The organism is Comamonas serinivorans (genome assembly GCF_002158865.1).
Lineage (GTDB): Bacteria > Pseudomonadota > Gammaproteobacteria > Burkholderiales > Burkholderiaceae_C > Comamonas_E > Comamonas_E serinivorans.
Map to the genome: position 1 here is coordinate 2,097,492 of NZ_CP021455.1, position 57,671 is coordinate 2,155,162.

The following is a 57,671-nucleotide window of genomic DNA, read 5'->3' on the forward strand; positions in this document are numbered from 1 at the left end:
GGTCGGCCAGCTTCAGTGCGTCGATGATGACGGGCACCGCTTTCCAGATGTGCTGGCCGCCGAACATCGGCAGCTCGGGCGCGTACACGCCGTTGCCTTGCACCGGATTGAGGATGCTCTGGTAGCTCATGCCGTTGTTCATGCACGAGTTGAAGTCGTCCACGCCATATGCCGGGGCCGAGTGCACGATGCCGGTGCCGTCCTCGGCCGTGGCGTAGTCGGCCAGGTAGACGGGCGAGAGGCGGTCGTAGCCCGCATCCACATGGGCCAGCGGGTGCTTGAAGGGCATGTGGTTGAGCTTTTCGCCCTGGGCCGTGGCGACGACCGTGCCGTCGAGTTTCCAGCGCGCCAGGCACTTCTCGACCAGCGCCGACGCGACGATGAGCAGGCCGCGCTCGGTGTCGACCAGGCTGTAGTCCAGCTCGGGGTTGACGTTCAGCGCCTGGTTGGCCGGGATGGTCCAGGCCGTGGTCGTCCAGATGACGATGAAGGCGTCCTTGTCCAGCTGCGGCAGGCCGAAGGCGGCAGCCAGCTTCGCCGGCTCGGCGGCCGGAAACATCACGTCCAGCGTCTGGCTTTGCTTGTCCTGGTACTCGATCTCGAACTCGGCCAGCGACGAGGCGCAGTCGAAGCACCAGTACACGGGCTTGAGGCCACGGTAGACGAAGCCGCGCTCGATGACCTTTTTGAACGCGCGCAGCTCGCCGGCCTCGTTCGCGAAGTTCATGGTCTTGTACGGGTTGTCCCACTGGCCGATGACGCCCAGGCGCTTGAAGTCGACCATTTGCTGGGCGATTTGCTCGGTCGCGTAGGCACGGCTCTTGGCCTGCATGTCGTCGCGGCCCAGGTTGCGGCCGAACTGCTTTTCGATCTGGTTCTCGATGGGCAAACCGTGGCAGTCCCAGCCGGGCACGTACATCGCGTCCATGCCCTTGAGCTGGCGCGCCTTGACGATCGTGTCCTTGAGGATTTTGTTGGCAGCGTGGCCGATGTGCAGCTGGCCATTGGCATAGGGCGGGCCGTCATGCAGGATGAACTTGGGCGCCCCCACGCGGGCGGCCCGCAGGCGGTGGTACAGGCCGTTTTCGTCCCACTGGCGGGCCCAGTCGGGCTCGCGCTTGGGCAGGTTGCCGCGCATGGGGAAGGGGGTGTCGGGCAGGTTCAGCGTGTGGGCGTAGGCCGACTTGGCCTCGGGCTTGCCGGCGTCGGCCTTGGCTTTGCCCTGGGGCGCGGGCGCGTTGCCGTGGGTGTGATCGTTGGACATGGCGAATGGGGAGTGGAGTGGTTGCAAGCCAAGGGCTTGCGCCACCGCGCGCGGCGAACAGGCCTGCGGGGTGGGCCACAAAGGGACAACGGGGCGGAGGTGGGCTGCGCGGCCAACCGGGGCGGGGCTCAAGGCCGTGTCAATCCGGCGGAGGTGTGCAGCACCTGATGGGGTATGGGTAGGTTGCCGTTCATGCGTCAACGGCAACAGGCTCATACCCTCTGAATTCGATCGCGTGTGGTCTGGCGACGGGTTTGTGCCGAGGTGTCTGCCACCCAGCCGCCTGCGGCCACACAACGGGCCGCGAGGGGGCTGAGGGGGCCCGCTGGCGACGGTGGCGCCTGGCGCAGCAGAGGGAGGACAGCGGTTTCACGCGCGTGATTTTAGCCCAGGGGGCGAGGCGGCCCTGGCGGGCCGAGCCGTGACGCCTCGGGCGTTGTGGAGGCTGGCGAGGGCGCGCTGCGGTGGTTCGCCTTCGCGCCCTGCTTGAGCAGGCCTTGTGGGTGCGATGGCCTTGGCGTGCCCGTCCCCGCGCCTCAGATCCGGCCGTCATCCAGCCAGGCGCGCGCGTCGGCGCAGTCCTGGGCGATGCCGGCCGTCAGGGCATCCAGGCTCTCGTAACGCAGCTCGTCGTGCAGCTTGTGCAGCAGGTCCACGCGAACGACCCGGCCGTAGGCGCCTTCGGCGCCGAGCGCAGCCGGCCACTGCAGGCAATGCGTTTCGAGCAGCACGCGGCCGCCGTTGACGTCGTTCGGATCGAGCGAGGGCCGCACGCCCAGGTTGGCCACGCCGGGCAGCGGCGTGTCGGTCAGCCCATGCACCTGCACGACGAAGATGCCGCTGGCCGCCGGTTTCCAGTGCGAAAAGCGCAGGTTCAGGGTGCGAAAGCCATCGGCCTGGCCGGATTGGCTCTCGGACAGGTGGCGGCCCAGCTTGCGCCCGTGCACCACGTGGCCCGAGATGGCGTAGGGCCGGCCCAGCAGCGAGGCCGTGAGCGCCATGTCGCCGGCCGCCAGCGCCTCGCGCACGGCGGAGCTGGACACGCGGGCGCCGTGGACCTCGTAGCTCATCATGCGCGCAACGTCGAAGCCGTGGTTGCGGCCCGCGGCGTCGAGCATGGCGTAGTCGCCCGCGCGCTTGGCGCCGAAGCGGAAATCGTCGCCGACCAGCACGTAGCGCACGCCCAGGCCGCGCATGAGGATGTTGGCGATGAAGTCCTGCGGCGGCTGGCTCGCCAGCTGATCGTTGAAGGGCAGCACCAGCACCTGGTCGACGCCGCAGCGGCGCAGCTCGCTCAGTTTGTCGCGCAGGGTGGCGATGCGCGCCGGTGCCAGCTCGGGCTTGTTCAGCCGGGCGGCAAAGAAGTCGCGCGGGTGGGGCTCGAAGGTCATGACGCAGCTGGGCACGCCACGGTGCGCGGCTTCGTTCTTCAGCAGCGCCAGCATGGCCTGGTGGCCGCGGTGGACGCCGTCGAAATTGCCGATGGTGAGGGCGCAGCCCTGGGGGTTGAGGCCTGCGGGCGGCAGGCCGTGAAAGATCTTCATCGCGTGACCTTGAGGGAACCGGGAGGGGACAGCGGTGTGAGCCTGGTGTGCAGCGTTATGGATTTGATAGCTGCAGCTGACGCGGACATGGGCAAAACGCGCGTGTCTGCGTCACGAATTGACGCTATATTGTGACGCTGACCCGGGGTGAACCCCGTCGCCTGTGCAGATCCGGCCTGCCTGGGGATGGGGCGGGTGTCTGGCTGACAGGCGCCAGGCACGCAGCAGGTCAACGGCCAGGTTTCCGAAATGGGTGTTCCCGCGTGGCGAGCCGCCACGCACCGCAAGGAGGACAAACGTGAAGGTGCTCAAGCTCTCGGCACAGGGGTTGCCGCAATCCTGGATCTCGCTCGAGGAGGCGGTGTTGCATTACGCCGCCGACGAGGTGCGCTGGGAGCTGGGCGCCGAGGTCGCGGTGTTTCACGGCGGGCACAACGCCGTCACGGGCATCCAGTCGCGCGTGGCCATCAACAGCATCATCGGCACCAAGGGCATGCCGCGCATCAACCCGTTTGCGCTGCGCCCCGCCTTGACCAATGCCAAGCTGTTTGCCCGCGACCGCGGGGTGTGCGCCTACTGCGGCACGCATGGCCACGAGCACGAGCTCACGCGCGAGCACATCCGCCCGCTGGCGCAGCAGGGGCAGGACGTCTGGATGAACGTGGTCACCGCCTGCCGGGGTTGCAACAGCCGCAAGGGCAACCGCACGCCCGAGCAGGCGCGCATGCCGCTGCTGTACGCGCCTTACGTGCCCAACCTGTGGGAAGACTTCATCCTGCGCAACCGCCGCATCCTGGCGGATCAGATGGCGTTTTTGACCGCGCACCTGCCCGAGCACTCGCGCCTGCATGGCTGAGCCAGGCGCGCCGCGGGCCACGCGCTGCGGGCTCGTGCCACGGGCCTCGTGCCGAGGGTTGAAGCGCATCAGGACCGAGTGGCTGGCATCGGGTTGCGGCGATGGGCGGGGCCGCCCATGAAATCAATCCAATGACGCAGTATGGTGCTGCATCCGATGATTGATCATCGGCAATGTGGTGGTACTGTGGTAATGCTTGATGGCTTGGGCATCGGGCGCCCAAGCCTGCCTCAGTTGTCCAGCGCGATCTGGTTGTCCTGGATCACCTTGCGCCACTTGGCGCTGTCTTGCTGCAAAAAGCGCTGCAGCTGCTCGGCCGTCTGCGGCTGCTTGGGCGCCAGGAACTGGCTGATGACGGTGGCGTTGAACTCGCGCTTGCGCATCACGGCGTCGATGGCCTGCTGCAGCGTCGACTTCACGGCGGGCGGCGTGGCGGCCGGCACCGCCACGCCGAACCAGGTGGCGGCCTGGAAGCCGGGCCAGCCCGATTCGGCCACGGTGGGCGTGTCGGGCAGGTAGGCCGAGCGCTGCGTGCCGGTGGTGGCCAGGGCCACCAGCTTGCCGGCGCGGATGTGGGGCAGCGAGGTGCCCACCACGTCCAGCATCAACTGGGTGTCGTTGGCCATCAGCCCTTGCAGCGCCGGCGCACTGCCGTTGAAGGGCACGTGGGTGGCGTCGATCTTCAGCCGGGTCTTGATCATCTCGGTCGCCAGCTGCAGCGGGTTGCCCAGGCCGACCGAGGCGTAGTTCAGCTTGCCGGGGTTGGCTTTGTTGTAGGCCTGCAGCTGAGCCAGGGTCTTGATCTGAGTGGCAGGGTTGGTGACCAGCACCAGCGGTGCCTCGACCAGGATGTTGGTCACGGTCAGGTCCTGGGTGCTGTAGCTCAGGTTTTTGTAGAGCAGGGGGTTCAGCACCATGCTGGCGTTGCTGGCCATGAACAGGGTGTAGCCATCGGCCGGCGACCGGGCGGCGGCGGTGGCGGCGATGCGGGTGTTGGCGCCGGGCTTGTTCTCGACCACCACGGGTTGCTTCAGCTCGGTGGCCAGGTGCTTGGCGAGGGCCCGGGCCAGCACGTCGGTCGAGCCGCCGGGGGCGTAGGGCACGAGCAACTTGACGGGTTTGTTCGGAAAGTCGGCCTGGGCCCAGGCCAGGGTGCTGCTCGCCAGCAGTGCAACGCACATCCATTTCTTCATGACAAGACTCCTGTTGTGTAGAGGGTATGCCGCTGTCAATGGCAATTTGACATCGACATTGTGGGTATACCGGTTGGCGACTGGGTCATTGAGGGCCCAGCCCCGCCACCCCGGCAACGCACCACAGGTACAGCCCGGCGGCGCAACTGGTTTTGCCTGCACAGCGGCGGCGTGGCCATCCCCAAACGAGCCGGGTCAGGCTGATAGCGCAGGCCAGGGCGGCTTTGAAGGCCAGGGTGAAGTGGGCGTTGGTCATGGTGAACCCGAACCACAGGCCCTTCCTGGCCGGGCCCAGCGTGCCGCCCAGGGGCAGCAAGCGCGAGGTCAGGCCGCAGCAAGACCAGCCATTGCCGGGTGGGGGTCCAGGTCATGCGGGGGGCGATCGGCTTGGATGGCATGAGGTGGGCGAGGGTGAATGTCGAGGGTTCACTCACGCGACGACCCGGGGCCTTGTCGGGCGGCACGGGTCGGCGTCACTTGCTTTTCGGGTTGGCGGCCAGTGCCAGCCGCTTGGCCTCGGCCCACTGCGCGTCGTCCCAGTGCAGGTATTCCTTGAAATAGGCGCCGTTGGCCAGGGCGTCGCCGCCGTCCAGCGTGATGGTCTGGCCATTGAGCCAGGTGTTGCCGGGGGCCAGGATGTAGGCCGCGAGGTGGCCCAGGTCATCGAGGGTGCCCAGCCGCTGCGTGGGGTTTTGCAGGGTGCGCTGATCGGCCAGCTTTTCGTTGCCCTGGACCTGCGGCCGCAGCCGGCTGCTGGCGCCCTGCGTGGGGATGATGCCGGGCGCAATCGCGTTGAACCGGATGCCTTTGGGGCCCCATTCCACGGCGAGCGATTTGGTCATGGCGTCCAGCCCGGCCTTGGACATGGCCGAGGGCACGACGAAGGGCGAGCCGGTGTCCACCCAGGTCACGACGATGGACAGCACCGCGCCCGGCAGCCGCTGGGCGATCCAGCGTTTGCCCACGGCCTGGGTGACGTAGAAGGTGCCGCGGAACACGATGTCCGACACGGCATGGAAGCCGTTCACGCTGAGGTCTTCGGTGCGGCTGACGAAGTTGCCGGCCGCGTTGTTGATGAGGGCGGTGAGCGGGCCGTGCTCGGCCCAGAGCCGCGCGATGGCCTCGTCCACGGCCTGGGGCGAGCGGATGTCCAGCGGGTGGGCGACGACTGTGGCGCCGGTGTCGGCGGCGAGGGTGTGCGCCGCCTGTTGCAGCACCTCCAGCCGGCGGCCGCAGATGTGGATTTCGGTGCCCAGCGCAGCCAGCGTGTGCGCCATGCCCAGGCCCAGGCCGGTGCCGCCGCCTGTGATGAGGATGCGTTGGCCGGCAAACAGGTCGCGCTCGAACATGCGGGTCTCCAAAAGCAGGATGAGGGGCCAGCATCTGAGCACGGGCCCGCATGGCCGCTTGTCCCGATGAGGACGCCGGCGGCGTTCAACGTCGGCGTGGCGGGTGGGTCAAGGCATGACGAGTATGAGGTGGAATCCGTTTCATGAAAAACGAAAATCGGCTGATACCCCATGAGATGGCATGATGTTCGCGCCACTCGGCCCGACTCGCTTCAGTCCACGTCCAGCATGGGGCCGGCGCGTTGGACGGTCATCAGCAGGGACTTGAGGCGGCGGATCTCGTCCTCCAGGTCGAGGATCAGCGCGACCGCATCGAGGTTGGCTTCCAGCTCCCGCTGCAGACGCTGCACGGCGCGCGCGCGGCGCAGGTCGGCGCTGCCCAGCCGCCATTGCTGCATGGGCGCCTCGATGTTGTGCACGCGGATGATGCCCACCTGCGCCAGTTCGCTGATCCATTGCAACTGCGCGCCGCACAGGCGCGCCAGCTGCTCGGCCGTCAGGTGCTCATCCACGCCGATGAGGGGCTGCGGTGTCTGGCTCATGTCAGGCTCCCAGGTGTTGACGAGGGTTGAAGTGGCGCGTGGCCTCGGCCAGGGCCTGGTAGGCGGCGCGGGTGGCGTCGTCCAGGGCCGGGGGCAAGGCCAGCTCCAAGACCAGGTACAGGTGGCCGGTCTCGCCGGGCGCCGCAAAGCCGCGCTCCTTCAGGCGCAGCTTCATGCCGGGGCGGGCATTGGGCGGCACCGTGACCTCGACGCGGGTGCCGGCCGGGGTCGGCACCTCGATCTTGGCGCCCAGCGCGGCTTCGCTGGGCGTGACGGGCGTCTGCATGTAGATGTCCAGCCCGTCGGCCCGGTAGACCGGGTCCGGGGCCATGGCCACCTCCAGCAACAGGTCGCCGGCCGGCGCGCCGCCGGTGCCGGGCAAGCCCTGGCCGCCCAGGCGAATCAGCTGGCCGGGGCGCACCCCTTTGGGGATCTTGACCTCGAGCCGACGGTCGACCCAGCGTGGTTGGCCCTCGTCGCCCCATTCGAGGGCGCGCAGGTCCAGTTGCGTGGTGGCGCCTTGGAAGGCATCGCGGAAGGTGATCTCGATGCGGGCGTGCTGGTCATCGCCCCGCTGTGGCGCGTCTGACTGAGGGGCGCCCTCGCGCCGGCGCTGCCCCATGTTGCTGAACAGGGTGGAAAAGAAATCGCTGAAGTCGGCTTCCTCCGGATGGGGGCCGCCTTGGGTGTGGAAGCCGCGCTCCCAGTCCGGCGGTGCCTCTCCGGCCCTTCCTGGCCGGGCCCGGAAGTCCTCGCTGGCGCGGCGCCCGCCTCGCGCGACCTCTTCGGCCAGCGCGTCGTAGGCGGCGCGTTTCTCGGCGTTGCCCAGCACCTCGTAGGCTTCGTTGACCTCGCGCATGCGGTCTTGGGCATCCGCTTCCTGGCTGACGTCGGGGTGGTACTTGCGCGCCAGCTTGCGGTAGGCCTTGCGCACGTCGTCGGGGCTGGCGGCCTTGTCCACGCCCAGGGACTGGTAGTAGTCCTTGAATTCCATGGTGTCCTTTTGCCTGTGTGTCCGAATGGCCCGCATGTGGGGGCCGGCCAAGGTGTTCTCAAGCCGCTTGCACGCGGTTCGCCGGGCCGAATGGGGCGGACGCGCAGACCTGCAAGGGTGTGGTGGCCGGCCCGCAGCGTCCATGCGGACCTGTCCCAATGCCGGCCGTGCAGGCGCGCACTAGCATGAGCGATTCAGGTGGCGCAGGGGGCGGGGCTGTGGCAGCGCAGGACAACAGCGTGTGGCGCAAGGCCTCGCAGCGGGTCGGGGAGCTCAGGCGGGCTGGGACCGACTCTCGCCAAGCGGCAGGCCGGTGGCGCGAACGGGCGGCCGTTGCCCTGGACCGCACCTGGACTGGCAGCTGGCTGGCCCTGGGCTGGGTGCTGGGCACGGCGCTGCAGCTTCAGCAAGCGCAGTTGAGCGCGCGGTGGTGCTATGGCCTGGCCTGTGGCATGGGTCTGCTGGGCCTGGCGTGTCTGGGCTGGCTGCGTCACGCGGCATGGGTGGGCCGCGGACTCACCGGGTGGCCCCCGCCTGCGATGCGCAAACTGGCTTGGCTGGTGCTGGCCGGGGTGTTGGCCTGGTCCAGCACCGGGTGGCGGGCCTCCATGCAGCTGGCGCAGCGGCTACCGGCCAACCTGGACGGCAGCACCTGGCGCCTGACCGCGCGCGTGGCCGACCTGCCGGTGCGCACCGCCAGCGGCATGCGGTTGGTGCTGTGGGTGGAGCAGGCCACCCGCGAAGGCGACGCCCATCCCGCCAGCTTGCCTGCGCTGCCCATGCGGCTGCAGCTGCACGTGGCCGACCAGCCCTGGCCGGACGCGCCAGAGGCCGTGATGGCGCGCGTGCGGCAACTGCAAGGCCTACGCGCCCACGAAACCTGGGCCCTGTCGGCGCGGCTGCGGGTGCCGCGCGGCCTCATGAACCCGCATGGTTTCGACCAGGAGCTGTGGCTGTGGAGCCGGGGCATCGCCGCCACGGCCAGCCCCCTGTGGCAGGGCGAGGTCCCGCAGCAGGTGGCGGCGCCGACGGGCTGGACCCTGGCGGGCACGCGCGAGCGCGTGCGGCAGCAGATCGCCCAGGTGCTGCACGCGGCCGATCCGCGCAGCATGCAGCTGGTGACCGCGCTGACCATGGGAGACCAATCCAGCATCGCCGAGGGCGACTGGCAGGTGTTTCGCGACACCGGCGTGGCGCACCTGGTCAGCATCTCGGGCCTGCACATCACAGGGTTGGCGGCCTTGGCCATGGGCCTGGCGGCGGGCTGGTGGCGGCTCCAAGGCCGGCTGCTGCTGCACCTGCGGCCCGCCTGGCTGACGGCGCAGCGGCTGAGCCGGCAATCGTGGTCACGCTGGAGTGGGCTGGCGGTTGCGCTGGCTTACTCGGCGTTTTCGGGCTGGGGCATTCCGGCCCAGCGCACGGTGCTGATGCTGGCCGCCTGGTGCGTGTTGCGCGAGCTGGGCGTGCGCTGGCCCTGGTTGACCCAGGCGCTGTTGGTGATGGCCCTGGTCGTGGCGGTCGACCCCTGGGCGCTGCTGCAGGCGGGGTTCTGGCTCAGCTTTGTGGCGGTGGCCGTGCTGCTGCACATGACCACCCAGGCCGACGTGTCGACCAGCCAGTCGGCGAGTCCATCGGCCGGCGACTCGACCAGTGCGACCAGCGATTCGCCGCCCCGACCGGGCTGGCGCCGCCCGTGGGCCTGGCTGACGCGGGCCGGCTGGCAGTTGCTGCGTCTGCAACTGCTGCTGTTGGTGGCGCTGGCACCGCTCACGGCGAGCTGGTTTGGCCAGGTGTCGCTGGTGGGTGTGCTGGCCAACCTGGTGGCGGTGCCCTGGGTCACCTGGCTGATCACGCCGCTGTGCCTGTTGGGCCTGCTGTGGCCCATGGCCTGGCAATTGGCGGCGCTGGTGGCCGAGCCGTTGCTGGCCATCCTGCGTCAGATGGCGGCCTGGCCACAGGCCAGCTGGCAGGTCGAGGCAGCGCCCTGGCCCTGGATGGCGCTGGCGGCCGCTGGGGCCACGCTGTTCGTGGTGGTGCAGCGTGCACGGCAGGTCGTGTGGTGGCGCGTGCTGGCGGTGGCCTGGATGCTGCCCGCACTGTTTTGGCGCACGCCTCGGCCCGATTCCGGACAGTTCGAGGTGTTGGCGCTGGATGTGGGGCAGGGCAGCGCCATTGTGGTGCGCACGGCCCGGCACACCCTGCTGTACGACGCCGGCCCGCGCTACGGCCCCGTCACCGATGCCGGCGAGCGCGTGGTGCTGCCGCTGCTGAGGGCCCTGGGTGACCGCGTGGACCGGCTGGTGCTGAGCCATGCCGATGCAGACCACGCGGGTGGCGCCGAACGCGTGCTGCAGGCCCAGCCCCGGGCCGAGCTCTGGGGCAGCATGGCGCCCGACGACCCCTGGCCCGCGATGCGCCCCGGCTGGCAGCGCTGTGCGGCGGGTCAGCACTGGACCTGGGACGGTGTGCGTTTCGAGGTGCTGTTCCCCTCGGTGCACTGGGTGCCCAACGCCCACGCGCGCAACGAAGGCAGCTGCGTGCTGCGCGTGCTGGCCGCGCCGAACGCAGACCAGGCCGCCCCCACCGTGCTGCTGACGGGCGACATCGGCCAGCGCCAGGAGGCGGCCCTGGTGCGGGACCACGGCGGCGACCAGCCGCCGTTTGCGCGCCTGCAGGCGCAGCTGCTCATGGCGCCCCACCATGGCAGCGGGGGCAGCAGCAGCGAGGCGTTCCTGCAGGCGGTGCGGCCCGACTGGGTGCTGGTGCAGGCCGGCCATGGCAACCGCTTTGGCCATCCCGCACCCGCCATGCTGGGCCGCGCGCGGGCAGCGGGTGCCCAGGTGCGCGTGACCACCGGCTGTGGGGCCATGCAGTGGCGCAGCGCGGCGCCGCAGGTCGTGCGCTGCCAGCGCGAGCTCGACCGCCGCTATTGGCACGTCACCTCGCCCGTGGATGGCGGTGCGGGTGGGGCGCAGTAATGCCCGCTGTTTAAGAAAATTGAAACGGGTACGTGGCCATACTCGGCGCAGCCGAGCCGGCGCCGCGAGGCCCTGGCCGGTCTCGCAGACACCCGTGAACGCCCTGGCCTGGAACTTGCTGCGGATGCACTATCCTGTCACGGTCTGCCCAGGACTGGGGGCAACACAAGGAGGACCCATGAGTCGATTTGACGAGATGTACGAAGAACGGTTGGGCGCCAGCACGGAAACGGTGGTGCGCGGGCATTACGGCACCTACGACAAGTGGCTCGCCCGGCAGACCGATGACGCCCTGCGCGCTTGGCGCGACGAGGCCGAGGTGCTGTTTCGCAATGTCGGCATCACCTTCGCCGTCTACGGCGAAAAGGACAAGGACGGCTCGGGCACCGAGCGGCTCATCCCCTTCGACCTCATCCCGCGCATCATCCCCAGCACCGAATGGGCCGAACTCGAGCGCGGCCTGGTGCAGCGCGTCACGGCGCTGAACCGCTTCCTGCACGACGTCTACCACGACCAGGAGATCATCCGTGCCGGCCTGGTGCCGCTGGACCAGATCCAGCAGAACGCGCAGTTCCGCCCGGCGATGATGGGCATCGACGTGCCCAACGGCATCTACTCCCACATCAGCGGCATCGACGTGGTGCGCGCGGCCAACCCGGACGGCAGCGGCAGCTACTACGTGCTCGAAGACAACCTGCGCGTGCCCAGTGGCGTCAGCTACATGCTCGAAGACCGCAAGATGATGATGCGGCTGTTCCCCGAGCTGTTCGCCTCGCACCGCGTGGCGCCGGTGGCGCATTACCCCGACATGCTGCTGAACACCCTGCGCGACAGCGCGCCCAGCACCTCGGGCGAGCCCACGGTCGTGGTGCTGACGCCGGGCATGTACAACTCGGCCTACTTCGAGCACGCCTTTTTGGCGCAGCAGATGGGCGTGGAGCTGGTCGAAGGCCAGGACCTGTTCGTCAAGGACCAGCAGGTCTACATGCGCACCACGCGGGGCCCGGCGCGCGTGGACGTGATCTACCGCCGCATCGACGACGACTTCCTCGACCCCACGGTGTTCCGTCCTGGCTCCACGCTGGGCTGCGCCGGCCTCATCGACGCCTACCGCGCGGGCAACGTCACCATCTGCAACGCCATCGGCACCGGTGTGGCGGACGACAAGTCCATCTACCCCTACGTGCCGCGCATGATCGAGTTCTACCTCGGCGAGAAGCCCATCCTGAACAACGTGCCGACCTGGATGTGCCGCGAAAAGGACGACCTGCAGCACGTGCTGGCCAACCTGAAAGACCTGGTCGTCAAGGAGGTGCACGGCGCCGGCGGCTACGGCATGCTGATCGGGCCGGCCGCGAGCCAGTCCGAGATCGAGGCCTTCCGCGCGGCGCTGCTGGCCAACCCGGACAACTACATCGCGCAGCCCACGCTGTCGCTGTCGACCTGTCCCACCTTCGTCGAGAGCGGCGTGGCGCCCCGCCACATCGACCTGCGGCCCTTCGTGCTCAGCGGCAAGTCGGTGCAGATCGTGCCCGGCGGCCTCACGCGCGTGGCGCTGGCCGAGGGCTCGCTGGTGGTCAATTCCTCGCAGGGCGGCGGCACCAAGGACACCTGGATCCTGGAGGCCTGACCGAGAAGACGCCGGAATCGTCTGTTTTTGTTTGGGAGTATGGCCTGATTGCCGTTTTGACACGAACGGCACCACAAGCATACTGATGTTGAATGCACAGAGGCCTGGAAGGCCCGAGGATTGCCATGCTGTCTCGCACCGCCGATCACCTGTTCTGGATGGCCCGCTACATCGAGCGCGCCGAAAACACCGCCCGCATGCTCACCGTCAGCCTGGAAACCGCATTGCTGCCCCAGTCGGCCGACGCGGCCGAGGACAGCTGGCGCAGCATGCTGTCCATCTCGGAGCTGCTGCCCGCCTACCGGGCGCGCCACGACGAGGTCACGCCCGAGGGCGTCATGGCCTTCATGGTCAGCGACTTCGACAACCCCTCGTCGATCGCGGCCTGCCTGCAGGCTGCGCGCGAGAACGCCCGCGCCGTGCGGGGCGTGCTGACCACCGAGGTCTGGGAAACGCACAACAAGACCTGGCTGGACCTGCAGCGCATGCTCAAGGCCAACATGCTGGAGCGCAACCCGGCCACCTTCTTCGAGTGGGTGCGCTTTCGCTCGCACCTGTCGCGCGGGGTGAACCTGGGCACCATGCTGCGCGACGAGGCGTTCTACTTCCAGCGCATGGGCACCTTCCTCGAGCGGGCCGACAACACCGCGCGCCTGGTGGACGTGAAGTTCCACGGTCCGCAGGGGGAGTACTTCGGCGCGTCGCTGGACCAGCCTGAGCAGGAAAAGGACTTCTACCACTGGAGCGCGGTGCTCAGCTCGGTCAGCGGGCTCGAGGTCTACCGCCGCATCTACCGCGACGTCGTCAAGCCCGAGCGCGTGGCCGAGATGCTGATCCTGCACCCGGACCTGCCGCGTTCGCTGGCCAACTGCATGAACGAGGTGGTCACCAACCTGAGCCAGGTGGCCAGCGATCCGCGCAGCGAATCGGTGCGGTTGGCGGGGCGCCTGCGGGCGGATTTGCAGTACGGCCGCATAGCCGACATCCTGGCGACGGGCCTGCACGCCTGGCTCACGCAATTCCTCGATCGGGTCAACGCCCTGGGCGGGCGCATCAGCAAAGAGTTTCTGCTGCCGCAGCAGGACTGAGGGGTATGCCTCGCCTTCCGTTATCACATAAACGGAAAGCGGGGCATACTGCCCGTTGTCAAAAATCCATCAGCGAGAAGCCCACCGTCAACACGGTGCGCTTGCGGTTGTAGTCGATCAGGCTGTCGCCATAGCCCGTGAACACGGCCGTGTGGAAGCGCAGGCTGCCGGGCCCGCCGGCCAGGTTGCGGCCGATGGTGCGGAACCATTCCAGCTTGGCCGAGCCGCGCGTCGTGCGCCCGAACGACGAGCGCAGCGTGGTGGACAGCGTGTTGGCCTCGTTCACGTGCCAGGCCGCGGTCAGCTCGCCGCGGCCGACGTAGTTGCTGATGTCGGGGTTGTCGTCTTTGTCCGCGCCTTCGTTGAAGCGCTTCCAGACCTTGGCCTGCAGCGTGAATTGGCGGTTCAGCTCCAGCCCCGTGATGAGGTAGGCGCGGTTCCAGCTGCGCGACAGCGGCAGGCTCTGGCCGTTGGACTGGTGCACCAGGCCGATGCCGGCAAAGCGCCAGTTCCAGCCGCCCGGCAGCGCCCGGTTCAGCGGGTAGATGTACATCACTTCCGGCTCGTGGTCGGTGGTGCGGAAGGGTCGCGACAGCTCGCCGTTGAACACCTGCCAGTTCGATTGCTGCGTGTAGCCGAACCACAGCGAGTCCATGGCGCCGGGGGAATCGGCGAACATGCCCTTGGCCAGCTTGGTGCGCAGCGACAGCTGCAGCCTGGCCTCGTGCTTTTGGAAATTGCGCTCCGTCGAGGCTTGGTGCCCGGGCGCCGGCGAGTAGGGCTGGCGGTTGACCGAGTTGGCCACCGACACGGCGATGGTGTTGGGCCGGTAGCCACGCAGCGTGAAGGTGCCGCAGTCCGTGGCTTGCTCCAGCTCCCACACGCGCGAGAGCAGCGATTGGTCGGGGTCGTTGCACCGGCGCACGGCGGCGACATCCGGGTTGGTGGTGATCGCCACGGGCGGTGCGTCCGGGGCCGCGGGGGCTGCCGCCGTTGTCGTGGCGGCCGGGTTCGATGCAGCAGTCGGGGCGGAAGCGGGCGAGGTGCGGGCCGTGTGCTGCGCCGCCCAGCCGTCGAAGCAGCTCAGGCGTTCGGCGTCGTTGCGCAGGGCGGTGCAGGCCTGCCAGCTGGCGCTGGCGGGCGCGATGACCGGGATGCTGGGGGTATGGGTCGGAGTCTGAGCCTGGACCGAGCCGGCCAGGGAAGCCACGGCGAACAGCGTGGCGGGCGCAAAAGATGGGGGCATGGCGATGGGGCGCGAGCGGGGCAGGGCCGCGCAGGCTGGTGAAGGGGGCGTCAGGCGCGACCGAGGTTGCGCGCCACGGCCTGACCGAGCTCCAGCACGGCCAGGGCGTAGAAAGCGCTCCAGTTGTAGCGGGTCACGACGTAGAAGTTGGGGGTGGTGAGCACGAAGTCAGCCTCGCCGGTGCCGTTGGGCAGCTCCACCACGGCGAGCGGCGTGCCCAGCGCGCTGGCCGCGGCCGGCACCGCCACGCCCACGCTCTGCAGCTGGGTGGCCGTGAAGCTGGGCAGGATGTCGGCCTCGAGGGCCGGTTGCAGCGCGGCGCTGCGGGTGACGGCCAGCGGCCAGTGCGTGGGCAGGCCCGCCTGCCAGCCGAAGGCGCGCAGGTAGTTCGCCACCGAGCCAATGGCATCGGCGGGGCTGTTCCAGAGGTCGATGCGGCCGTCGCCATCGTAGTCCCGCGCGAACTTGGCCCAGCTGGTGGGCATGAACTGCGGCAGGCCCATGGCGCCGGCGTAACTGCCCACGGGGGCGAGCGGATCGCTGCGCGTGCGGGAGGCGCTGACGAGGAACTGCGTGAGCTCGCCCTCGAAGTAGGCCTGCCGGGCCTGAGCCTTGGGGTGCTCGCGCGGGAAATCGAAGGTCAACGTGGCCAGCGCGTCCAGCACGCGGAAGTTGCCCACGTTGCGGCCGTAGATGGTCTCCACGCCAATCACGCCGACGATGACGGCCGGGGGCACGCCAAATTCGCGCGCGGCCTTGTCCAGCGTGGCGGCGTTGTCTTCCCAGAAGGTGCTGCCGGCGCGGATGCGGATGGGCTCGACGAACCGGCTGCGGTACACGCGCCAGTTGCGCACGCCGGGGCGGCTGGGCGGCATCATCAGGCGCGGCACCTGCGTCAGGAACTGGGCCTGGGCGAGCACGCGCTCGCTCCAGCTGGCGTCCACGCCGTGCAGGCTTTGCAGCTCGGCCGCAAAGCGGCGGACGTCGGCGCGGCCGGCATAGCCCGAGGTTTGGGCGGTGGCCAGAGTGGGGGCCAGCACGGCCGTGGCCGTGGCGCTGGCCTGGCCCATGAAGGTTCGTCGGGTCAGGGTCATGGAGGTGGGTTCACGGCGGATGAGCGACGGCGCCAGGTGGTGGGCGCGGGCAGGCGGGCCAGTTCAGCCCGCAACTGGCCGAGTGTGCCATCACCGGCGCGCGCGTCCGGCGCAGCGGCCGGCCGCGCGTAACGCAGCTGCTCCAGCCGCAACAGCCAAGCTTGCCAGCGGTGCCGGGCGTCCTCGGGCACGTCGTGGGTGGCCGCGACGGCGGCGGCCCATTGCCGCGGCGAGCCCGGAGCCGGGGCGCTCACGCCCACGTCCCGCCAGCGCTGGGCCGCCTGGGCCAACACGCGCACCCAGGGGTCCACGTGCCGGCGCCGCACCGCCGTGGCCGCCGCCACCAGCAGGGCGCCGACGCCGATGACGCCGGCCAGCAGGCGCAGCAGGTCTTGCCAGGTGGGTGCGGTGAAGCCCAGTTTCTTGAGCAGGTTGAGTTGCTCGCCCTGGGTGTAGTTGAGCACGCGCTGGGTCCAGGCGTTGTTCACGGCATCCCACACCTGGCGCACCTGCTGCAGCAAACCAGGGCTGAGGGTGGTGAGCATGGCGCCCAGGCCTTGTGTGCTGGCCAGCCGGGCAAAGGCCCCCACGCGCGCGGGCATGACCGCGCCCGTGGGGTCCACACGGACCCAGCCTTGTCCCGCCTGCCAGACTTCGGTCCAGGCATGGGCATCGGCCTGGCGCACGACCCAGTAGCCGTCCATGCCATTGCGCTCGCCCCCTTGGTAGCCGGTGACGACGCGGCTGGGCACGCCCGCCGCACGCATCAGCACCACGAAGGCCGAGGCGATGTGCTCGCAAAAGCCGGCCTTGTGGTCGAACCAGAAGTGGTCCGCCGTGTTGCTCGGGTAGACGCCGGGATCCAGCGTGTAGCTGAAGCCGCCGGTGCGCAGGCGCTGCAGGGCCAGGTTGGCCAGGTCGAGGGCGCTGGCGTTGGGGTGCTCGGCGCGCATGCGCTGGCCCAGCTCGCGCGTGCGCGGATCGAAGCCTTCGGGCAAGGCGATGTATCGTGCCAATCGCGATGGCCCGAGATCGGTGCCGTAGGTGTACTGGGTGTGGCTTTGGGCGCGGTAGCGCAGGATGTCGCTCACCGGCCGGTTGGTGATCCACTGCAGCTGATCGCTTTGGCGGGTGCGGTAGGGCGGTGGCAGCTCGGGCGCGGCGCTGGCAGCGTCCAGCACGAACAGCCAGGTGCGGCGGTTGGGCTCCAGGGTGACCTCGTAGTCCACGGCTGGGCCGCTGGTCGTCAGCTTGGCGCCCGCGTTGCCGACCAGCGCGGCAAAGCCCTCGTCGCGCGCCTCGGCTTGCCAGTTGCGACCGTCGAACCGGGCCAGCACCGGGCCGCGGAAGTAGAGGTCGTTGGCGCGCGGCATCGGGTCGTCAAAACGGATGCGGAAGGCGATGCCGTCGTCGAGGGCCAGCGAGGCCATGGTGCCCACCTGCATCTGGTCCGACAGGCCGGTTTTGCCGCGCGTTTCGTCGCTGGGCATGCCCCACAGCGGTGCGACGCGCGGGAAGAACACGAACAGCGCCACCATCAGCGGCGTGCCAAAGGCCATGAGGCGGGCGGCCACGCCCGCGATGGTGCGCAAGGCGGGGCGGCCCGCCGGCATGTTGGCGTTGATGAGCGCCATCAACAGGCCGAAGAACGCCAGGAACACCAGGCCCGCGGTGCCCAGCGCCTGCGAGTTGAAAAAGCTGGTCAGGATGGCGAAGAAGCTCAGGAAGAACACCACGTAGGCGTCCCGCCGCGCGCGCAGCTCCAGGGTCTTGAGCACCAGCAGCAGCGTCAGCAAGGTGACGCCGGCCTCGCGACCCACGATGGTCTTGTAGGTGAGCAAGGTGGCCGCCACCGACAAGGCCAGCAGGATCACCAGCCAGCGGCGCTTGGGCAGGCGCCGGTTCTGCCAGGCCAGGGCGCCGCGCCAGACCAGCACGGCGCCGGCCGCCGCGCTGCACCAGACAGGCAGGTGCGGCAGCTGCGGTGCCAGCACCAGGGCCATGACGAACAGCAGAAACAGCGTGTCGCGCGCATCGCGCGGCAGGCTGCGCAGGCGGTGTGCCCACGAGTCGGGGTCGGGCGAGGCGGTGGTCACCATAGGGCCAGGGCCTTGAGGCAGGCAACGCGGTGGGCCGCGCCCTGGCCGGGTTGCAATTCGCGGCCCGGCAGGCGCAGGCCATAGGGCAGGCCCAGCTTGTCCGCCTGCAGCGTCCAGGCCGTCAGGCGCGACAGGCGGGCTTCGGGGTCGAGGTTGCCGCAACGGGCCCAGTCCAGCCACAGCTGGCGCTGACGGCTGGCCTGGCCATCGCGGCTGACCAGCTCATTGGACTTGGCGAACTTCTTCCACAGCAGGGCCTTCAGCGGATCGCCGGACCGGTAGGGCCGCACGCCGTCGAACTCGCTCCAGTCCTGCGCCGTGCTGGTGCCGCCCTGGCCTGCGCGGGCCTCGCCCAGCGGCAGGGCGGGGGCCTGCGGTTCTGGCCTGGGGTAGACCAGCTGGCTGGTGCGCGGGCGCCACACCGTCCAGACGCGGAAGGCCCCCATGGGAAAGCGCGACTCCAGCACGATCAGCGGCAAGGCGTGCTCGCCGCGGGCCGGCCACGGCACCGCCAGGCTCACGCTGTGTATGGCCTGGGCGTCCACGTCCACCACATGGGCTTGCGGGCTGCCGTAGGTGTGCAGGGCCACCGAAAAGCGCGGGCGTTTGGCGGTGTTCGTCAGCTCGATGTGCACCGTTGAGGCGGAACCTGCATACACCTCGTCGACTTGCCGCAGCGTGACGCCGAGGCCGCGCAGGTTGCCGTGGCTGACGAACAAGGCCATGGCGGTGCAACCCGCCAGCAAAAAGGTCAGCAGGTAACCGAGGTTGAGCTGGTAGTTGATCGAGCCGATCAGCAGCGCCACGAGCGTGACGCACAGCATGAGGCCGGCCCGGGTGGGCAGCACGTAGACGTTGCGCTGCGTCAGGTCGAGGTGGTCGGTGGCGGTTTGTCGCTGCTGCCACCAGCGCCGCAGACGCAGGCGCAGCGCGCTGCGCCGGGCACGCAACCCCTGCACGCCAGGCAGCCGGGCAAGGCGGTCGGTCATGGCCGATCAGGGCAGGGGGACGGCTTCGAGCATGGCCTGCACCTGGGCCACGGCGCTCAGGCCCGATTGGCCCAGCGGCGTCATGCGGTGCGCCGCGCACTGCGGCATCACGGCCTGGATGTCGTCGGGGGCCACGTAGTCGCGTCCGCTGATCAGCGCCTTGGCCTTGGCCGCCTGCAGCAGGGCCAGGGCCGCGCGTGGCGACAGGCCGGCAGCAAACCACTTGCCCGAGCGCGTGGCGGCCACGACGTCCTGCAGGTAATCCAGCAGCGGGTCGGCCGCATACACCTGGGCCACGGCCTGCTGCAGCTGGTGCAACTCACCCGGGGCCAGCTGGGCCCCCAAGCCGGCCAGCAGACTGCGCCGGCTTTCGCCAGCCAGCAGAGCCCGCTCTGCGGCGCGATCGGGGTAGCCCATGGAGATGCGCATCAGGAAGCGGTCGAGCTGCGACTCGGGCAAGGCATAGGTGCCGAGCTGATCGAACGGGTTCTGGGTGGCGATGACGAAGAACGGCTGCGGCAGCGCCCGCGTTTCGCCTTCGGCGGTGACCTGGCGTTCTTCCATGGCCTCGAGCAGCGCACTCTGGGTCTTGGGGCTGGCGCGGTTGATCTCGTCGGCGAGCAGCACCTGGGTGAACACCGGGCCGGGATGGAAGATGAAGGCCTCCTGGCCGCGGTCGTAGGTCGACACGCCGGTCAAGTCGCTGGGCATGAGGTCGGCGGTGAACTGCACGCGCGAAAACGCCAATCCGAAGGTGTGGGCCAGGCCATGCGCGAGGGTGGTTTTGCCGACGCCCGGCACGTCTTCGATCAGCAGGTGCCCCCCTGCCAGCAGGCAGGTCACGCTGTCCTTCACCTGGGCCGTTTTGCCCACAATCACCGTGTTAAGCTGGTCCACGATGTCGGTGATTTTTCGCTGTACGTCCATGGCAGCGGACCATAACTGAAAAATCTGTAAAAAATGGAGACAAGCTTGGGAAGGACAGGTTATTTCACGCATGCCGATTGCAAAAAGCACGACATGGGGCCCGGTCACCCGGAATGCCCGCAGCGCCTGGACGCCATCGAAGACCGCCTGCTGGTGACCGGGGTCAGCGACGTGCTCGACCGCCGCGAGGCGAGCCCGGCCAGCATGGCCAACCTGTTGCTCGCCCATGGCCGGCGCCACGTCGCAGCGCTGCGCGGCCTCAACGACCTGCTGGGCGAGGAGATCGCGGCCGGCGGCCCTGAACACTATTCGCTGGACACCGATACCGTCATGGGCGTGGGCACCTACCGGGCGGCGCTGCTGTCGGCCGGCGCCAGCGTGGATGCCGTGGACGCCGTCATGTCGGGCGAGCTGGAGAACGCCTTTTGCGCCGTGCGCCCGCCGGGCCACCACGCCTGCCGCGACAAGGTCATGGGGTTTTGCTTCTTCAGCAACGTCGCGATCGCGGCCAAGTACGCCTGCGAGCGCTACGGCCTTCGGCGCGTGGCCATCGTCGATTTCGACGTGCACCACGGCAACGGCACCGAGAACATCGTGGCGGGCGACGAGCGCATCCTGATGGTGAGCTTTTTCCAGCACCCGTTCTACCCCGAAGGCGGCGCGCAATCGGACGCGCCCAACCTGCTCAACCTGCCCGTGCCGGCGTACACGCGCGGCATGGACATCCGCGAGATGGTGGACCTGATCTGGACGCCGCGCCTGGAGGCGCATGCCCCCGAACTGATCCTGGTCAGCGCAGGCTTTGACGCGCACCGCGAAGACGACATGGGCCAGATGGGCCTGGTCGAGCAGGACTACGTCTGGATCACCCAGCGCGTCAAAGACATTGCCGCCAAGCATTGCCAGGGGCGCATCGTGAGCTGCCTGGAAGGGGGCTACAACCTCGATGCCCTGGCGCGCAGCGTGGAAGCCCACGTGCGTGTGCTGGCCGATGTTTGATTGGGGGGATGGGTGGTATGTCGTTTGTTGATGAGCGGAAATCGCCTGATACCCCTTGATGAATGGAATGCTCCATCATGAATGACCTGCTTGCGCACACGCGCGACGACCGCGGCGTGCATCGCCTCACGCTGAATGACGCGGCCCGCTTCAACGTGCTGGGCGACGCCATGCTGGCCGCCTTGAGCGAGGCCGTGACCCGCATCGCGGCGGACGAAGGGGCTCGCGCCCTGGTCATCGCGGCGCGCGGCAAGGCCTTCTGTGCCGGTCACGACCTGCGCGAGATGGCCGCGCAGGACAAGGCCCAGCACCTGGACCTGTTCGAGCGCTGCTCGCGCTTCATGGTCAGCCTGGCGCGCCTGCCCGTGCCCGTCATCGCGGCTGTGCAGGGCGTGGCGGCCGCGGCCGGGTGCCAGCTGGTGGCGCAGTGCGACCTCGCGATCGCGGCCAACGGCACGCGCTTTGGCGTCAATGGCATCGACATCGGCCTGTTTTGCGGCACGCCGTCGGTGGCCTTGCTGCGCAACGTGCCGCACAAGGCCGGCATGCACATGCTGATGACGGGCGATTTCGTCGACGCCGAGGCCGCCTTGCGCCTGGGCCTGGTCAGTGAGGTGTGTGCGCCCGAAGGCCTGGACGCGGCTGTGGAGGCCTTGCTCCTCAAGCTGTTGGCCAGGCCCCGCGAGGCGCTGGCCATGGGCAAGGCCCTGGTCGCGCAGCAGCGTACCCTGGGGCTGGAGGCCGCCTATGCGCTGGCGTCGCGCACCATGGCCGAAAACCTGGCGCTGCCCGTCACCCAGGAAGGCGTGCGCGCCTTTGTGGACAAGCGTGCACCGAACTGGCGCGTTTCCCCTGCGGATCCTGTGTGACCCGAGCACGACAGCCGGGTTGGCCTTTGTATAATTTTTTGGTTTGCCCAAACCCTTTGGGATTTCTCACACGCAGCGGTGTTGACGGCGTTGCCGTCCTTGTGCTGTTGGTTCTTTCATCTTTGAGTGCATTAGGAGATTCGGCATGAAAATTCTCGTCCCCGTCAAACGCGTGGTGGACTACAACGTCAAGGTTCGTGTCAAGGCGGACGGCACGGGTGTGGACATTGCCAACGTCAAGATGAGCATGAACCCCTTTGACGAGATTGCCGTCGAAGAAGCGGTGCGGCTGAAAGAAAAAGGCGTGGCCACCGAAGTCATCGCCGTCTCGTGCGGCGTGGCGCAGTGCCAGGAAACCCTGCGCACCGCCATGGCCATCGGTGCCGACCGCGGCATCCTGGTCGAGTCCGCCGACGAACTGCAGCCCCTGGCTGTCGCCAAGCTGCTCAAGGCCCTGGTCGACAAAGAGCAACCCGGCCTCGTCATCTGCGGCAAGCAAGCCATCGACGACGACGCCAACCAGACCGGCCAGATGCTCGCCGCCCTGGGCGACTGGGGCCAGGCCACCTTCGCCTCCAAGGTCGAAGTCGACGGCGCCAACGTCAAAGTCACGCGTGAAGTCGACGGCGGCCTCGAAACCATCGAGCTCAGCCAGCCGGCCGTCATCACCACCGACCTGCGCCTGAACGAGCCGCGCTACGTCACCTTGCCCAACATCATGAAGGCCAAGAAAAAGCCGCTGGAAACCGTCAAGCCCGCCGACCTCGGCGTCGACGTCGCCCCGCGCCTCAAAACCCTCAAAGTGTCCGAGCCGCCCAAGCGCGGTGCCGGCGTCAAAGTGCCCGACGTCGCCACCCTGGTCGACAAGCTCAAGAACGAAGCCAAAGTCATCTGATCCGGTGCATTCCAGGGTATGACCCCACGCCCGATTCAAACTGAACGGGAAACCGGCCATACCCCTGATGCACACCTGGACACCGACTCACCCTTGAGCCTCCCCCGCGACCGCCGCCCGCGCACCTGATGCCCGCGTGACCGCCGCGACCCGCCCGAACACCTTGACCGAAAGATCACCATGACCGCACTCGTCATCGCCGAACACGACAACGCCAGCCTCAAATCGGCCACCCTCAACACCGTCACCGCCGCTCTCGCCTGCGGTGGCGACGTCCACGTCCTCGTCGCCGGAGAAGGCGCCGCCGCCGCTGCCGCTGCCGCCGCCCAGATCGCCGGCGTGGCCAAAGTCATCCACGCCGACGGCGCCGCCCTGAAGAACGGCCTGGCCGAAAACGTCGCCGCGCAAGTGCTCGCCATCGCCGGCAACTACAGCCACATCCTCTTCCCCGCCACCGCCTCGGGCAAGAACATCGCCCCGCGCGTGGCCGCCAAACTCGACGTCGCCCAAATCAGCGACATCACCAAAGTGGACAGCGCCGACACCTTCGAGCGCCCCATCTACGCCGGCAACGCCATCGCCACCGTCCAATCCACCGACGCCGTCAAAGTCATCACCGTGCGCGGCACCGGCTTTGACGCCGCCGCCGCCACCGGTGGCGCCGCCGCCGTGGAAACCGTTGCCGCCGTCGCCGACACCGGCAAAGCCAAATTCCTCGGCGCCGAAATCGCCAAGAGCGACCGCCCCGAGCTCACCGCCGCCAAGATCATCGTCTCCGGTGGCCGTGCGCTGGGCAGCAAAGAAAAGTTCGACGAAGTCATCACCCCGCTGGCCGACAAGCTTGGCGCCGCCATCGGTGCCAGCCGCGCCGCGGTCGACGCCGGCTACGCCGCCAACGACCTGCAAGTGGGCCAGACCGGCAAGATCGTGGCCCCGCAGCTGTACATCGCCTGCGGCATCTCGGGCGCCATCCAGCACTTGGCCGGCATGAAGGACTCCAAGGTGATCGTGGCGATCAACAAGGACCCCGAAGCGCCGATCTTCTCGGTGGCCGACTACGGCCTGGAGGCTGACCTGTTCGCGGCCGTGCCCGAGCTGGTCCAGGCCCTGTAAGCCGGTTGTGGGCGTGGCGGTTGGCCACGACACAATTCGTAGGCAGTATGCGGAGGTTGGCGTTCTGTGATGAACGGCAAATCAGGCATACTGCCTTTTTCATTTGCGCACCCCATCCAAACGAGCAGGAGAAATCATGAGCTACAAGGCACCGGTGAAGGACATGCTGTTCAACATGAAGCATGTGGCAGGCCTGGAGCAGGTTGCCCGCATTCCGGGCTTCGAGGACGCCGGGCTGGACACCGCGCAGGCCGTGCTGGAGGAGTGCGCGCGCTTCAACGAGTCGGTGCTGGCGCCCTTGAATGTGGCGGGTGACCTCAACCCCTCGTCGTTCCACGATGGCGCGGTGCGCACCACGCCGGGCTTCAAAGAGGCGTATGCGCAGTACGCCGAAGGGGGGTGGCAAGGCCTGCAGCACCCGGCCGATTTTGGCGGCCAGGGCTTGCCCAAGACGATTGGTGCGGCCTGTGGCGAGATCCTGAATTCGGCCAACCTGAGCTTTGCGCTGTGCCCCTTGTTGACCGATGGCGCCATCGAGGCCTTGCTGACCGCCGGCAGCGACGAGCAAAAGCGCCTCTACCTCGACAAGATGGTGGCCGGGCAGTGGACCGGCACCATGAACCTGACCGAGCCGCAGGCGGGATCGGATTTGTCGCTGGTGCGCACGCGCGCCGAGCCGCAACCCGATGGCAGCTACAAGTTGTTCGGCACCAAGATCTTCATCACCTACGGTGAGCACGACATGGCCGAGAACATCGTTCACCTGGTGCTGGCCCGTGTGGCGGGGGCGCCCGAGGGTGTGAAGGGCATCAGCCTGTTCGTGTGCCCCAAGTACCTGCTGAACGCCGATGGCACGCCGGGCGCGCGCAACGACGTGCACTGCGTGTCCATCGAGCACAAGATGGGCATCAAGGCCTCGCCCACGGCGGTGCTGCAGTTCGGGGACGGCATGGCGGCGAGCATTGCAGACAGCGCCGGGCCCGGCGCTGTGGGCTACCTGGTGGGCGAGGAGAACCGCGGCCTGGAGTACATGTTCATCATGATGAACTCGGCGCGCTACGCCGTGGGCGTGCAGGGCATCGCGATTTCCGAGCGGGCCTACCAGCATGCGGTGGCCTATGCCAAGGAGCGCGTCCAAAGCCGCCCGGTGGACGGCTCGGTGGCGGGCAGTGCCACCATCATCCACCACGCCGATGTGCGGCGCATGCTGATGACCATGCGCAGCCTGACCCAGGGGTGCCGCGCCATGGCGCAAGCGGCCGCGGCGGCGTACGACGCCGCCCACCACCACCCCGACGCCGAGGTGCGCGCGCAGAACCAGGCCTTCTACGAATTCATGGTGCCGCTGGTCAAGGGCTACAGCACCGAAGCCAGCCTGGAGGTGACCAACCTCGGCGTGCAGGTGCACGGCGGCATGGGCTTCATCGAGGAAACCGGTGCGGCGCAGCACTACCGCGACGCCAAGATCCTGACCATCTACGAGGGCACGACGGCCATCCAGGCGAACGACCTGGTGGGACGCAAGACGGCCCGCGATGGTGGTGCGCTGGCCCGGGCGATTGCGGCCCAGGTGTCGCAGACGGTGGAGACCCTGCGGTCGCAGGGTGAGGCGGCGCAAGCCGTGGCCACGCAGCTGGACCTGGCGCGCAAGGCGTTTGTCGACGTCGTGGCGTTCATGGCCGCCAGCAGCAAGACGCAGCCCAACGCGGCGTACGGAGGCAGCGTCCCCTACCTGATGCTGGCGGGCAACCTGGTGGCGGGCTGGCAGCTGGCGCGATCGCTGCTGGCAGCCGAGGCCGAGCTGGCCGCAGGCAACGACGCCGAGTTCATGCAGGCCAAGGTCATCACCGCGCGCTTTTATGCCGAGCACATCCTGCCTCGCACGCAGGCGCTGGCCAGTGCCATTTTGGGCGGCGGTGACAGCGTGATGGGCGTGGCCGAAGACGCGTTCTGAGTTCGCTGCTGTGGCCCGCTGCCGGGCAGGTCTGCCGGCATGCGTGGCCAGGGTCGGCTGGCAGCGACAGGCCGCTGGCCGCCAGGCTCTGCTGCAAGCCGCTGGCGGCCAGGCTCGTTCGAGAGCAGGCTTGCCGTGATGCCGACGGGCCGCGGCGAGTGCGCGCCCGGTGTTTGACCGATGCCGGTGTGCCAACGCTGCCGTGCAGGGTTTGGGCAGACGGCCATTGTCAGGCTATAATCGCCAATTCCCTTGCCGCACTCCGCTGTTGACGCACGGAGGCGGCTTTGCTTCTCTTGCCCCAAGGTTTTCGCGTCGCTGCTCCCCGGCTTGTCCGAGGGGTTGGCAGGTGCGCAGGGCCCCGGGGTGAATCCACAAGGAGATTCAATTGCGTCACTATGAAATCATTTTGCTGATCCACCCGGATCAGAGCGAACAAGTGCCGGCCATGCTCGAGCGTTACAAGGGCATGGTCACGGCCGGCGGTGGTCAGATCCACCGCGTGGAAGACTGGGGCCGCCGCCAACTGGCCTACCAGATCAACAAGCTGAACAAAGCCCACTACCTGTGCCTGAACATCGAAATCGGCCAGGACGTGCTGGGTGAGCTGGAACACGCATTCCGCTTCAATGACGCCGTGCTGCGCCACCTGACCGTGGCCAAGGACGAGGCCGACACCGAGCCCTCCACCATGATGAAGACCGTGGAGCGCGAAGAGGCCCGCAAGGCCCAACAGGCCGACACCGCCAGCCATTGATCATTCGCGGATGCGATGACCCTGCTGCGCAACCGCCTGTTGCTCGATGCGGTTCTGGCCGAATGTGGCGCCATGCGCTACACGCCAGCCGGCATCCCGGCTCAGGATGTGCGCTTGGATCACGAATCGCAGCAAACCGAACTCGGCCAGCCCCGCATCGTGCGGGCCAGTGTCAGGGCGGTGGCGTTTGGTGATCTGGCCGTGCGATTGGCGCGTCAAACCGTGGGCAGCAAAGCCAGCTTCACGGGGTTTTTGGCGGCGCCGCGTCAAGGCAAGCAGCCGGTGTTTCACATCCAGGACTTTCAGCTCATTTAATTTTCAGGAGGCCACATGGCCACGTTCAAGAAATTCAACAAGGACAAGCGTCCCAAGCGCAACAACCAGTCGCTGTTGTTCAAGCGCAAGCGCTTCTGCCGCTTCACCGTCGCTGGCGTCAAGGCCATCGACTACAAGGACATCGACACCCTGCGCGATTTCATCGCCGAAAACGGCAAGATCGTGCCCGCTCGCCTGACCGGCACGCGCGCCATCTACCAGCGTCAGCTCAGCACCGCCATCAAGCGCGCACGCTTCCTGGCCCTGCTGCCGTACAGCGACCAGCACAAGATCTGAGAAGGAGTCCTCTGAAATGCAAGTCATTCTTCTCGAGAAGGTCGTGAACCTTGGCAACCTCGGCGATATCGTCAAGGTCAAAGACGGCTACGCCCGCAACTTCCTGATCCCCCAAGGTCACGCCCGTCGTGCCACCGAAGCCAACAAGGCCGAGTTCGAAGCACGTCGCGCCGAGCTGGAAAAGGCGGCTGCCGAGCGTCTGGCCCAGGCCCAGGCCGCTGGCGAAAAGCTGAACGGCCAAGTGGTCAAGATCACGCAAAAGGCTGGCGTGGACGGCCGTCTGTTCGGTTCGGTCACCAATGCCGACATCGCCGAAGAGCTGCACAAGATGGGCTTCGCCGATCTGGTCAAGGCTCAGGTTCGCCTGCCCAACGGCCCGATCAAGACCATCGGTGACAACACCGTGACCGTGGTCCTGCACACCGACGTCTCCGTGGACGTGACGGTGTCGGTCTATGGCGAATCTGCCTGATCGATTGCATCAGGTGGTGAGCAGTATGCCGGGGTTGCTGTTGCAGCTTGAACGGTGATCGATGCATACTGGGTCCAAGCCGCAGAAGTGAAAGCTTCTGCGGCTTTTGTTTTTCAGCCTGGGCCGCTGCGGTGTTGCAGGGCGCGGGACGAGCGAGGAGCGGTGCATGGCAGACGATGACTACATCCCGGAGGCGGCCTTGGCGGGCATGGGGACGGCCCCGGTGATGCCGGGTTTGTCTGCCGATCCCGATGTGAGCCGACTGCGCACGCCGCCGGCGTCCATCGAGGCCGAGTCCAGCGTGCTGGGGGGCTTGTTGCTGGACAACTCGGCCTGGGATCGGGTGGGGGACGTGATTCGGCCCGACGACTTCTACCGCCAGGAGCACGCACAGGTGTTCGAGGTGGTCGGCAAGCTCATCAACCAGAACAAGCCGGCCGACGTCATCACGGTGTTTGAGGAGTTGCAGACCACAGGCCGGGCCGAAGCAGTGGGCGGGCTGTCGTACCTCAATGCGCTGGCGCAGTTCGTGCCCAGCGCGAGCAACATCCGCCGCTACGCCGAGATCGTGCGCGAGCGCGCCATCTTGCGCAAGCTGCTCACGGCCAGCGATGAAATCGCCACCAGCGTGTTCGAGCGCTCGGGCCGCGCCGTCGAGAAGGTGCTGGACGAGGCCGAGTCCAAGATCTTCAAGATCGGCGAGGAATCGTCGCGCACCAAGCAGGGTTTCCAATCCATGGATTCGCTGGTGGTGGACCTGCTCGACCGCGTGCAGGAGATGGCGGACAACCCCAACGACATCACCGGCGTGCCCACCGGCCTGCATGACCTGGACCGCATGACCTCGGGCCTGCAGCCGGGGGACCTGATCGTGCTGGCCGCGCGGCCATCCATGGGCAAGACCGCACTCGCCATCAACATCGCCGAGCACGTGGCGCTCAACGAGGGCCTGCCGGTGGCCGTGTTCTCCATGGAAATGGGGGCGGCCCAGCTGGCTGTGCGGGTGGTGGGCTCCATCGGTCGCATCGACCAGGGGCATTTGCGCACCGGCAAGCTGTCGGACGAGGAATGGCCGCGGCTGGCCGAGGCGATCGAGCGTTTGCGCACGGTGTCGCTGCACATCGACGAAACACCCGGGCTGACGCCGACGGAGTTGCGCGCCAACGCGCGCCGCCTGGCCCGCCAGTGCGGCAAGCTCGGCCTCATCGTGGTCGACTACCTGCAGCTGATGAGCGGCTCCAGCACGTCGGGCGGGGACAACCGCGCCACCGAGCTGGGCGAGATTTCGCGCGGCCTGAAGATGCTGGCCAAGGAGTTGCAGTGCCCGGTGATTGCACTCTCGCAGCTCAACCGCTCGGTCGAGCAACGCACGGACAAGCGGCCCATGATGTCCGATTTGCGCGAGTCAGGCGCCATCGAGCAGGATGCCGACATCATCATGTTCATCTACCGCGACGAGTACTACAACAAGGAGTCGCGCGAACCCGGCGTGGCCGAGGTGATCATCGGCAAGCAGCGTAATGGGCCGACCGGGACGGTGAAGCTGGCCTTCCTGAAGCAGATGACGCGCTTCCAAAGCCTGGTACTCGCACCGGACAGCGGCGACTATTGACGCCTGCGGTGGCGGTGGGCGCCGACGGCAAGTTGATCGCGGCGGATTGAGTCGTTCAAGCGGAGCAATGAACCTGCGCGAGCCGGTCGGCGCGGACTTGCTGCTACGCGTGCCTCGCCAACATGGATCGGCAGAGCCGCGGTCGCAAGGTCTAGGTGCGCGCCAGAGGGGTGAGCCCTGTCCAAGGTGCAGTGCGCTGGGCCGTCCAGTCGAGCAAATGGCAGCGGCATCTCAGGGGTGATCGGGTGGCGATTTTCACCTCGGCCACCGGTCAATCACGCATCCTCGGCCCGCGCCTGACGGGTTGCACCGATGGCCGCCGTGGGCTCGCCCTCAGCATCGTTTTGCACCAGCGCCAGCCTCAACGGGTGTGACGCCCAAAAAAAGCGGCCGACGGCCGCTTGTTGGGAGTATGGCGTGACTGCCGTCATGCCTCTGGTGAGAATTTGAGGATACCCCTGATTTACAACACCTCGCTGGCGTAGTCGGCCAGGCGCGAGCGTTCGCCGCGCGCCAGGGTGATGTGGCCACCATAAGGCCAGCCCTTGAAGCGGTCCACGGCATAGGTCAGGCCCGAAGAGCCTTCGGTGAGGTACGGGGTGTCGATCTGGGCCAGGTTGCCCATGCAGATGATCTTGGTGCCGGGGCCAGCCCGCGTGATCAGTGTCTTCATCTGTTTGGGGGTGAGGTTCTGGGCCTCGTCCAGGATGATCCACTTGTTCATGAAGGTGCGCCCGCGCATGAAGTTCATGCTCTTGATCTTGATGCGGCTGCGGATGAGGTCGTTGGTCGACGCCCGGCCCCATTCACCGGCGCCGCCGGCATCGCCTTTGGCCAGAAACTCCAGGTTGTCGTCCAGGGCGCCCATCCAGGGGCCCATCTTCTCTTCCTCGGTGCCGGGCAGGAAGCCGATGTCCTCGCCCACGCTGACCGTGGCGCGGGTCATGATGATCTCGGTGTAGCGGCGGTCATCCAACACCTGCGTCAGACCGGCGGCCAGTGCCATCAGGGTCTTGCCCGTGCCGGCGGTGCCGGCCAGGGTGACGAAGTCCACGTCCGGATCCATGAGCAGGTTGAGGGCGAAATTCTGCTCGCGGTTGCGGGCGGTCACCCCCCAGATCGCGTTCTTGGGGTGGGTGTAGTCCTTGAGCGTTTTCAACACCGCCGAGTCGCCGCGCAACTCGGTCACGCGCGCGTACATGGGGGGCTCGCCAGGGGCTTCGAAGTAGACGAACTGGTTCACCAGGAAGCGCTCGGTGATGGCGCCCCGCACGCGGTAGAAGGTGTGGCTGCCGCTTTGCCAGCTCTCCAGCGACTTGCCTTGCTTGGTCCAGAAGTCCAGGGGCAGGGCCAGCGCGCCGGCATACAGCAGGTCGCCATCGGCCAGCACTTTGTCGTTTTCGTAGTCCTCGGCGGCCAGGCCCAGCGCGCGGGCCTTGACGCGCATGTTGATGTCCTTGGACACCAGGATCACGTCGCGCGGTGCATGCAGGGTGGCCAGGGCGGCCACGACCCCCAGGATCTGGTTGTCGGCTTTGCCGTCGGGCAGGCCCTGGGGCTGCTCGACGTGCATCAGCCCCGTCTGGAAGTACAGGCTGCCCGAGGCCTGGGCGTTGCCGGTGGCCGACAGCGGCACGCCGCCTTTGAGGTCATCGCCTGCCGCCGCCACCAGGGCGTCCAGCAACCGGCTGGTCTGCCGGCCATTGCGCGCGACTTCGGTCATGCCTTTTTTGTGGGCGTCCAGCTCTTCGAGCACGACCATGGGCAGGTAGATGTCGTGTTCCTGGAAGCGGAACAGGGCGGTCGGGTCGTGCAGCAGGACGTTGGTGTCGAGCACGAAGAGTTTGGTCGGTCCCTTCTTCTTGCTGGGCTGCGCCTTGGCTTTGGACTTTGGCGCAGGTGCTGGCGTGGGGACGACCTGGGGAGCGGGGGCTGCCTGCGGGGTGGGCTTTGCCGCCATCACGATGGAGCTGACCGCCGGCTTGGCGGGGCGAGCCTTGGCCCGGCTTGCGGGCGCGCGAACGGCTGCGACGGGGGTGTTGAGCGCCGCTTCGGCCTCGGGCTGGACCCGGGCGGCTGTTTTCCGTTTTGAGGGGGCGACGGGTTTGGCGGTCAAGTCGACGCGGCTGGCACGCTTGGTGGGGGCAGGAGGCAAAGGCATAAAGTCAATCTAGGCTGAGCAAGTCCCACCGCGTGAGCCGCGGGGAGGCAGGGGACACTGTAGCGCATCCGTGCGACGGAGCCGGGCGCGGCACGGGGCGGGTGGCTGACGTGCCGGTCTGGTGACCCTTTGGGGGTCAAGGGCTTTGAGGGGTTGGACATGAAAAAAGCCGCACGAGGCGGCTTTTTCACGGCATTTGCAGAGGCCTCAAGCGGCTTTCTTGAGGGCCTTGACCGATTTCAGGACTTCGTCCACATGGCCAGGGACCTTGAGGCCGCGCCATTCCTGAACCAGGACGCCATCGGCATTCAGCAAAAAAGTGCTGCGTTCAATGCCCTTGACTTTTTTGCCGTACATGATTTTGTTTTTCACCACGCCAAACATGTGGCACATTTTTTCTTCGGTGTCGGCAATCAGTTCAAAAGGCAATTCCAATTTCGCCTTGAAATCGTCGTGGGACTTCATGTTGTCGCGCGACACGCCAAACACGATGGCGCCGGCCTTCACGAACTCCTTGTGCTTGTCGCGGAACTGCATCGCTTCGGTGGTGCAGCCCGGGGTGTTGTCCTTGGGATAGAAATACAGTACAACCGCTTGGCCCAGATGAGATGTATTGGTCACCTTCGTGTCGCCCGTCGCAAGGGCTTCAAATTCAGGCAGGGGTTTGTTGACAACGATCGCCATAAGGTGTCTAACTCTCGCAATGTTGGGGGTTGTCGAGCCTCCGCCCAATGCCAAAATCGCCTTAATGCTTAAGGCTGCATAATGGTTGATTGGGCATCTGGAATCCCCCTATTTTAGCGCAAAGCACCGCAGCTTGCCTGGACCCGCCCAGGCTGGGGATGGGGCCGTCCCGGCTGGGCCGATGCCTGCGTCAGGTGGACGGTGGCACGGGCTCCAGCAGGGCGGCCAGCACCACGCGACGGCCTTCGCCAGCCAGGATGTTGTAGGTGCGGCAGGCGGCGCCCAGGTCCATGGTTTCCACCCCGACACGCGCATCGACGAGCGCCCGCAGCCATTGGGGGCGGGGAAAGCGCAGCCTGGTGCCGCTGCCGAACACCACCACCTCGGGCGGACCGTCCATCAGGCTCAGGGTCTGGGCAAACAGGTCGGCATTCAAGGCGTCGAAGCGGTCGCATGCCCAGTCCGCCATGGCGCCATCCGAACCCAGCAGCACGCTCGCCTCCAGGCGGCGTTGGCCCACCTGCAGCCAGTCGGGGCCATAGGCTTGGATCATGGAGGCGTCGGGGGAGTTGGCCTGGAACTTCATGGTGAGGGATACATGGGGCAGCTGCGCGATCGGCAGGCTGGGAACTCTTGATTTTGTAGCAATGCTAGCAGTTGCCGTCATGCGGGGTACGCCTGGCCGCAGGTGGGCGCGTTGCGCTTGCGGTTTCCGGTGGATGCGCCCGGGCTCGAGCCCAGGCCTGGGACGTCTGAACGGGGCGCAGGTCCGCCCGTTTGCACCGCTTGATCTGCACGCTGGCCACCTCCAGGCGGCCGCGCGGCGCGCGTTGAGGCTGTGCATTGCACGCCCATGGGCGGGTGGTGGGGCGGCGCCATGGCAAAATTCCTCGTTTCAACCTTGCTGCCCGCCGGAGGGCCCTGTGAAACAGATCAAGAAGTCGACCAAACTCGCCCATGTGTTGTATGACATTCGGGGTCCCATCATGGACGCGGCGCGTCAGATGGAAGAGGACGGCCAGCAGATCATCAAGCTCAACATCGGCAACCTGGCGCCCTTTGGCTTTGATGCGCCCGAGGAAATCCAGCAGGACATGATCCGCAACCTGCCGAACTCGGCCGGGTATTCGGACAGCAAAGGCATCTTCGCGGCCCGCAAGGCCGTGGTGCACTACACGCAGCAGCAGGGCATCAAGGGCGTCCAGCTCGACGACGTCTACCTGGGCAACGGCGCCAGCGACCTGATCGTCATGGCCACGCAGGCGCTGCTCAACGAGGGCGACGAGCTGCTGCTGCCGGCGCCTGACTACCCGTTGTGGACGGCGGCGACCAGCCTGTCCGGCGGCACGCCCGTGCACTACAACTGCGACGAAGACAACGGCTGGATGCCCAGCCTGGACGACATCCGCAGCAAGGTCACGCCCCACACGCGCGGCATCGTCGTCATCAACCCCAACAACCCCACGGGCGCGCTGTATTCGGACGAGCTGCTCAAGGGCATCGTCGCCATCGCCCGCGAGCACAACCTGGTCATCCTGGCCGACGAGGTCTACGACAAGGTGCTGTTCGACGACGTGAAGCACACGGCGCTGGCCAGCCTGTCCAGCGACGTGCTCACGCTGACCTTCAACTCGCTCTCCAAGTCGTACCGCTCGTGCGGCTACCGCGCCGGCTGGATGGTCGTGACCGGTGACAAGGAGGCCGCGGCCGACTACATCGAAGGCCTGAACATGCTCGCCAACATGCGCCTGTGCGCCAACGTGCCGGGGCAATGGGCCATCCAGACGGCCCTGGGCGGCTACCAGAGCATCAACGACCTGGTGTGCGAAGGCGGTCGCCTGCGCCGCCAGCGCGACCTTGCCTACGAGCTCATCTCGCAGATCCCGGGCGTCACCTGCGTCAAACCGCAGGCTGCGCTCTACATGTTCCCCAAGCTCGACCCGCAGATCTACCCGATCGACGACGACCGCCAGTTCTTCCTTGACGTGCTCAAGGCCACGCGGGTGATGCTGGTGCAGGGCTCGGGCTTCAACTACCCCGGCAACCACCATTTCCGCATCGTCTTCCTGCCGCACGAGGACATGCTGCGCGAAGCCATTCGCCGCCTGGCCGACTTCCTGGCGAAGTACCGCGAGAAGGCGGCCGCGCGCGCCGGCCAGCCTGTGGCGCCTGAGGCCAAGGCCACGGCCAGCGCCAAGGTGGCCGAGCTGCCCCGACGCGCCTGAAGCGTGCTTGGGGGTATGCCGATGTTGCCGTTCAGGATGAAACGGCAACCGGCCCATACTCCTTTGATTTTCTTTTCCCATCGATCGGCGGCCGCGTGCCGCCGACACCTTGTTTGAGACTTGCTGACATGAAACCACTGAAAGTTGGACTGCTGGGCCTGGGCACCGTGGGCGGGGGCACCTTCACCGTTCTCCACCGCAACGCCGAAGAAATTCGTCGTCGTGCCGGCCGGTCCATTGAAGTGGCCATGGTGGCCGACCTGGACGTCGACAAGGCCAAGCAGCTCGTGGGCGACACTGGTGCGCGCATCGTGCCCGACGCCCGCGAGGTCATCGCCAACCCCGAGATCGACGTGGTGGTCGAGCTGATCGGCGGCTACGGCATCGCCAAGACGCTGGTGCTGGAGGCCATCGCCGCCGGCAAGCACGTGGTGACGGCCAACAAAGCCTTGTTGGCCGTGCACGGCACCGAGATCTTCAAGGCCGCGGCCGACAAGGGCGTGATCGTGGCCTTCGAGGCGGCCGTGGCCGGCGGCATCCCCATCATCAAGGCGTTGCGCGAAGGCCTGACCGCCAACCAGATCCAGTGGGTGGCCGGCATCATCAACGGCACGACCAACTTCATCCTGTCCGAGATGCGCGACAAGGGCCTGGACTTTGACGTCGTCCTGAAGGAAGCCCAGCGCCTGGGCTATGCGGAAGCCGATCCCACCTTCGACATCGAAGGCGTGGACGCCGCGCACAAGGTCACGCTGATGAGCGCCATCGCCTTCGGCATCCCGGTGCAGTTCGACAAGGCCTACGTCGAGGGCATCACCAAGCTGTCGTCGGTCGACATCACCTACGCCGAGCAACTGGGCTACCGCATCAAGCTGCTGGGCATCACCAAGCGCGCCGACAAAGGCGTGGAGCTGCGCGTGCACCCCTCGCTGGTGCCGGCCAAGCGCCTGATCGCCAACGTCGAAGGCGCGATGAACGCCGTCGTCGTGCAGGCCGATGCCGTGGGCGCGACGCTGTACTACGGCAAGGGCGCGGGGGCCGAGCCCACGGCCAGCGCCGTGATCGCCGACTTGGTCGACATCGCGCGCCTGCATGACGCCGATCCGCAGCACCGCGTGCCGCCGCTGGCCTTCCAGACCAGCACCCTGCGCGATGCCGGCCAGGAGCTGCCGGTGCTGCCCATGAGCGACATCGTCACCAGCTACTACCTGCGCATCCGCGTGGCCGACGAAGCCGGCGTGCTGGCCAAGATCACCGGCCTGTTGGCCGGCGCCGGCATCAGCATCGACGCCGTGCTGCAGCGCGAGGCCGACGAAGTCGGCGGCGAGGGCTCGCTGCAGACCGACCTCATCATCCTGACGCACGACACGCGCGAGGGCGACATGGACAAGGCGCTGGCCGAAATCCAGGGCCTGCCCACGGTGTTGGCCCCCATCACGCGCATCCGCAAGGAAGAGTTGAACTGATTGAATGGGGTATGCGCCGCTTCTCGTTGAAAGATGAACGGGAATTCGGGTGTACTCCTGCTGATCAGCAGATTGTGCCCGCATCATGGGGCGCAGTCTTCCTCCGATGCGAGCGCCGTGTCAGGCGCCTGCGTGCCGGCACCCGTCCGGGGGCAGGTGCCTGATGAGGCGCTGGCCTGGCCCGTGCGGGCGCACGCAGGGCAGGGCGTGTGGGCTCCGATGCATCCCTTGCAACGCGGTTGAACTGCCCAGTCTCTGCGGGTGACGGCGCATCCGCTGACCTCGTGGACCACGCTCAGGTCCCGTCGCCGGTCTTTGCGGCCTGTCTGGCCACCGCGGCGATCGATTCGTCACCGGGCTGGTCCCGTCAGCGGCCCCGACCGCCTGTCCTGTACCGGTCACGTGGCCGGTCACCCGACTGGCCTTCGTGCCCACAGCCCGGCGAAGCCGGTACAAACTGCGCGAAAATCACGCGTTTACCGCTGCATGCCCCTTGCGTCATGCGCGTGCGTCAGCCGGCGCCATGGCGCCGCTCCTTCCTTGGTGACCCCATGCTTTACCTCTCCACGCGCGGCCACGCCGAGCGCAAACACTTCTGCGACATCCTGCTCGAAGGCCTGGCGCCCGATGGTGGCCTGTACCTGCCCGAGCACTACCCGCGGTTTGACGACGCCAGGCTGACCCAGCTGCGCGAGCTGCACGCCCGCGAGGGCTACGCCGCGCTGGCCCACGCCTTGCTCAGCGAGTACATCGACGACATCCCGTCCGACGACCTGCTGGCCATCTGCCGCAAGACCTACACGCGCGAGGTGTTCGGCACCGACGCCATCGTGCCGCTGAAGGCGCTCGAGCCCGGCCTCTACCTCGAAGCCCTGTCCAACGGCCCCACGCTGGCCTTCAAGGACATGGCCATGCAGCTGCTGGGCAACCTGTTCGAGTACGAGCTGGGCCGCCGCCAGGCCGAGCTCAACATCCTGGGCGCGACCAGTGGCGACACGGGCAGCGCGGCCGAATACGCTATGCGCGGCAAGCGCGGCATCCGCGTGTTCATGCTGAGCCCGCACGGCCGCATGAGCCCGTTCCAGCAGGCGCAGATGTTCAGCCTGCAGGACCCCAACATCCACAACATCGCCGTCGAAGGCGTGTTCGACGATTGCCAGGACATCGTCAAGGCCGTCAGCAACGACCACGCCTTCAAGGCCCGGTACAAGATCGGCACCGTCAACTCCATCAACTGGGCGCGTCTGCTGGCCCAGGTGGTGTATTACTTCGCCGGCTACTTTCAGGCCACGCGCGAGAACACCGAGCGCGTCAGCTTCACCGTGCCCAGCGGCAACTTCGGCAACGTCTGTGCCGGCCACGTGGCGCGGCAGATGGGCCTGCCCATCGAACAGCTGGTGGTGGCGACGAACGAGAACGACGTGCTCGACGAGTTCTTCCGCACCGGCGTCTACCAGGTGCGTGATTCGGCCAACACCTGGGAGACGTCCAGCCCGTCGATGGACATCTCCAAGGCCAGCAACTTCGAGCGCTTCGTGTTCGACCTGCTGGGCCGCAACGGCGATGAGCTGCGCGGCCTGTTCGGCGAGCAGCTGGGCCGCACCGGGCGGTTTGACCTGAGCGGCGACGCCCGCTTTGCCGATGCCGCCGCACGCTACGGTTTTGTGAGCGGCAAGAGCACACACGCCAACCGGCTCGACACCATCCGCGCCGTGCACGGCCAGTTCGGCGTGACCATCGACACGCACACGGCCGACGGCGTGAAGGTGGCGCGCGAGCAGGCCAAGCCCGGCGTGCCCATGATCGTGCTCGAGACGGCGCTGCCGATCAAATTTGCCGCCACCATCACCGAGGCGCTGGGCCACGAACCCGATCGCCCGGCGCAGTTCAACGGCATCGAAGACCTGCCCAAGCGCGTGGTCGTGCTGCCGGCGGATGCCGAAGCGGTCAAGCAGCTGATCGAGGCTGAATGCCGCTGATGGCGGGGTATGCGGCATTTGCCGTTGGTATGAAAACGGCAACTGCTGCATATCCGTTGATTCAATGCTTGCCCTGACCGCAGCACCATGAGGCCCAGCAAGCTCATCTTCCTGCCGGGCGCCGCCGGCCGGTCCGATTACTGGGACACCGTGGCGGCCGCCCTGCAGCACCCGGCCCGGCGCTGCAGCCTGGGCTGGCCGGGCTTTGCCGACGTGCCGGCGCGGGACGATGTGCAGGGCTTTGACGACCTGGTGCGCCTGGTGCAGGCGGAGATCGACCAGCCCTGCGCGCTGATCGCCCAGTCCATGGGCGGCGCCGTGGCCTTGAGCGCCGTGTTGCAGCGCGCGCCTGCGGCGCGGGCCCAGGTCACGCACCTGGTGCTGGCCGTCACCTCGGGCGGCGTGGACCTGAGCGGCGTGGGTGCGCAGGATTGGCGCGCCGCCTTCCTGGCCGAGCGGCCCCGGGTGCCACGCTGGTTCACCGACCTGCGCCTGGATGTGAGTGCGCAGCTGCCCGAGCTGCGGCAAGCCTGTCTGCTGATCTGGGGCGACAGCGATCCCATCAGCCCGGTCGCCGTCGGCGAGCGCCTGCAGGCCGGCCTGGCGCAGGCGCGGCTGGTCGTGCTGCCGGGCGCCGGCCACGACCTGGTCCTGACCCACGCCACCGATGTGGCGCGGCTGATCGACGAGCACCTCAGCTTTTCCCCCCACGAACTGCCATGACCCCCTGGACCGAACTGGACGTTGCCCTGGCCCACCTGCTGGCCCAGGCCCAGCCGCTGACCCGCACCGAGGTGGTGCCCTGCGAGGCCGCGGCGGGCCGGGTGCTGGCGCAGGCGGTGGTGTCGGCGCTGGACGTGCCGCCGGCCGACAACTCGGCCATGGATGGCTATGCCGTGCGACTGGCTGATTGGGCGTTGCCCTCGGCCGGCAGCCCGTTGCCTGCGCTGCCGGTGTCGCAGCGCGTGGCCGCGGGCGAGGTGCCCCAGCCCCTGCAGCCCGGCACGCTGGCGCGCATCTTCACCGGGGCCACGCTGCCGCCCGGCGCCGATGCCGTGCAGATGCAGGAGCTGGCCGAGCCCCAGGCCGACGGCACCGTGCGCCTGCTCAGCCTGCCGCGGCCCGGCGAGTGGATCCGGCGCCAGGGCGAGGACATCGCCACCGGCGCCACCGTGTTGCCGGTCGGCCGCCGCCTGAGCGCATTCGACCTGGGCCTGGCGGCCTCGGTCGGCGTGCCGGCCCTGCAGGTCGTCGCGCGCCCGCGCGTGGCCGTGCTGTGTTCGGGCAACGAGCTGGTGGCGCCAGGCGCCGTGGCGCCGCAGGCCTTGCCCGCGGGCCAGATCTTCAACAGCAACCGCCCGGTGCTGCTGGCGCTGCTGCGGGCCCTGGGCTGTGCGGTGAGCGACCTGGGCGTGGCGCCCGACGACCTGGCGCAGACGCAGGCCTTGCTGGCCGAGGCGGCCCGCGACCACGACCTGGTGCTGGCCAGCGGCGGCATGTCGGTGGGCGAGGAAGACCACATGAAAGCCGCGGTGCAGGCGCTGGGCGAGCTGGCACTGTGGCAGATCGCCATGAAGCCCGGCAAGCCGTTTGCGTTCGGCCGGCTGCGGCGCGGTGCCCGGGCCGGGCAGGCCTGGTTCATCGGCCTGCCGGGCAACCCGGTGTCGAGCAGCGTGTGCAGCCTGCTGCTGGTGCGCCCGTTCGTGCTGGCCCTGCAGGGCGTGACGGGCGAGGCGCTGGCTTGGCCGGCGCAGCCGCTGCGGGCCGACTTTGCCGTGCCCAAGGCCGGCAAGCGGCGCGAATTCCTGCGCGTGCGCCGCAACCCGCAGGGTGGGCTGGACCTGTTTGCGCACCAGGGCTCGGGCGTGCTCACCTCGCTGGCCTGGGCCGATGGCCTGGTCGACCTGCCCGCGGGCCAGACCGTGGCGCCGGGCGATGCCGTGCGCTACATCGCGCTGAGCGATCTGGGCTGAGGCGGCGCCTCGCTGGCGGGCTTCGTCGCGTCCTGCAGCAGGAGTCATCCTGCGCAGCAGCGTGGTGCGCGTGGTTGCAGTGTGGGGCCGAGCAGGCGCTGCAGCGGTGGCCAGGCCGCGGCCTCGCGCCACGGTTGCCGGGCCGCTCGGCCGGACTTGGCCAGGCCGAGGGCGCTTGGCGGCGGGACTGCACGGTCGCCCAGATGGCGGCGGGGCGGGCCTGTTTTTGCGACCATGGGGGCTTGTTCCACCGATTGGCCCCTCGCATGTCCCCTTTGCTCGACCCCTTGCAGCTTGGCCCCGTTCGCCTGCCCAACCGCATCGTCATGGCGCCGCTCACCCGCATGCGCTGCTTCCAGGGCCGCGCGCCGGGCGAGCTGCAGGCCACCCACTATGCGCAGCGCGCCGATGCCGGCCTGATCCTCACCGAAGCTACCAGCGTCAGCCCCATGGGCGTGGGCTATCCCAACACCCCGGGCATCTGGACCGAAGAGCAGGTGATCGGCTGGAAGCGCGTGGTCGACGCCGTGCACGCCCAGGGTGGCCGCATTTGCATCCAGCTGTGGCACGTGGGCCGCATCTCCGACCCCGAGCTGCTGGAGGGCGCCTTGCCCGTCGCGCCCAGCGCGATTGCCCCGGCCGGCGACGTCAAGGTGCTGCGCCCCAAGCGGCCCTACAGCGTGCCGCGTCCGCTGGAGACGGCCGAAATCGCCGAGGTGGTGCGGGACTTTGCCCGCGCCGCGGCCAACGCCAAGGCGGCCGGTTTCGATTTCGTCGAGGTGCACGCCGCCAACGGCTACCTGTTCGACCAGTTCATGCACGACGGCAGCAACCAGCGCACCGACCAGTACGGCGGCCCGGTCGAGAACCGCGCCCGGCTGCTGATGGAGGTGCTGGACGCCATGGCCCAGGTCTGGCCGAGCGAGCGCATCGGCGTGCACCTGAACCTGATGAGCAGCAGCCACGACATGCACGACAGCAACCCCAAGGCCCTGTTCACCCACGTGGCGCAGCAGCTGCAGGCGCGCCAGATCGGCTTCCTGTTCGCCCGCGAGGCGCTGGTGGGCGAGGGCGCCGCTGCCGTGCTGCCCATGGGCCAACACGTGCGCCCGGTCTACCGCGGCACCTACATCGCCAACGAAGGCTTCACGCGCGAGACCGGTGAGCGGGTGCTGGAGCGGGGCTGGGCCGACGCCGTGGCCTATGGCCGCGACTACATGGCCAACCCCGACCTGGTGACGCGCTTCGCGCGCGGCGCGGCGCTCAACGTGCTCAACGACCGCACCGTGTATTCGGCCGACGGCACGGGCTACAACGACTACCCGGTGCTGGACGCGACAAGCGCCTGACGCGGCCGATGGCGCCTCGCACGCCGCGCCGCTGCGCCGGTCAGGCGTGAGGCGCGGGGGAGGTGCTTGGCCCGTGAGTGGCGCACGCGCTGCCCTTGGGCAGGACACGTCGGGCCTTGCGCAGTGACCGGCATCTCTTCAGGCGACCCCGGGAGCCCATGCGGGCCGTGGGCGAATCTGGGTAAATCCACTGAGAGGAGTTCAGGGGTATACGGTTGTTTCCGATGTTAGAAAAACGGAAATTCGCCCATACTCCTTTTGAGCAGCGAGGGCTGAAGGCGGTCCAAGCGTGCGAGACACGCAGGTGGCAGCGCCGCGCACACGCGCCGGCTAGAGTGTGCGGCGACTGTCGTCATCCCTGTATCGGGTGTGCTGCGGCGCACCCCCAACCTGTTCCGCCCCAGCCATGACCGTTTCCGTTTCCGAAGCGATGAACTCGCGCGCGTCGATCCGCGACTTTCTGCCCACCCCCGTGCCCGAAGACGTGCTGCGCCGTGTGCTGAGCACGGCCTCGCGGGCTCCCTCGGGGGGCAACCTGCAGCCCTGGCACATCGACATCGTGTCGGGCGAGAAGCTGGATCAGCTCAAGGCGCTGATGCAGCAGACCCTGGCCGACGTGGCGTCGGGCGCGCACAGCGAGGCGCGCGAGTACGACATCTACCCCAAGGAGCTGGCAGCGCCTTACCGCGACTACCGCTTCAAGGTCGGGGAAGACATGTACGCCCGCCTGGGCATCCCGCGCGAAGACAAGGCGGCCCGGCTGCAGTGGTTTGCCCGAAATTACCAGTTCTTTGGCGCGCCCACGGCCCTGTTCTGCACCGTCGATCGCGGCATGGGGCCACCCCAGTGGAGCGACCTGGGCATGTTCCTGCAAAGCGTGATGCTGCTGTTGCGCGAGGAAGGGCTGGACAGCTGCGCCCAGGAGTGCTGGGCGGTCTATCCGACCACGATCCGCGGTTTCCTGGGCACGCCGGACAACCGCATGCTGTTCACCGGCATGTCCATCGGCTACCGCAACCCCGATCATCCGGTGAACGCGCTGCGCACAGGCCGCGCAGCGCTCGACGGCTTCGTCCAGTTCCACGGCTGATCGGCCGCACGGTCTGGGCCAGGAGGCGGGCCCAGGCGCGACGGTGTCGAGGCCGTCCTGCACGATGGGCTGTGTTGCCATCGCCTGGCGCGCTGAAGAGGCTCCGCTTGGATGGCAGCCGTCAGCCTGAGGGCCTGACGCCGGCGCCAGGACTGGGTTGAGCGCGCGCACCCGGCGCTGACCGCCAGCCGGCGACGACGCCGTTGGCCGCATGCCGAATCGGTCGGCGGCAAGAACGCCAGCCTCGGTGAAATGATGGTCAGGCCAGCAGGCCGTGACAGGCGAACTGGAGGAGGGCATGACCGTGGAGCGTTTCAAGCAGCCGTTGCAGGCACCGACCCAAGCGTGCCTCGATGCCGCGCCCCGGGTGGCCCGGGTGGCGCCGACCCCGGCCTTGCCCGAGGCGCCGCCTCAACCCGCCTCACCACCCGTGGCGCAGGCGTTGCAGCCTCAGCCCAGAGGCCATGTGCGCACCGCCATCGGCCTGCTGCTGGCCGGCATGGCGTGCTTTGCCATCTCGGACGCACTGGCCAAGCACCTGGCGCCGCGCGTGGCGGTGCCCGAGCTGGTCTGGTTCCGCTACGTGCTGCTGGCGCTCACCATCGTGCCGCTGCTGGCCCGCAACCGCGCCTTGCTGCACTCGCCGCGCAAGCTGTTCCAGGTGGGCCGCTGCATGGGCATGCTGGGCGCCGCGCTGTTGTTCGTGGCCGCGCTGGGCGTCATGCCCCTGGCCGAGGCGACGGCCATCGCCTTTGCCTCGCCCACCTTCACCACGGCGCTGTCGGCGCTGCTGCTCAAGGAGCGCGTGGATGGCTGGCGCTGGTTCATCGTGCTGGCCGGCCTGGGCGGCGTGCTGGTGGTCATGCAGCCGGGCACGGCGGCCTTTCAGCCCGCGGGGCTGCTGGCCCTGGCGTCGGCGCTGTGCTGGGCCGTCGCGGTGATGTTCACGCGCAAGGTGGCCGAGACCGACAGCGTGCGGACCACCATGGCGTACTCGGCCCTGGTCGGCCTGCTGGCGACCAGCGTGGTGGCCTGGCCCAGCCTGCGCTGGCCGGCGCAGGCCGATTGGCTGCCGCTGCTGGGCATGGCCTGCGCCTGGTGCGGGGCCCAGTGGCTGGTGGTGACGGCTTACCAGCGCATGAACGCCTCGGTGCTGGCGCCGTTTGCCTATGCGCAGCTGCTGTTTGCCGCGCTGCTGGGCCTGGTGTGGTTCGGCTACTGGCCTTCGCTGCATGCCGTGCTGGGCATGGCCATCATCCTGGCCTGTGGGGTGGCCGCCGCCTGGCGCGCGCGTGCCTGAAGGGCCATGGCAGTATGGGTGGTTTGCCGTTTTTGGAACAACAGAAGCGACCTGATACTCTGAAGCTGATGAGCAGGGTGCGTGGCAACATCGCCCTCGTCGGGGCTGCTGCGCCCATCCTGTCCACGGCGAAGGCGGTCTGCGGCCGGAATGCGGAAGGCTTGCAACCGAGGGGCGGGTGAGCCGTCACCCAAGCCAACCACCGCCAGGATTCAACCGTGCTGGGCAGGCGTACGGGCGGCAGGTGGCAGCGCTGGCGTTCGCGTCGCCGTGAGCCATGGTCTGCTCGTCGTCTTCGGGGTAGTCGTCCATCGGCACGATTTCGAACAAATCAGCACCGCGCGCGGTGGCACTGCCGAGCCGAACGCGTTTTCCAACACCAACACCGTTGCTGGCGCAGGGGGCCGGTCCAGCCGGATTGTTCCTCGCGACTTTGGACGGGCTTGGCAGGCCCCGGACTGAGCGCGCTGTGCGTACTGTGCGCGCCTCGCGCCTCGCACCTCGCGCCTCGCACCTCGCACCTCGCACCTCGCACCTCGCACCTCGCACCTCGCACCTCGCACCTCGCACCTCGCACCTCGCACCTCGCACCTCTGGCCGAGGCGCCCAGTTCGCAGGCCCAGGGGCTGCTGCGGGCCCTTTGCGAGGCCGCAGAAGGCGCGCACAGGCGGTGCGGCTGGTCTGCCCGAGGGCGCATACCCGCGTCGCAACGGTTCCTGTCGCTGGCGGCTGCGGGCCTGCACTGTCCATCGCCGTGAGCCACCGCGCCCGGCATGTGCGACAGGAACTCGCCGAACGCCTGCAAGCGATCACCGCTTGAAATCGTCCCGATGGCGACAGACCCGGGTTTCCAAACCGGGTGAATGAGGCGATTTTCCAGAGTAAAGATGCCCTTGGACTGGTGCATACCCGAGTTTCCAAAGTGGACGAGCTCCTTAGACTGACTGCATCAACGCGATGTGAAAAGCGCGACGACAAGAAGACCGAGGGACTTGTTCTGCGTTGCCAACCAGGAGACCGCCATGCCCGCCACCGACTGCCTTGCCTGCCCGCCCCCCGCCTTGTGTCGTCGACCGGCGGTTCGCGGGCTTGACGTGAGCGGGCGGTAAGACCATGCATGCGTATTTCGTGCGGCGCGTGCTGTCGCTGCTGCCCACGCTGCTCATCGCCAGCCTGATCGTGTTCGTGTCGATCCGGCTCATTCCCGGCGATGTGATCGACCTCATGCTGAGCAACAACGACATCGCGGCCGACACCAAGAGCCGCGAGCAGATCGTGGTGGCGCTGGGCCTGGACAAGCCCATGTGGCAGCAGTACCTGGTGTGGCTCAAGGGTCTGCTGCAGGGCGACCTGGGCGAATCGCTGTGGCAGAGCGTGCCCGTGGTCGACCTGATCGCCGAGCGCCTGCCCGTGACCTTCGAGCTGGGGCTGATTGCCCTTGTGGTGTCGCTCACCATGGCGCTGCCCATCGGCATCTATTCGGCCATCCGCCAGGACACGGCGGGCGACTACATCTCCCGCTCGATTTCCATCCTGCTGCTGGCCGTGCCCAGCTTCTGGCTCGGCACCATGGTGGTGGTGTTTCCCTCGATCTGGTGGGGGTGGTCGCCGCCGATGGACTACGTGGCCTTCTCCGACGATCCCTGGCAGAACCTCAAGCAGATGCTGGTGCCCAGCATCGTGTTGGGCACCTCGCTGTCGGCCATCACCATGCGCATGACGCGCACCATGATGCTGGAGGTGCTGCGGCAGGACTACATCCGCACGGCGCAGGCCAAGGGCCTGGGCGAACGCACCATCGTGCTGCGCCATGCGCTGCGCAATGCGCTGATTCCGGTCATCACGCTCATTGGCCTGCAGGCACCGCTGCTGGTGGGCGGCGCCATCATCATCGAGCAGATCTTCGTGATCCCGGGCATGGGCATGCTGCTGCTGGATGCGGTCAGCCAGCGCGACTACCCCATCGTCACCGGCGTGTTCCTGCTCGTGGGGGTGGCGGTCCTGTTCATCAACCTCGTGGTCGACCTGAGCTATGGCCTGCTCGACCCCAAAGTGCGGAGCCGTTGAGATGAGCCTTTCCCACGTGTCCTCACCCGGCGCGCGCCGCCCGGGCCTGGTTGATCCGATGGCCGGGAGGCTGGCATGACTGCTGGGACCTCGTCGTTGCCGACCGCGGTGTCTGCCGCCCCCGCTGCTCCGCGCCGCATGGGCGCTGTGCGGGTGTTCCTGCGCCGGCTGGTGCGCGAAAAACCGCTGGGGCTGGCGGGTGGCGTGATCCTGCTGCTGTTCGTGTTCTGCGGCGTGTTCGCCGGCTGGATCGCGCCCTACGGGTACAACGAAATCCTGCAGGGTGATCGCCTGCAGGGGCCCAGCTGGACGCATTGGTTCGGCACCGACAACCTGGGCCGCGACGTGCTGGCGCGCTGCATCTACGGCGCGCAGCTGTCGGTCATCATCGGCTGTTTGGCGGCGCTGCTGGCCACGGTGATCTCCACGGTGCTGGGCATCGTCAGCGGCTACTTCGGCGGTCGCGTGGACATGTTCATCCAGCGCTTCGTCGACGCCTGGATGAGCTTTCCCGACCTCGTCGTGCTGATCGTGGTGGTGGCCGTGCTCGGCCCCGGCATGCCGCAGATCATCGCCACGCTGGGCGTGCTGCTGGGCATCGGCGGCTCGCGCGTGGTGCGATCGGCCGTGGTCTCGGTGCGCGAGAACACCTACGTGCACGCCGCGCAGTCGCTTGGGGCTTCCACGCCGCGCGTGCTGTGGAGCCACATCCTGCCCAACGTCATGGCCCCGATCATCGTGCTGTTCACCACGCGCGTGGGGTTCGCCATCCTGGCCGAATCCGGGCTGTCCTTCCTGGGGCTGGGCGTGCCGCCACCGGCACCCACCTGGGGCTCGATGCTGTCGGGCAGCGGCCGCTCCTTCATGTTCGAAGGGCCTTGGCTGGCGCTGGCGCCTGGCCTGTGCCTGACGGCGGTGGTCTACGCCACCAACGTGTTCGGCGATGCGATGCGCGACCTGCTCGATCCGCGCATGCGTGGCACGCGTTGAGCCGCATCGCTTCGCATCACGGGTTTCCAGTTACTTGGCTGCCGGCGGTGCCGGCATGGGTTTCGCGCGATCTCGGCCAGTTGGCCGACACAACACAGGAGACCGCTTCATGACCTGCATCAAGACCCTGGCCCGCATCGGGCTGTTGGCTGGCGCTGCGGCGCTGGGCGCTGGAGGCGCCGTTGCGCAGGAGACGCCGCAGTATGGCGGCAGCCTCAGCATCGCCAACGTCTACCGAACCGTGGCGCCGCTGTCGTTCGATGCGGCCGACTGGAACTGGAAGTTCAACCAGGACCTGGGCTTGGTCAACGAATCGCTGCTGGTGGCGGACCTGAGCAAGAGCCGCACCCAGGGCGGCCCCTACGCGTTCATCAGTGACGCCTACCTGCCCATGGCCGCCGTCCGGGGTGAGCTGGCCGAAAGCTGGCAGATGCAGGACAACCCGCAGCAGCTGGTGATCAAGCTGCGCAAGGGCGTGATGTTTCCCGAGAAGAAGGGCGTGATGGCGTCGCGCGAGCTGACGGCCGACGACGTGGTCTACAGCTTCAACCGCTACAACAACAGCCCCAAGAAGGTGGCCAATTACTTCGACCACATCGACAAGGTCGAGGCCACCGACAAGTACACGGTGGTGATCCGCTTCAACAAATACATGGCCGAATGGGATTACCGCTTCGGCTGGGGCTATTACTCGTCCATCGTGCCCAAGGAGGTGGTCGAGGCTGGCGCCAACAACTGGCGCAATGCCAACGGCACCGGCCCGTTCATGCTGACCAACTACGTGCAGGGCAACACCCTGGCCTACAAGAAAAACCCCGTCTATTGGGACAGCATCACGCTGGGCGGCAAGTCCTACAAGCTGCCCTTCGTCGAGACGCTCAGCTACCGCGTCATCAAGGACGAATCCACGGCCTTGACGGCTTTGCGCACCGGCAAGCTGGACATCATGGAGGCGGTGCCCTGGAGTGCCGTGGATGAGCTGAAGAAGAGCGCCCCGCCGCTCAAGTGGAACCGCTGGCTGTCCACGCTGGGCAACTACGTGGCGCTGCGCACCGACACCAAGCCCTTCGATGACCTCCGCGTGCGCCGCGCGCTGAACATGGCGGTCGACCGCGACCAGATCATCAAGACCTTCTACGGCGGCCAGGCCGAGGTGCTGGGCTATCCCATGACACCGGATTTCGGGCCGTACTACGAGAAGCTGGCGACCATGCCCGAGGCCGTGAAGGAGCTGTTCACCTACAACCCCGACAAGGCCAAGAAGCTGCTGGCCGAGGCCGGCTACCCGAACGGCTTCAGCGTCAAGGTGCAGACCAGCTCGGTCAACACCAACAACGAGGTCTTGTCCATCGTGGCCTCGCAGCTGGCTAAGGTGGGCGTGAAGCTGGAGATCCAGGTGCTGGAGTACCCGGCCTATCTCTCGGCCATGACCACCAAGACCCATGCGCCGGCCTATTTCATGAACCAGGGGCACACCAACCCCACGACCAGCCTGCGCAAGGCGTTCGGCAGCGGGCAGATCTGGAACCCGTCGCAGTACTCGGACAAAGCCTTCGACGCCAAGCTGGAAGCCGCACAGACCGAACCCGATGAAGCCAAGCGCCAGGAGCTGCTGCGCGCCATGACGCGCGAGATCCTCGAAAAAGCGCCGCACATCTGGTTGCCTACGCCGTACGTCTACACCGCCTGGTGGCCCTGGGTGAAGAACTACAGCGGCGAGCTGCGTGCCGGCGCCGAGCGGCCCGGCCCCATCCACGCCCGCATCTGGGTCGACCAGGCCATGAAGAAAAAGCTGGGCTTTTGAGCGACTGAGCAGCCTCTGACGCACAGCCGGCCGGGCCGGCTGTTCACGTACCCCACACAGGAGACCATTTCATGATCCGCATCCCGACCTGGACCCGACTTGGCCTGTGGGCTGGCGCTGCGGCACTGGCCGCTGGTAGCGCCCTGGCCCAGGAGCCGCAGCCCGGCGGTTCGCTGAGCATCGCCACCGTCTACCGCACCGTGACGCCGCTGTCGTTCGACCCGGCCGACTGGAATTGGAAGTTCAACCAGGACATGGGCCTGGTCAACGAGGCCCTGTTTGCCGCCGACCTGAGCAAGGCGCGGTCGCGCGGCGGCAAGCAGCCCTTCATCTCGGACGGCTACCTGCCGTCCAACGCCATCCGCGGCGAGCTGGCCGAGAGCTGGCAGATGCTGGAGAACCCCCTGCGCGTGGAGGTCAAGCTGCGCAAGGGCGTGATGTTCCCCGAGAAGAAAGGCGTGATGGCCGCGCGCGAGATGACGGCCGCCGACGTGGTCTACAGCTACGACCGCTACAACACCAGCCCCAAAAAGCAGGCCGGCTACTACGACTACATCGACAAGGTGGAGGCGACCGACAAGCACACGGTGGTCTTCACCTTCAACAAGTACTTCACCGAATGGGACTATCGCTTCGGCTGGGGCTACTACAACGCCATCATGGCCAAGGAGGTGGTGGAGGCCGGGGCCAGCAACTGGCGCAACGCCAACGGCACCGGCCCCTACATGCTGAGCAACTACGTCCAGGGCAACTCGCTCACGTTCAAGAAGAACAAGGACTACTGGGACAGCGAAACCATTGCTGGCAAGACCTACAAGCTGCCCTTCGCCGAGACCATCAACTACCGCTTCATCAAGGACGAATCGACGGCGCTGACGGCCTTGCGCACGGGCAAGCTCGACATCATGGAGGCCGTGCCCTGGAGCGCCGTGGATGAGCTGAAGAAGAATGCGCCCCAGCTCAAGTGGAACCGCTGGCTGTCGACCCTGGGCACCTTCATCGCGCTGCGCGTGGACACCAAGCCCTTCGACGACGTGCGCGTGCGGCGCGCGCTGAACATGGCGGTCGACCGCGACCAGATCATCAAGACCTACTACGGCGGCAACGCCGAACTCCTGGGCTACCCCATGCACCCCGATTACACGGGGTACTACGAGCCACTGTCGGCCATGCCGGCCTCGATCAAAGAGGTGTTCAGCTACAACCCCGAGCAGGCCAAGAAGCTGCTGGCCGAGGCGGGCTACCCGAACGGCTTCAGCTTCAAGGTGCAGACCACCTCCATCCACACCGCCAACGAGATGCTGTCCATGGTGGCCTCGCAACTGGCCAAGGTGGGCGTGAAGCTGGAGATCGAGGTGCTGGAGTACCCGGCCTACCTGTCGGCCATGACCACCAAGAAGAACGCCCCCGGCTACTTCATGAGCGTGGGCCTGACCAACCCGACGACCTCCGTGCGCAAGACCTTTGGCACGGGGCAGACCTGGAACCCGTCGCAATACACGGACAAGGCCCTGGACGCCAAGCTGGCCACCATGCTGCATGAGCCCGAAGAGGCCAAGCGCCAGCAGCTGCTGCGCGAGATGACGCGCGAGGTGCTGGAAAAGTCCCCGCACATCTGGTTGCCCAGCCCGTACTTCTACACCGCCTGGTGGCCCTGGGTGAAGAACTACGGCGGCGAGCTGCGCGCTGGTGGCGACCGGCCCGGCCCCATCCATGCCCGCATCTGGGTGGACCAGGCGATGAAGAAAAAGATGGGCTTCTAGCCCGGCCACACACACCGGCATCCGCATCCGCAACACACAAGGAGACAACCCCCATGACCCATTCCAAGTTCTTGAACCGCCTCAGCCTCGTGGCCTGCGCCGCTGCGCTGGCGGCCGGCGGCGCGCAGGCCCAGGAGACGCCGCAACCCGGCGGCTCGCTGAGCATCGCCACCGTGTTCCGCACCGTCGCGCCGTTGTCCTTCGATGCGGCCGACTGGAACTGGAAGTACAACCACGACATGGGGCTGGTCAACGAAACGCTGTTTGCCGCCGACCTGCGCAAGAGCCGCTCGCGCGGCGGCAAGCAGCCCTTCATCAACGACGCCTACATCCCGCCCGATGCCATGCGGGGCGAGCTCGCCGAGAGCTGGCAGCTGCTGGACAACCCGCGCCGCCTCGAGGTCAAGCTGCGCAAGGGCGTGATGTTCCCCGAGAAGAAGGGCGTGATGGCCGCGCGCGAGATGACGGCCGAGGACGTGGTCTTCAGCTACAACCGCTACAACACCAGTCCCAAGCGCCTGGCCACGGTGTATGAACACATCGACAAGGTCGAGGCCACCGACAAGCACACGGTGGTCTTCACCTTCAAAAAGTACGTGGCGGACTGGGACTACCGCTTCGGCTACGGCTACTACAACGCCATCGTGCCCAAAGAGGTGGCCGACGCGGGCGCGAACAACTGGCGCAACGCCAATGGCACCGGCCCGTTCATGCTGACCAACTACGTGCAGGGCAACACCCTCACGTACAAGAAGAACAAGGACTACTGGGACAGCGAGACCATCGGCGGCAAGGCCTACAAGCTGCCCTTCGTCGACACCATCAACTACCGCTTCATCAAGGACGAATCGACGGCCTTGACGGCCCTGCGCACGGGCAAGCTCGACCTCATGGAGGCCGTGCCCTGGAGCGCGGTCGAAGAGCTGAAAAAGAGTGCGCCCCAGCTGAAGTGGAATCGCTGGATGTCCACGCTGGGCACTTTCGTGGCCCTGCGTGTCGACACCAAGCCTTTCGACGACGTGCGCGTGCGCCGTGCGCTGAACATGGCGGTCGACCGCGAGCAGATCATCAAGACCTTCTTCGGCGGCAACGCGGAGATGCTGGGCTACCCCATGCACACCGACTACGCCGGCTACTACGAGCCGCTGTCGGCCATGCCGGCCTCGATCAAGGAGCTGTTCGCCTACAACCCCGAGCAGGCCAAGAAGCTGCTGGCTGAAGCCGGGCACCCGAACGGCTTCAGCTTCAAGGTGCAGACCAGCTCGGCCAGCACCAGCAACGAAATGCTGTCCATGGTGGCCTCGCAGCTGGCCAAGGTGGGCGTGACCATGCAGATCGAAGTGCTGGAGTACCCGGCCTTCCTCTCGACCATGACCACCAAGAAGAACGCACCGGGCTACTTCATGAGCACGGGGCACACCAACCCCATGGTCACGCTGCGCAAGACCTTTGGCATCGGCCAGGCCTGGAACCCCTCGCAGTACGCCGACAAGGCCTTCGAAGCCAAGCTCGATGCCGCCCTGGAGACGTCCGACGAGGCCAAGCGCCAGCAGATCATGCGCGAGCTGACACGCGAGATCCTCGACAAGGCGCCCCACATCTGGTTGCCCACGGCCTACGTCTACACCGCCTGGTGGCCCTGGGTGAAGAACTACGGTGGCGAGCTGCGGGCCGGCGCCGAACGCCCGGGTCCCATCCATGCGCGCATCTGGGTGGACCAGGCCATGAAGAAGAAGATGGGCTTCTGATGCCCGCGGCGGGGGCTGGACCGGCCCCCGCCATGAACCACCATCAACACGATGGGGTATGACGCTGTTGCCGATGCATTGAAAACGGAAATCGCCATATACCTCGATCAAACCAGTTGGACGACCCATGACCCCCTTGCTGCAAGTCAATGGACTCACCACCCGCTTCCAGACCGAGCGCGGGCTTTTCACCGCCGTGGACAACGTCTCGTTCAGCGTGGAGGCCGGCCAGACCCTGGCCATCGTCGGCGAATCGGGCTCGGGCAAGAGCGTCACGGCCATGTCCATCATGCGGCTGATCCCGCAACCCCCCGGCCGCATCGAGGCCGGCGAGGTGCTGCTGGAAGGACGCAACCTGCTGGCGCTCAGCGAGCGCGAGATGCGCCAGGTGCGCGGCAACCGCATGGCCATGATCTTCCAGGAGCCCATGACCAGCCTGAACCCGGCGCTGACCATCGGCTTTCAGATTGCCGAAGCCCTGCGCCTGCACCGCGGCATGGACCGTGCGGCCGCCAAGGCGGAGACCGTCCGCCTGCTCGAAAAGGTGCGCATCCCGGCGGCGGCCTCGCGCTTCGATGAGCACCCGCACCGCCTCTCGGGCGGCATGCGCCAGCGCGTGATGATCGCCATGGCGCTGGCCTGCCGGCCCAAGCTGCTGATTGCCGACGAACCCACCACGGCGCTGGACGTGACCATCCAGGCGCAAATCCTCGAGCTCATCAAGACCCTGCAGGAAGAAGAGGGCATGGCCGTGCTCTTCATCACGCACGACATGGGCGTGGTGGCCGAGATCGCCCACCGCACGGTGGTCATGTACCAGGGCAGGGCGGTCGAGGCCGGCACCACCGAACAGCTGTTCGCCCGTGCCGAACACCCGTACACGCGGTCGCTGCTCGCCGCCGTGCCGCGCCTGGGCGCCATGAACGGGCGCGGCCGGCCCATGCGCTTTCCCGTGGTCGACCGCGACACCGGCCTGAGCGACGAGCCGGTCGAGGTGGCCGACACCGTGGCGGCCGATGCCGCGCCGCTGCTCGAGGTCAGCAACCTCACCACGCGCTTCGACATCCGCGGCGGCGTGTTCGGGCGCACCACGGGCCGGGTGCATGCGGTCGAGAACGTCTCGTTCAGCCTGCAGCCGGGCGAAACGCTGTCGCTGGTCGGCGAGTCGGGCTGCGGCAAGACCAGCACCGGCCGCTCCATCTTGCGGCTCGATGAACCCCTGGCCGGCAGCGTCAAGCTCGGTGGCCAGAACGTGCTGACCCTGCCTGCCGCAGCACTGCGCGACCAGCGCCGTCACATGCAGATGATTTTTCAGGACCCGTTCGCCAGCCTGAACCCGCGCATGACGGTGGGCGACGCCATCGCCGAGCCGCTGCTGATCCACCGCCTGGCGACCCCCGACGAGGCCCGCGCGCAGGTGGCCGAACTGCTGCAGCGGGTGGGCCTGGCGGCCGACATGGCGGTGCGCTACCCGCACGAGTTCTCGGGCGGCCAGCGTCAGCGCATCTGCATCGCGCGGGCGCTCGCGCTCAAGCCGCAGCTCATCGTGGCCGACGAATCGGTCTCGGCGCTCGATGTCTCGGTCAAGGCCCAGGTCATCAACCTCATGCTGGACCTGCAGGCGCAGATGAAGTTGGCCTACCTCTTCATCTCGCACGACATGGCCGTGGTCGAGCGCATCAGCCACCGCGTGGCCGTGATGTACCTGGGCGAGATCGTCGAGATCGGCCGCCGCGAGCAGGTGTTCGGCAACCCGCAGCATCCCTACACCAAGCGGCTGCTGGCGGCCGTGCCCATCGCCGATCCTGCGCGCCGGTTGCAGCACCGCCCCGTCAGCAACGACGAGATCCGCAGCCCCATCCGCCCGCCCGATTACCAGCCACCGGAGCGGGTGTACCGCGAGGTCAGCGCCGACCACCAGGTCATGGTCTGGGACGAGAGCTGGGAGGCCAACCGCGCCGTCAGCTGACAATAGCGGCCTTTTGACCCCCGCAGCCCGCCATCGGAAGGCCTCGTGATGTCACCCAAATCAGAGGCGCCCACGCAGCGCTACCAGCAAAAGCGCGAAGTCGTGCTGTCTCAGGCCGCCTTGCTGTTCAACGAGCAAGGCCTGAAGTCGGCCACCCTGGCCAGCATTGCCGAGGGCGTGGGCCTGGCCACCAACAGCCTCACCTACTACTACCGCAAGAAGGAAGACCTGGCGCAGGCCTGCCTGCTGCGCTCGGCTGCTGCTTACGACCAGGTGGTGGTGGCTGCCCTGGGCCACGCCCAGCCGGCCGATCGGCTGCGGGCCTACCTGCAGGGCCATGTCGCGCTGCTGGCTGCCATCGCGCGCGGCGACCACCCGCCCTTGATGTACTTCAGCGACACGCGCGCCTTGCCGGGGCCGCAGGCCAAGCAGGTGTTCGACGCCTATGCAGACCTGTTCCGCCACGTGCGCGACGTGCTGCGGGCGTCGCATCTGCCGCTGGTGCGCGACGCCCTCAACGCGCGCGCGCACGTGCTGCTGTCGGTCGTCAACTGGATGGGACCGTGGCTGCTGGAGGCCTACGAGGTCGACGAGTACCTGCGCGTGGCCGACGGCATCGCCGACCTGCTCATCCACGGCTTGGGGGCAACTGGCCGCGCCAGCCAGGCCGTGCCGCTCATCACCGGCTGGGAGCCGCAGCCCCACGCCGACGCCACCAGCGAAGCCTTTCTGCGCACCGCCACCTGGCTGCTCAACGAGCATGGCTACCGGGGCGCTTCGGTCGACAACATCGCCGCCCACCTGAACCGCAGCAAGGGCGCGTTCTACCACCACCACGACCACAAGCAGGACCTGATCGCGGCCTGTTTCGAGCGCACCTTCGACTTCATGCGTCAGGCCCTGAGCCTGGCGCAGCAGGCCCCTGGGCCGGGCCTGGACCGCGCGTACTCGGCCGCGTTGGCCATCACCCAGGTCCAGGTGTCGCCGCAAGGGCCGCTGCTGTATTCCTCGGCGTTCTCGGCCTTGCCCAGCCGCGCGCATCGGCTGCAGGCGAGCCGCGCCCTGCGCAAGCTGAGCTCGCGCATCACGGCCTTGCTGGTCGAGGGCCTGCGCGATGGCTCGGTGCGGCCCCTGGATGGCGCCATGGCGGCGCAGGTGCTCACGGCCGGCATCACGGGCGGCGCCGTGCTGCGGCACTGGACGGCCAAGCCCGAAGCCGCGGTGGAGTTGTTCGTGCGCCCCATGTTCGACGGGCTGCTGTGTCCGCCGGTGGACTGATGCGTCGCCCGGGGTGAACGGCGCCGTTGGCCGGTTCGTGGCGCCGGTCGTTGCCATCCATTCGGGACGCGTGTCGACAACGACCTGAAGGCTTTCATGAGTATGGGTCGATGGCCGATTGAAAATCATCGACCATGGCCTCATACTCTGTCACCGCTGATGGCGGCACTTGGCGCTGCCGCAACGCCATCCGTCCCGGCCGTCCTCGGCGGTGCGTCATGCCTCAGTGCAAGGCCTGACGCATCCGCAGGCCGATGAACACCGCTGGCCCATGCAAAAAGGCCACACCGCAATGCGGCATGGCCTGTTCAGGGAGCCCCTTGAGGGGCGCCGGTTGCCTTACAGCGTGCGCGCGATGATTTCCTTCATGATTTCGTCGCTGCCGCCGTAGATGCGGCCCACGCGCGCGTCGGCCCAGGCGCGGCCCACGACGTACTCGGTCATGAAGCCGTAGCCGCCGTGCAGCTGCAGGAATTCGTCGAGCAGCTTGTTCTGCAGCGCGGTGGCGTTGAGTTTGGCGGCTGCTGCGGCCGGCACCGACAGCTCGCGCTTCATGTGCTTGGCGATGCAGTCGTCCACGTAGACGCGCAGCATGGTGGCCTGGGCCTTGGCTTCGGCCAGCTTGAAGCGCGTGTTCTGGAACTCGAACACCGGCTGGCCGAAGGCCTTGCGGTCACGCGTGTACTCGATGGTGCGGTCGAGGAAGGCCTCGATCGAGCTGGCGGCGCGCACGGCGATCACCAGGCGCTCCTGGGCCAGCTCCTGCATCAGGTACTTGAAGCCCATGTTCTCTTCGCCGAGCAGGTTGTCCACCGGGACGCGCACGTTGTCGAAGAACAGCTCGGACGTGTCCTGTGCCCACAGGCCGATCTTGTCGAGCTTGCGGCCCTTGCTGAAGCCGGGCGTGCCTTCTTCGACGACGATCAGCGACACGCCCTTGGCGCCCATGTCGGGAGCGGTCTTGACGCAGACGATCACGAGCTCGGAGTTGATGCCGTTGGTGATGAAGGTCTTGGCGCCGTTGATGACGTACTCGTCACCGTCGCGCACGGCCGTGGTGCGGATGGACTTGAGGTCGGAGCCCGCGCCGGGCTCCGTCATGGCGATGGCGCCGATCAGCTCGCCGGCGGCCATCTTGGGCAGCCAGCGGTCTTTTTGGGCCGTGTTGCCGTAGGCGTTGATGTAGGGCGCCACGATGTCGGAGTGCAGCGGAAAACCCAGGCCCAGCGTGTTGGTGCGGGCCAGCTCTTCGAGCAGCACGGCGGCGTGGCCGAAGTCGCCGCCCTGGCCGTAGGGCTCGGGCAGCATGGTGTTCAGCAGGCCTTCGCGGCCGGCCTTGCGCCACACCTCTTTGGGCACGATGCCGTCCTGGTCCCACTGGGCGTGGAAGGGCACGACTTCTTTGTCCCAGAAGCGGCGGACCTGCTCGCGGAAGGCTTCGTGGTCTTCGCGGTAAACGGTGCGGGTGGTGAGGGGGGTGGACATGGACAACTGCTCCGGGTGATGGATGAAAATGGATTGGGTCAAGGGTAGTATCAGGTCATGGTCGTTCATTGAAAAACGACAACAAGGTCATACTGCCCATTGTGAAGAATGAAGGTTGGCTTGCGGGCCTGGCCTGGCGGGCAAGGCCGGGGAACCAGGCTTTGCGCAAGCCTTGCGCCATCAGGCCTTGGACTTGCGCACCAGGAAACCGGCGTTGGCCTGCTCGCGGTAGCGTTCCTTGAGCACGCGGCGCAGCAGCTTGCCGGTCTCCAGCCGCGGCAGCTCGGTCTCGAAGACCACGCGGTGCGGCCACTTCAGACGCGCCAGCTTGTCCGCGGCGTGCGCCAGCAGGGCCTGCGCCTGGGCTTCGTCGGCCGCCTGGCCGGGGCGCAGGGTGACGATGGCCAGCGGCACCTCGCCGAAGTCGGCATCGGGCACGCCGACCACGGCCACATCGGCCACGGCCGGGTGGGTGGAGAGGGCGTTCTCGATCTCCTGCGGGTAGATGTTGACGCCGCCGGCCAGGATGAGGTCGGCCCGGCGGTCGCTCAGGAACAGGTAGCCGGCCTCGTCCACATGGCCGATGTCGCCATAGGTGGCCCAGCCGCGGTCGTTGTAGGCCTCGCGCGTCTTGGCCTCGTCGTTCAGGTACGAGAAGGTGGGGCCGCCCGAGAAGTAGATGCGGCCGATCTCGCCCGGGGGCAGCTCCTGCCCGTCGTCGCCGACGATGTGGATGACCCCCAGCGTGGCACGGCCCACGGAGCCCGGGCGCTCGTGCCATTCGGGCGCGGTGATGGTGGTGATGCCGACGCCTTCCGAGCCGCCGTAGTACTCGATGAGGATGTCGCCCCACCAGGCCAGCATGGCCTGCTTGAGCGGGACGGGGCAGGGCGCTGCCGCGTGGATGGCGACCCGGAGCGAGTCGGTGCGGTAGCGGGCCCGCGTGGCCTCGGGCAGGGCCAGCATGCGCGTGAACATGGTGGGCACCCACTGGCTGTGGGTCACGCGGTGGCGCTCGATCAGGGCCAGCGCGGTCTCGGGGTCGAAGCGCGGCATGATGACCACGGTGCCGCCAAAGCCCAGCACGCGCAGGCAAAAGCGCAGCGGGGCCGCGTGGTAAAGCGGGGCGGGCGAGAGGTAGACGGTGTGCTCGTCCAGCCCGTAGGTCTGCTGGGCGTTCAGGGCGGCGGGTTCGAGCTCATGCTTTTTCTCGAACGGCACCAGTGGGCGCTTCACGCCCTTGGGCCGGCCCGTGGTGCCCGAG

The 57,671-nt window shown here is 67.6% G+C and carries 45 protein-coding genes (2 of these 45 cut by a window edge); 29 read left to right on the forward strand and 16 right to left on the reverse strand.

Annotation, left to right across the window (positions count from 1 at the left end):
• Both ileS and CCO03_RS09000 read right to left on the reverse strand, forming a co-directional pair.
• Positions 1-1,138, reverse strand: partial view of an isoleucine--tRNA ligase gene (gene ileS / locus CCO03_RS08995; protein ID WP_236904119.1) — the 5' portion only. Its footprint begins 1,652 nt before the window's first position; the window shows 1,138 of its 2,790 coding nt (coding positions 1-1,138); the start codon lies at positions 1,136-1,138; the stop codon falls past the left edge of the window.
• 662 nt (positions 1,139-1,800) lie between these two features.
• On the reverse strand, positions 1,801-2,808 hold the full coding sequence (locus tag CCO03_RS09000) for a bifunctional riboflavin kinase/FAD synthetase (protein WP_087280080.1): 1,008 nt from the start codon (positions 2,806-2,808) through the stop codon (positions 1,801-1,803).
• A gap of 298 nt (positions 2,809-3,106) precedes the next feature.
• Between CCO03_RS09000 and CCO03_RS09005 the strand changes: the two genes are divergently transcribed.
• Positions 3,107-3,664 carry an HNH endonuclease gene (locus CCO03_RS09005; protein ID WP_087280083.1) on the forward strand — a complete coding sequence of 186 codons (558 nt, stop codon included), beginning with the start codon at positions 3,107-3,109 and terminating at the stop codon, positions 3,662-3,664.
• 230 nt (positions 3,665-3,894) lie between these two features.
• Here the strand turns inward: CCO03_RS09005 and CCO03_RS09010 are convergent, their stop codons facing one another.
• The 4 genes from CCO03_RS09010 to CCO03_RS09030 all read right to left on the reverse strand — a co-directional run bounded on the left by CCO03_RS09010 (position 3,895) and on the right by CCO03_RS09030 (position 7,742).
• Positions 3,895-4,857, reverse strand: a complete 963-nt coding sequence (locus tag CCO03_RS09010) for a Bug family tripartite tricarboxylate transporter substrate binding protein (RefSeq protein ID WP_087280086.1) — start codon at positions 4,855-4,857, stop codon at positions 3,895-3,897.
• 473 nt (positions 4,858-5,330) lie between these two features.
• Positions 5,331-6,206 (reverse strand): SDR family oxidoreductase, encoded by an 876-nt coding sequence (locus CCO03_RS09020; protein WP_087284461.1) that lies wholly within the window; start codon positions 6,204-6,206, stop codon positions 5,331-5,333.
• Positions 6,207-6,418: 212 nt separating this feature from the next.
• Entirely contained in the window at positions 6,419-6,748 is a 330-nt protein-coding gene (locus tag CCO03_RS09025; RefSeq protein ID WP_087280092.1) for a chaperone modulator CbpM, read from the reverse strand.
• 1 nt (position 6,749) lies between these two features.
• A complete protein-coding gene (locus CCO03_RS09030; RefSeq protein ID WP_087280095.1) occupies positions 6,750-7,742 on the reverse strand; it encodes a DnaJ C-terminal domain-containing protein in 993 nt (330 codons plus the stop codon).
• A 185-nt stretch (positions 7,743-7,927) separates the two neighbouring features.
• On the opposite strand from CCO03_RS09030, the gene CCO03_RS09035 reads away from it, so the two are divergent.
• From CCO03_RS09035 to CCO03_RS09045, 3 genes are all read left to right on the forward strand, one after another.
• On the forward strand, positions 7,928-10,720 hold the full coding sequence (locus tag CCO03_RS09035) for a DNA internalization-related competence protein ComEC/Rec2 (RefSeq protein WP_087280097.1): 2,793 nt from the start codon (positions 7,928-7,930) through the stop codon (positions 10,718-10,720).
• 178 nt (positions 10,721-10,898) lie between these two features.
• Positions 10,899-12,350, forward strand: a complete 1,452-nt coding sequence (locus CCO03_RS09040; protein WP_087280100.1) for a circularly permuted type 2 ATP-grasp protein — start codon at positions 10,899-10,901, stop codon at positions 12,348-12,350.
• A gap of 125 nt (positions 12,351-12,475) precedes the next feature.
• Positions 12,476-13,438 (forward strand): alpha-E domain-containing protein, encoded by a 963-nt coding sequence (locus CCO03_RS09045; RefSeq protein WP_087280104.1) that lies wholly within the window; start codon positions 12,476-12,478, stop codon positions 13,436-13,438.
• Positions 13,439-13,496: 58 nt separating this feature from the next.
• On the opposite strand, the gene CCO03_RS09050 is transcribed toward CCO03_RS09045, so the two are convergent.
• The 5 genes from CCO03_RS09050 to CCO03_RS09070 are packed head-to-tail and all read right to left on the reverse strand — an operon-like array spanning position 13,497 to position 19,793.
• A complete protein-coding gene (locus CCO03_RS09050) occupies positions 13,497-14,684 on the reverse strand; it encodes a phospholipase A (protein WP_087280107.1) in 1,188 nt (395 codons plus the stop codon).
• Between the two features lie 50 nt (positions 14,685-14,734).
• On the reverse strand, positions 14,735-15,778 hold the full coding sequence (mltB, locus tag CCO03_RS09055) for a lytic murein transglycosylase B (protein ID WP_087280109.1): 1,044 nt from the start codon (positions 15,776-15,778) through the stop codon (positions 14,735-14,737).
• The gene (locus CCO03_RS09060; protein WP_087280112.1) at positions 15,775-17,877 is read right to left on the reverse strand and encodes a transglutaminase TgpA family protein; all 2,103 of its coding nucleotides are present in this window, start codon (positions 17,875-17,877) and stop codon (positions 15,775-15,777) included. The genes mltB and CCO03_RS09060 overlap by 4 nt, the downstream gene beginning before the upstream one ends.
• Positions 17,871-18,866, reverse strand: a complete 996-nt coding sequence (locus CCO03_RS09065; protein ID WP_087280115.1) for a DUF58 domain-containing protein — start codon at positions 18,864-18,866, stop codon at positions 17,871-17,873. The genes CCO03_RS09060 and CCO03_RS09065 overlap by 7 nt, the downstream gene beginning before the upstream one ends.
• Positions 18,867-18,872: 6 nt before the next feature.
• A complete protein-coding gene (locus tag CCO03_RS09070; RefSeq protein WP_087280119.1) occupies positions 18,873-19,793 on the reverse strand; it encodes an AAA family ATPase in 921 nt (306 codons plus the stop codon).
• 45 nt (positions 19,794-19,838) lie between these two features.
• On the opposite strand from CCO03_RS09070, the gene CCO03_RS09075 reads away from it, so the two are divergent.
• The 10 genes from CCO03_RS09075 (at position 19,839) to dnaB (ending at position 29,076) form a co-directional block, all read left to right on the forward strand.
• Positions 19,839-20,792: a histone deacetylase family protein gene (locus tag CCO03_RS09075; RefSeq protein ID WP_087284464.1), complete on the forward strand. Its 954-nt coding sequence runs from the start codon at positions 19,839-19,841 to the stop codon at positions 20,790-20,792.
• A gap of 77 nt (positions 20,793-20,869) precedes the next feature.
• Positions 20,870-21,661, forward strand: a complete 792-nt coding sequence (locus CCO03_RS09080) for an enoyl-CoA hydratase (RefSeq protein WP_087284469.1) — start codon at positions 20,870-20,872, stop codon at positions 21,659-21,661.
• A 145-nt stretch (positions 21,662-21,806) separates the two neighbouring features.
• Positions 21,807-22,556, forward strand: a complete 750-nt coding sequence (locus CCO03_RS09085; RefSeq protein WP_087276252.1) for an electron transfer flavoprotein subunit beta/FixA family protein — start codon at positions 21,807-21,809, stop codon at positions 22,554-22,556.
• Positions 22,557-22,736: 180 nt separating this feature from the next.
• The gene (locus CCO03_RS09090; protein ID WP_087280121.1) at positions 22,737-23,669 is read left to right on the forward strand and encodes an electron transfer flavoprotein subunit alpha/FixB family protein; all 933 of its coding nucleotides are present in this window, start codon (positions 22,737-22,739) and stop codon (positions 23,667-23,669) included.
• A gap of 136 nt (positions 23,670-23,805) precedes the next feature.
• Entirely contained in the window at positions 23,806-25,623 is a 1,818-nt protein-coding gene (locus CCO03_RS09095; RefSeq protein ID WP_087280124.1) for an acyl-CoA dehydrogenase, read from the forward strand.
• A gap of 388 nt (positions 25,624-26,011) precedes the next feature.
• On the forward strand, positions 26,012-26,380 hold the full coding sequence (gene rpsF, locus CCO03_RS09100) for a 30S ribosomal protein S6 (protein ID WP_087280126.1): 369 nt from the start codon (positions 26,012-26,014) through the stop codon (positions 26,378-26,380).
• A 24-nt stretch (positions 26,381-26,404) separates the two neighbouring features.
• Positions 26,405-26,695, forward strand: coding sequence for a primosomal replication protein N (priB, locus tag CCO03_RS09105; RefSeq protein WP_205690402.1), 291 nt, complete (start codon positions 26,405-26,407; stop codon positions 26,693-26,695).
• Between the two features lie 15 nt (positions 26,696-26,710).
• Positions 26,711-26,992 carry a 30S ribosomal protein S18 gene (gene rpsR / locus CCO03_RS09110; protein ID WP_087280132.1) on the forward strand — a complete coding sequence of 94 codons (282 nt, stop codon included), beginning with the start codon at positions 26,711-26,713 and terminating at the stop codon, positions 26,990-26,992.
• Between the two features lie 16 nt (positions 26,993-27,008).
• Positions 27,009-27,464 (forward strand): 50S ribosomal protein L9, encoded by a 456-nt coding sequence (gene rplI / locus CCO03_RS09115; RefSeq protein ID WP_087280135.1) that lies wholly within the window; start codon positions 27,009-27,011, stop codon positions 27,462-27,464.
• Between the two features lie 208 nt (positions 27,465-27,672).
• Positions 27,673-29,076, forward strand: coding sequence for a replicative DNA helicase (dnaB, locus tag CCO03_RS09120; protein WP_087284471.1), 1,404 nt, complete (start codon positions 27,673-27,675; stop codon positions 29,074-29,076).
• 463 nt (positions 29,077-29,539) lie between these two features.
• On the opposite strand, the gene CCO03_RS09125 is transcribed toward dnaB, so the two are convergent.
• The 3 genes from CCO03_RS09125 to CCO03_RS09135 all read right to left on the reverse strand — a co-directional run bounded on the left by CCO03_RS09125 (position 29,540) and on the right by CCO03_RS09135 (position 32,507).
• Positions 29,540-31,237 (reverse strand): PhoH family protein, encoded by a 1,698-nt coding sequence (locus tag CCO03_RS09125; protein WP_087280138.1) that lies wholly within the window; start codon positions 31,235-31,237, stop codon positions 29,540-29,542.
• A 207-nt stretch (positions 31,238-31,444) separates the two neighbouring features.
• Entirely contained in the window at positions 31,445-31,921 is a 477-nt protein-coding gene (locus CCO03_RS09130) for a peroxiredoxin (RefSeq protein WP_087280141.1), read from the reverse strand.
• A gap of 190 nt (positions 31,922-32,111) precedes the next feature.
• Positions 32,112-32,507, reverse strand: a complete 396-nt coding sequence (locus CCO03_RS09135; RefSeq protein WP_087280144.1) for an Mth938-like domain-containing protein — start codon at positions 32,505-32,507, stop codon at positions 32,112-32,114.
• Positions 32,508-32,844: 337 nt separating this feature from the next.
• Here CCO03_RS09135 and CCO03_RS09140 point away from each other — a divergent pair, with 337 nt between their 5' ends.
• From CCO03_RS09140 to CCO03_RS09215, 15 genes are all read left to right on the forward strand, one after another.
• Positions 32,845-34,146, forward strand: a complete 1,302-nt coding sequence (locus tag CCO03_RS09140; protein WP_087280146.1) for a pyridoxal phosphate-dependent aminotransferase — start codon at positions 32,845-32,847, stop codon at positions 34,144-34,146.
• Positions 34,147-34,274: 128 nt separating this feature from the next.
• Positions 34,275-35,612, forward strand: a complete 1,338-nt coding sequence (locus tag CCO03_RS09145; RefSeq protein ID WP_087280149.1) for a homoserine dehydrogenase — start codon at positions 34,275-34,277, stop codon at positions 35,610-35,612.
• Positions 35,613-36,163: 551 nt separating this feature from the next.
• The gene (gene thrC, locus CCO03_RS09150) at positions 36,164-37,591 is read left to right on the forward strand and encodes a threonine synthase (RefSeq protein ID WP_087280152.1); all 1,428 of its coding nucleotides are present in this window, start codon (positions 36,164-36,166) and stop codon (positions 37,589-37,591) included.
• An 87-nt stretch (positions 37,592-37,678) separates the two neighbouring features.
• Positions 37,679-38,314 (forward strand): alpha/beta fold hydrolase, encoded by a 636-nt coding sequence (locus CCO03_RS09155; protein ID WP_087280155.1) that lies wholly within the window; start codon positions 37,679-37,681, stop codon positions 38,312-38,314.
• On the forward strand, positions 38,311-39,564 hold the full coding sequence (locus tag CCO03_RS09160; RefSeq protein ID WP_087280158.1) for a molybdopterin molybdotransferase MoeA: 1,254 nt from the start codon (positions 38,311-38,313) through the stop codon (positions 39,562-39,564). Before CCO03_RS09155 ends, CCO03_RS09160 begins: the two co-directional genes overlap by 4 nt.
• 266 nt (positions 39,565-39,830) lie before the next feature.
• Positions 39,831-40,913 carry an alkene reductase gene (locus CCO03_RS09165; protein ID WP_087280161.1) on the forward strand — a complete coding sequence of 361 codons (1,083 nt, stop codon included), beginning with the start codon at positions 39,831-39,833 and terminating at the stop codon, positions 40,911-40,913.
• Between the two features lie 406 nt (positions 40,914-41,319).
• Positions 41,320-42,003 (forward strand): nitroreductase, encoded by a 684-nt coding sequence (locus CCO03_RS09170; protein ID WP_087280164.1) that lies wholly within the window; start codon positions 41,320-41,322, stop codon positions 42,001-42,003.
• Positions 42,004-42,277: 274 nt separating this feature from the next.
• A complete protein-coding gene (locus tag CCO03_RS09175; protein ID WP_087280167.1) occupies positions 42,278-43,303 on the forward strand; it encodes a DMT family transporter in 1,026 nt (341 codons plus the stop codon).
• A gap of 1,113 nt (positions 43,304-44,416) precedes the next feature.
• Entirely contained in the window at positions 44,417-45,370 is a 954-nt protein-coding gene (locus CCO03_RS09185; protein ID WP_087280170.1) for an ABC transporter permease, read from the forward strand.
• A gap of 75 nt (positions 45,371-45,445) precedes the next feature.
• Positions 45,446-46,360, forward strand: a complete 915-nt coding sequence (locus tag CCO03_RS09190) for an ABC transporter permease (RefSeq protein WP_087280172.1) — start codon at positions 45,446-45,448, stop codon at positions 46,358-46,360.
• Positions 46,361-46,469: 109 nt separating this feature from the next.
• The gene (locus tag CCO03_RS09195; protein ID WP_087280177.1) at positions 46,470-48,164 is read left to right on the forward strand and encodes an ABC transporter substrate-binding protein; all 1,695 of its coding nucleotides are present in this window, start codon (positions 46,470-46,472) and stop codon (positions 48,162-48,164) included.
• A gap of 71 nt (positions 48,165-48,235) precedes the next feature.
• On the forward strand, positions 48,236-49,927 hold the full coding sequence (locus CCO03_RS09200; protein ID WP_087280180.1) for an ABC transporter substrate-binding protein: 1,692 nt from the start codon (positions 48,236-48,238) through the stop codon (positions 49,925-49,927).
• A gap of 53 nt (positions 49,928-49,980) precedes the next feature.
• Complete coding sequence (locus CCO03_RS09205) at positions 49,981-51,675, forward strand: ABC transporter substrate-binding protein (RefSeq protein WP_087280183.1); 1,695 nt, start codon at positions 49,981-49,983, stop codon at positions 51,673-51,675.
• Positions 51,676-51,802: 127 nt separating this feature from the next.
• The gene (locus tag CCO03_RS09210) at positions 51,803-53,644 is read left to right on the forward strand and encodes an ABC transporter ATP-binding protein (RefSeq protein WP_087280186.1); all 1,842 of its coding nucleotides are present in this window, start codon (positions 51,803-51,805) and stop codon (positions 53,642-53,644) included.
• Between the two features lie 48 nt (positions 53,645-53,692).
• Complete coding sequence (locus tag CCO03_RS09215; protein WP_236904097.1) at positions 53,693-54,922, forward strand: TetR/AcrR family transcriptional regulator; 1,230 nt, start codon at positions 53,693-53,695, stop codon at positions 54,920-54,922.
• Positions 54,923-55,261: 339 nt separating this feature from the next.
• On the opposite strand, the gene CCO03_RS09220 is transcribed toward CCO03_RS09215, so the two are convergent.
• Both CCO03_RS09220 and CCO03_RS09225 read right to left on the reverse strand, forming a co-directional pair.
• Entirely contained in the window at positions 55,262-56,407 is a 1,146-nt protein-coding gene (locus tag CCO03_RS09220; RefSeq protein ID WP_087284474.1) for an acyl-CoA dehydrogenase family protein, read from the reverse strand.
• A 180-nt stretch (positions 56,408-56,587) separates the two neighbouring features.
• Positions 56,588-57,671 carry the 3' portion of an AMP-binding protein gene (locus CCO03_RS09225; RefSeq protein WP_087280192.1) on the reverse strand. The gene runs 482 nt beyond the window's last position, so the window shows 1,084 of its 1,566 coding nt (coding positions 483-1,566); its start codon lies off the right edge, out of view; its stop codon occupies positions 56,588-56,590.

What these genes read in the sequence shown, in the direction of transcription:
- CCO03_RS09000 (WP_087280080.1), bottom strand. Translation starts at nt 2,808, where the DNA reads ATGAAGATCTTTCACGGCCTGCCGCCCGCAGGCCTCAACCCCCAGGGC.
- CCO03_RS09010 (WP_087280086.1), bottom strand. Translation starts at nt 4,857, where the DNA reads ATGAAGAAATGGATGTGCGTTGCACTGCTGGCGAGCAGCACCCTGGCC.
- CCO03_RS09020 (WP_087284461.1), bottom strand. Translation starts at nt 6,206, where the DNA reads ATGTTCGAGCGCGACCTGTTTGCCGGCCAACGCATCCTCATCACAGGC.
- CCO03_RS09025 (WP_087280092.1), bottom strand. Translation starts at nt 6,748, where the DNA reads ATGAGCCAGACACCGCAGCCCCTCATCGGCGTGGATGAGCACCTGACG.
- CCO03_RS09030 (WP_087280095.1), bottom strand. Translation starts at nt 7,742, where the DNA reads ATGGAATTCAAGGACTACTACCAGTCCCTGGGCGTGGACAAGGCCGCC.
- CCO03_RS09035 (WP_087280097.1), top strand. Translation starts at nt 7,928, where the DNA reads ATGAGCGATTCAGGTGGCGCAGGGGGCGGGGCTGTGGCAGCGCAGGAC.
- CCO03_RS09040 (WP_087280100.1), top strand. Translation starts at nt 10,899, where the DNA reads ATGAGTCGATTTGACGAGATGTACGAAGAACGGTTGGGCGCCAGCACG.
- CCO03_RS09045 (WP_087280104.1), top strand. Translation starts at nt 12,476, where the DNA reads ATGCTGTCTCGCACCGCCGATCACCTGTTCTGGATGGCCCGCTACATC.
- CCO03_RS09050 (WP_087280107.1), bottom strand. Translation starts at nt 14,684, where the DNA reads ATGCCCCCATCTTTTGCGCCCGCCACGCTGTTCGCCGTGGCTTCCCTG.
- mltB (WP_087280109.1), bottom strand. Translation starts at nt 15,778, where the DNA reads ATGACCCTGACCCGACGAACCTTCATGGGCCAGGCCAGCGCCACGGCC.
- CCO03_RS09060 (WP_087280112.1), bottom strand. Translation starts at nt 17,877, where the DNA reads ATGGTGACCACCGCCTCGCCCGACCCCGACTCGTGGGCACACCGCCTG.
- CCO03_RS09065 (WP_087280115.1), bottom strand. Translation starts at nt 18,866, where the DNA reads ATGACCGACCGCCTTGCCCGGCTGCCTGGCGTGCAGGGGTTGCGTGCC.
- CCO03_RS09070 (WP_087280119.1), bottom strand. Translation starts at nt 19,793, where the DNA reads ATGGACGTACAGCGAAAAATCACCGACATCGTGGACCAGCTTAACACG.
- CCO03_RS09080 (WP_087284469.1), top strand. Translation starts at nt 20,870, where the DNA reads ATGAATGACCTGCTTGCGCACACGCGCGACGACCGCGGCGTGCATCGC.
- CCO03_RS09085 (WP_087276252.1), top strand. Translation starts at nt 21,807, where the DNA reads ATGAAAATTCTCGTCCCCGTCAAACGCGTGGTGGACTACAACGTCAAG.
- CCO03_RS09090 (WP_087280121.1), top strand. Translation starts at nt 22,737, where the DNA reads ATGACCGCACTCGTCATCGCCGAACACGACAACGCCAGCCTCAAATCG.
- CCO03_RS09095 (WP_087280124.1), top strand. Translation starts at nt 23,806, where the DNA reads ATGAGCTACAAGGCACCGGTGAAGGACATGCTGTTCAACATGAAGCAT.
- rpsR (WP_087280132.1), top strand. Translation starts at nt 26,711, where the DNA reads ATGGCCACGTTCAAGAAATTCAACAAGGACAAGCGTCCCAAGCGCAAC.
- rplI (WP_087280135.1), top strand. Translation starts at nt 27,009, where the DNA reads ATGCAAGTCATTCTTCTCGAGAAGGTCGTGAACCTTGGCAACCTCGGC.
- dnaB (WP_087284471.1), top strand. Translation starts at nt 27,673, where the DNA reads ATGGGGACGGCCCCGGTGATGCCGGGTTTGTCTGCCGATCCCGATGTG.
- CCO03_RS09125 (WP_087280138.1), bottom strand. Translation starts at nt 31,237, where the DNA reads ATGCCTTTGCCTCCTGCCCCCACCAAGCGTGCCAGCCGCGTCGACTTG.
- CCO03_RS09130 (WP_087280141.1), bottom strand. Translation starts at nt 31,921, where the DNA reads ATGGCGATCGTTGTCAACAAACCCCTGCCTGAATTTGAAGCCCTTGCG.
- CCO03_RS09135 (WP_087280144.1), bottom strand. Translation starts at nt 32,507, where the DNA reads ATGAAGTTCCAGGCCAACTCCCCCGACGCCTCCATGATCCAAGCCTAT.
- CCO03_RS09145 (WP_087280149.1), top strand. Translation starts at nt 34,275, where the DNA reads ATGAAACCACTGAAAGTTGGACTGCTGGGCCTGGGCACCGTGGGCGGG.
- thrC (WP_087280152.1), top strand. Translation starts at nt 36,164, where the DNA reads ATGCTTTACCTCTCCACGCGCGGCCACGCCGAGCGCAAACACTTCTGC.
- CCO03_RS09155 (WP_087280155.1), top strand. Translation starts at nt 37,679, where the DNA reads ATGAGGCCCAGCAAGCTCATCTTCCTGCCGGGCGCCGCCGGCCGGTCC.
- CCO03_RS09160 (WP_087280158.1), top strand. Translation starts at nt 38,311, where the DNA reads ATGACCCCCTGGACCGAACTGGACGTTGCCCTGGCCCACCTGCTGGCC.
- CCO03_RS09165 (WP_087280161.1), top strand. Translation starts at nt 39,831, where the DNA reads ATGTCCCCTTTGCTCGACCCCTTGCAGCTTGGCCCCGTTCGCCTGCCC.
- CCO03_RS09170 (WP_087280164.1), top strand. Translation starts at nt 41,320, where the DNA reads ATGACCGTTTCCGTTTCCGAAGCGATGAACTCGCGCGCGTCGATCCGC.
- CCO03_RS09185 (WP_087280170.1), top strand. Translation starts at nt 44,417, where the DNA reads ATGCATGCGTATTTCGTGCGGCGCGTGCTGTCGCTGCTGCCCACGCTG.
- CCO03_RS09190 (WP_087280172.1), top strand. Translation starts at nt 45,446, where the DNA reads ATGACTGCTGGGACCTCGTCGTTGCCGACCGCGGTGTCTGCCGCCCCC.
- CCO03_RS09195 (WP_087280177.1), top strand. Translation starts at nt 46,470, where the DNA reads ATGACCTGCATCAAGACCCTGGCCCGCATCGGGCTGTTGGCTGGCGCT.
- CCO03_RS09200 (WP_087280180.1), top strand. Translation starts at nt 48,236, where the DNA reads ATGATCCGCATCCCGACCTGGACCCGACTTGGCCTGTGGGCTGGCGCT.
- CCO03_RS09205 (WP_087280183.1), top strand. Translation starts at nt 49,981, where the DNA reads ATGACCCATTCCAAGTTCTTGAACCGCCTCAGCCTCGTGGCCTGCGCC.
- CCO03_RS09210 (WP_087280186.1), top strand. Translation starts at nt 51,803, where the DNA reads ATGACCCCCTTGCTGCAAGTCAATGGACTCACCACCCGCTTCCAGACC.
- CCO03_RS09215 (WP_236904097.1), top strand. Translation starts at nt 53,693, where the DNA reads ATGTCACCCAAATCAGAGGCGCCCACGCAGCGCTACCAGCAAAAGCGC.
- CCO03_RS09220 (WP_087284474.1), bottom strand. Translation starts at nt 56,407, where the DNA reads ATGTCCACCCCCCTCACCACCCGCACCGTTTACCGCGAAGACCACGAA.